General features: G+C 29.7%; 48 protein-coding genes (1 of these 48 running past the window's edge). 10 read left to right on the top strand and 38 right to left on the bottom strand.

Annotated elements, in window-relative coordinates; all coding sequences use genetic code 11:
- Nucleotides 1-170: 170 nt before the first annotated feature.
- The 4 genes from ACMHJW_RS10960 to atpD form a co-directional block, all read right to left on the bottom strand.
- Complete coding sequence (locus ACMHJW_RS10960) at nucleotides 171-1178, bottom strand: homoserine O-acetyltransferase family protein (RefSeq protein WP_413533453.1); 1008 nt, start codon at nucleotides 1176-1178, stop codon at nucleotides 171-173.
- A gap of 27 nt (nucleotides 1179-1205) precedes the next feature.
- On the bottom strand, nucleotides 1206-2513 hold the full coding sequence (locus ACMHJW_RS10955; RefSeq protein ID WP_413533452.1) for an O-acetylhomoserine aminocarboxypropyltransferase/cysteine synthase family protein: 1308 nt from the start codon (nucleotides 2511-2513) through the stop codon (nucleotides 1206-1208).
- 455 nt (nucleotides 2514-2968) lie between these two features.
- Nucleotides 2969-3262 (bottom strand): F0F1 ATP synthase subunit epsilon, encoded by a 294-nt coding sequence (locus ACMHJW_RS10950; protein ID WP_413533451.1) that lies wholly within the window; start codon nucleotides 3260-3262, stop codon nucleotides 2969-2971.
- A gap of 86 nt (nucleotides 3263-3348) precedes the next feature.
- Nucleotides 3349-4857 carry a F0F1 ATP synthase subunit beta gene (gene atpD, locus ACMHJW_RS10945; RefSeq protein ID WP_413533450.1) on the bottom strand — a complete coding sequence of 503 codons (1509 nt, stop codon included), beginning with the start codon at nucleotides 4855-4857 and terminating at the stop codon, nucleotides 3349-3351.
- 188 nt (nucleotides 4858-5045) lie between these two features.
- On the opposite strand from atpD, the gene ACMHJW_RS10940 reads away from it, so the two are divergent.
- Nucleotides 5046-5975 carry a bifunctional riboflavin kinase/FAD synthetase gene (locus ACMHJW_RS10940; RefSeq protein ID WP_413533449.1) on the top strand — a complete coding sequence of 310 codons (930 nt, stop codon included), beginning with the start codon at nucleotides 5046-5048 and terminating at the stop codon, nucleotides 5973-5975.
- A 27-nt stretch (nucleotides 5976-6002) separates the two neighbouring features.
- Here ACMHJW_RS10940 and ACMHJW_RS10935 read toward each other — a convergent pair whose 3' ends face one another.
- The 6 genes from ACMHJW_RS10935 to ACMHJW_RS10910 all read right to left on the bottom strand — a co-directional run bounded on the left by ACMHJW_RS10935 (nucleotide 6003) and on the right by ACMHJW_RS10910 (nucleotide 12821).
- Nucleotides 6003-7022, bottom strand: coding sequence for a hypothetical protein (locus ACMHJW_RS10935; protein ID WP_413533448.1), 1020 nt, complete (start codon nucleotides 7020-7022; stop codon nucleotides 6003-6005).
- A complete protein-coding gene (locus ACMHJW_RS10930; protein WP_413533447.1) occupies nucleotides 7019-7561 on the bottom strand; it encodes an RNA polymerase sigma factor in 543 nt (180 codons plus the stop codon). The genes ACMHJW_RS10935 and ACMHJW_RS10930 overlap by 4 nt, the downstream gene beginning before the upstream one ends.
- A 132-nt stretch (nucleotides 7562-7693) precedes the next feature.
- A complete protein-coding gene (locus ACMHJW_RS10925; RefSeq protein ID WP_413533446.1) occupies nucleotides 7694-9949 on the bottom strand; it encodes a CotH kinase family protein in 2256 nt (751 codons plus the stop codon).
- Between the two features lie 111 nt (nucleotides 9950-10060).
- Complete coding sequence (locus ACMHJW_RS10920; protein WP_413533445.1) at nucleotides 10061-11056, bottom strand: aspartate-semialdehyde dehydrogenase; 996 nt, start codon at nucleotides 11054-11056, stop codon at nucleotides 10061-10063.
- A 253-nt stretch (nucleotides 11057-11309) separates the two neighbouring features.
- Nucleotides 11310-12338 (bottom strand): T9SS type A sorting domain-containing protein, encoded by a 1029-nt coding sequence (locus ACMHJW_RS10915; protein ID WP_413533444.1) that lies wholly within the window; start codon nucleotides 12336-12338, stop codon nucleotides 11310-11312.
- A gap of 72 nt (nucleotides 12339-12410) precedes the next feature.
- Nucleotides 12411-12821, bottom strand: a complete 411-nt coding sequence (locus ACMHJW_RS10910) for a BrxA/BrxB family bacilliredoxin (protein WP_413533443.1) — start codon at nucleotides 12819-12821, stop codon at nucleotides 12411-12413.
- 112 nt (nucleotides 12822-12933) lie between these two features.
- On the opposite strand from ACMHJW_RS10910, the gene rnpA reads away from it, so the two are divergent.
- The gene (gene rnpA / locus ACMHJW_RS10905; protein WP_413533442.1) at nucleotides 12934-13314 is read left to right on the top strand and encodes a ribonuclease P protein component; all 381 of its coding nucleotides are present in this window, start codon (nucleotides 12934-12936) and stop codon (nucleotides 13312-13314) included.
- Between the two features lie 44 nt (nucleotides 13315-13358).
- Here the strand turns inward: rnpA and ACMHJW_RS10900 are convergent, their stop codons facing one another.
- The 16 genes from ACMHJW_RS10900 to ACMHJW_RS10825 form a co-directional block, all read right to left on the bottom strand.
- Nucleotides 13359-13559 carry a hypothetical protein gene (locus ACMHJW_RS10900; protein WP_413533441.1) on the bottom strand — a complete coding sequence of 67 codons (201 nt, stop codon included), beginning with the start codon at nucleotides 13557-13559 and terminating at the stop codon, nucleotides 13359-13361.
- Between the two features lie 13 nt (nucleotides 13560-13572).
- Nucleotides 13573-14187, bottom strand: coding sequence for a MarC family protein (locus tag ACMHJW_RS10895; protein WP_413533440.1), 615 nt, complete (start codon nucleotides 14185-14187; stop codon nucleotides 13573-13575).
- Between the two features lie 81 nt (nucleotides 14188-14268).
- Entirely contained in the window at nucleotides 14269-15024 is a 756-nt protein-coding gene (locus ACMHJW_RS10890) for a LytR/AlgR family response regulator transcription factor (protein ID WP_413533439.1), read from the bottom strand.
- Between the two features lie 15 nt (nucleotides 15025-15039).
- Nucleotides 15040-15753: a CPBP family intramembrane glutamic endopeptidase gene (locus ACMHJW_RS10885; RefSeq protein WP_413533438.1), complete on the bottom strand. Its 714-nt coding sequence runs from the start codon at nucleotides 15751-15753 to the stop codon at nucleotides 15040-15042.
- Nucleotides 15754-17274, bottom strand: a complete 1521-nt coding sequence (locus ACMHJW_RS10880) for a histidine kinase (RefSeq protein WP_413533437.1) — start codon at nucleotides 17272-17274, stop codon at nucleotides 15754-15756.
- 66 nt (nucleotides 17275-17340) lie between these two features.
- Nucleotides 17341-17547, bottom strand: a complete 207-nt coding sequence (locus ACMHJW_RS10875) for a hypothetical protein (protein ID WP_413533436.1) — start codon at nucleotides 17545-17547, stop codon at nucleotides 17341-17343.
- A gap of 164 nt (nucleotides 17548-17711) precedes the next feature.
- Nucleotides 17712-19505 (bottom strand): BatD family protein, encoded by a 1794-nt coding sequence (locus ACMHJW_RS10870; RefSeq protein ID WP_413533435.1) that lies wholly within the window; start codon nucleotides 19503-19505, stop codon nucleotides 17712-17714.
- Nucleotides 19505-20362: a tetratricopeptide repeat protein gene (locus ACMHJW_RS10865; RefSeq protein WP_413533434.1), complete on the bottom strand. Its 858-nt coding sequence runs from the start codon at nucleotides 20360-20362 to the stop codon at nucleotides 19505-19507. Before ACMHJW_RS10865 ends, ACMHJW_RS10870 begins: the two co-directional genes overlap by 1 nt.
- Nucleotides 20363-20379: 17 nt before the next feature.
- Complete coding sequence (locus tag ACMHJW_RS10860; protein ID WP_413533433.1) at nucleotides 20380-21390, bottom strand: vWA domain-containing protein; 1011 nt, start codon at nucleotides 21388-21390, stop codon at nucleotides 20380-20382.
- Nucleotides 21390-22406 carry a vWA domain-containing protein gene (locus tag ACMHJW_RS10855; protein ID WP_413533432.1) on the bottom strand — a complete coding sequence of 339 codons (1017 nt, stop codon included), beginning with the start codon at nucleotides 22404-22406 and terminating at the stop codon, nucleotides 21390-21392. Before ACMHJW_RS10855 ends, ACMHJW_RS10860 begins: the two co-directional genes overlap by 1 nt.
- A gap of 2 nt (nucleotides 22407-22408) precedes the next feature.
- A complete protein-coding gene (locus tag ACMHJW_RS10850; protein WP_413533431.1) occupies nucleotides 22409-23374 on the bottom strand; it encodes a BatD family protein in 966 nt (321 codons plus the stop codon).
- Nucleotides 23374-24246, bottom strand: a complete 873-nt coding sequence (locus ACMHJW_RS10845; protein ID WP_413533430.1) for a DUF58 domain-containing protein — start codon at nucleotides 24244-24246, stop codon at nucleotides 23374-23376. Before ACMHJW_RS10845 ends, ACMHJW_RS10850 begins: the two co-directional genes overlap by 1 nt.
- A gap of 25 nt (nucleotides 24247-24271) precedes the next feature.
- Nucleotides 24272-25273: an AAA family ATPase gene (locus ACMHJW_RS10840; protein WP_413533457.1), complete on the bottom strand. Its 1002-nt coding sequence runs from the start codon at nucleotides 25271-25273 to the stop codon at nucleotides 24272-24274.
- A gap of 274 nt (nucleotides 25274-25547) precedes the next feature.
- Nucleotides 25548-27305 carry a hypothetical protein gene (locus tag ACMHJW_RS10835; RefSeq protein ID WP_413533429.1) on the bottom strand — a complete coding sequence of 586 codons (1758 nt, stop codon included), beginning with the start codon at nucleotides 27303-27305 and terminating at the stop codon, nucleotides 25548-25550.
- A 12-nt stretch (nucleotides 27306-27317) separates the two neighbouring features.
- Nucleotides 27318-28469 carry an ATP-binding cassette domain-containing protein gene (locus ACMHJW_RS10830; protein ID WP_413533428.1) on the bottom strand — a complete coding sequence of 384 codons (1152 nt, stop codon included), beginning with the start codon at nucleotides 28467-28469 and terminating at the stop codon, nucleotides 27318-27320.
- Between the two features lie 487 nt (nucleotides 28470-28956).
- Complete coding sequence (locus tag ACMHJW_RS10825; RefSeq protein WP_413533427.1) at nucleotides 28957-30147, bottom strand: phosphoglycerate kinase; 1191 nt, start codon at nucleotides 30145-30147, stop codon at nucleotides 28957-28959.
- A 541-nt stretch (nucleotides 30148-30688) separates the two neighbouring features.
- Between ACMHJW_RS10825 and rpiB the strand changes: the two genes are divergently transcribed.
- Nucleotides 30689-31129, top strand: coding sequence for a ribose 5-phosphate isomerase B (gene rpiB / locus ACMHJW_RS10820; RefSeq protein WP_413533426.1), 441 nt, complete (start codon nucleotides 30689-30691; stop codon nucleotides 31127-31129).
- Between the two features lie 235 nt (nucleotides 31130-31364).
- The gene (gene asnA / locus ACMHJW_RS10815) at nucleotides 31365-32369 is read left to right on the top strand and encodes an aspartate--ammonia ligase (protein ID WP_413533425.1); all 1005 of its coding nucleotides are present in this window, start codon (nucleotides 31365-31367) and stop codon (nucleotides 32367-32369) included.
- Between the two features lie 134 nt (nucleotides 32370-32503).
- Here the strand turns inward: asnA and ACMHJW_RS10810 are convergent, their stop codons facing one another.
- Nucleotides 32504-33301: a glycosyltransferase family 25 protein gene (locus ACMHJW_RS10810; RefSeq protein ID WP_413533424.1), complete on the bottom strand. Its 798-nt coding sequence runs from the start codon at nucleotides 33299-33301 to the stop codon at nucleotides 32504-32506.
- A gap of 281 nt (nucleotides 33302-33582) precedes the next feature.
- Between ACMHJW_RS10810 and rnr the strand changes: the two genes are divergently transcribed.
- The gene (gene rnr, locus ACMHJW_RS10805) at nucleotides 33583-35742 is read left to right on the top strand and encodes a ribonuclease R (RefSeq protein ID WP_413533423.1); all 2160 of its coding nucleotides are present in this window, start codon (nucleotides 33583-33585) and stop codon (nucleotides 35740-35742) included.
- A gap of 77 nt (nucleotides 35743-35819) precedes the next feature.
- Nucleotides 35820-36467 (top strand): LysE family translocator, encoded by a 648-nt coding sequence (locus ACMHJW_RS10800; protein WP_413533422.1) that lies wholly within the window; start codon nucleotides 35820-35822, stop codon nucleotides 36465-36467.
- Nucleotides 36468-36510: 43 nt separating this feature from the next.
- Here the strand turns inward: ACMHJW_RS10800 and ACMHJW_RS10795 are convergent, their stop codons facing one another.
- Genes ACMHJW_RS10795 through ACMHJW_RS10785 form a run of 3 tightly spaced genes read right to left on the bottom strand, consistent with a single transcriptional unit; the run spans nucleotide 36511 to nucleotide 39801 of the window.
- A complete protein-coding gene (locus tag ACMHJW_RS10795; RefSeq protein ID WP_413533421.1) occupies nucleotides 36511-37515 on the bottom strand; it encodes a glycosyltransferase family 9 protein in 1005 nt (334 codons plus the stop codon).
- Complete coding sequence (locus tag ACMHJW_RS10790; protein ID WP_413533420.1) at nucleotides 37502-39346, bottom strand: monovalent cation:proton antiporter-2 (CPA2) family protein; 1845 nt, start codon at nucleotides 39344-39346, stop codon at nucleotides 37502-37504. The genes ACMHJW_RS10795 and ACMHJW_RS10790 overlap by 14 nt, the downstream gene beginning before the upstream one ends.
- 26 nt (nucleotides 39347-39372) lie before the next feature.
- A complete protein-coding gene (locus ACMHJW_RS10785) occupies nucleotides 39373-39801 on the bottom strand; it encodes a SufE family protein (protein ID WP_413533419.1) in 429 nt (142 codons plus the stop codon).
- 111 nt (nucleotides 39802-39912) lie between these two features.
- Here ACMHJW_RS10785 and ACMHJW_RS10780 point away from each other — a divergent pair, with 111 nt between their 5' ends.
- The 4 genes from ACMHJW_RS10780 (at nucleotide 39913) to ACMHJW_RS10765 (ending at nucleotide 44191) form a co-directional block, all read left to right on the top strand.
- Nucleotides 39913-40785 (top strand): diacylglycerol/lipid kinase family protein, encoded by an 873-nt coding sequence (locus tag ACMHJW_RS10780; protein ID WP_413533418.1) that lies wholly within the window; start codon nucleotides 39913-39915, stop codon nucleotides 40783-40785.
- A 158-nt stretch (nucleotides 40786-40943) separates the two neighbouring features.
- Nucleotides 40944-41897 (top strand): 2-hydroxyacid dehydrogenase, encoded by a 954-nt coding sequence (locus ACMHJW_RS10775; protein ID WP_413533417.1) that lies wholly within the window; start codon nucleotides 40944-40946, stop codon nucleotides 41895-41897.
- A 339-nt stretch (nucleotides 41898-42236) separates the two neighbouring features.
- Nucleotides 42237-42950 carry a pirin family protein gene (locus tag ACMHJW_RS10770; RefSeq protein WP_413533416.1) on the top strand — a complete coding sequence of 238 codons (714 nt, stop codon included), beginning with the start codon at nucleotides 42237-42239 and terminating at the stop codon, nucleotides 42948-42950.
- 152 nt (nucleotides 42951-43102) lie between these two features.
- The gene (locus tag ACMHJW_RS10765; RefSeq protein WP_413533415.1) at nucleotides 43103-44191 is read left to right on the top strand and encodes a hypothetical protein; all 1089 of its coding nucleotides are present in this window, start codon (nucleotides 43103-43105) and stop codon (nucleotides 44189-44191) included.
- Nucleotides 44192-44256: 65 nt separating this feature from the next.
- Here the strand turns inward: ACMHJW_RS10765 and ACMHJW_RS10760 are convergent, their stop codons facing one another.
- From ACMHJW_RS10760 to ACMHJW_RS10725, 8 genes are all read right to left on the bottom strand, one after another.
- Nucleotides 44257-44958, bottom strand: a complete 702-nt coding sequence (locus ACMHJW_RS10760; protein WP_413533414.1) for an OmpA family protein — start codon at nucleotides 44956-44958, stop codon at nucleotides 44257-44259.
- A gap of 28 nt (nucleotides 44959-44986) precedes the next feature.
- On the bottom strand, nucleotides 44987-45502 hold the full coding sequence (locus tag ACMHJW_RS10755; RefSeq protein WP_413533413.1) for a hypothetical protein: 516 nt from the start codon (nucleotides 45500-45502) through the stop codon (nucleotides 44987-44989).
- A 126-nt stretch (nucleotides 45503-45628) separates the two neighbouring features.
- Entirely contained in the window at nucleotides 45629-46522 is an 894-nt protein-coding gene (locus tag ACMHJW_RS10750; protein WP_413533412.1) for a class I SAM-dependent methyltransferase, read from the bottom strand.
- Between the two features lies 1 nt (nucleotide 46523).
- Nucleotides 46524-48395 (bottom strand): tRNA uridine-5-carboxymethylaminomethyl(34) synthesis enzyme MnmG, encoded by a 1872-nt coding sequence (gene mnmG / locus ACMHJW_RS10745; RefSeq protein ID WP_413533411.1) that lies wholly within the window; start codon nucleotides 48393-48395, stop codon nucleotides 46524-46526.
- Nucleotides 48396-48449: 54 nt separating this feature from the next.
- A complete protein-coding gene (gene ybeY / locus ACMHJW_RS10740) occupies nucleotides 48450-48875 on the bottom strand; it encodes an rRNA maturation RNase YbeY (RefSeq protein WP_413533410.1) in 426 nt (141 codons plus the stop codon).
- Between the two features lie 4 nt (nucleotides 48876-48879).
- A complete protein-coding gene (locus ACMHJW_RS10735; RefSeq protein WP_413533409.1) occupies nucleotides 48880-51084 on the bottom strand; it encodes a patatin-like phospholipase family protein in 2205 nt (734 codons plus the stop codon).
- 55 nt (nucleotides 51085-51139) lie between these two features.
- Nucleotides 51140-51433 carry a hypothetical protein gene (locus ACMHJW_RS10730; protein WP_413533408.1) on the bottom strand — a complete coding sequence of 98 codons (294 nt, stop codon included), beginning with the start codon at nucleotides 51431-51433 and terminating at the stop codon, nucleotides 51140-51142.
- Between the two features lie 57 nt (nucleotides 51434-51490).
- A protein-coding gene (locus ACMHJW_RS10725) for a bifunctional UDP-N-acetylmuramoyl-tripeptide:D-alanyl-D-alanine ligase/alanine racemase (protein WP_413533407.1) crosses the window boundary here: on the bottom strand, nucleotides 51491-52405 show its 3' portion. The gene runs 1551 nt beyond the window's last position; 915 of the gene's 2466 nt are visible here — the last part of the coding sequence; the start codon falls outside the window, past its right edge — the gene reads right to left on this strand; the stop codon is at nucleotides 51491-51493.

Genomic DNA, 52405 nt, shown 5'->3' with positions numbered 1-52405 from the left:
CTACCTAACTTGCTGGTATAACGATAAATATTTTTTGAACTTTTTTGGTTCGAGTCCCTTTATAAGCCTTTTTAAAGCGAAAATGCTCTTTTATATAATAGAAAAATAGGAAATATTCTTCGAAGAAAAACCTTTAAATATTATTTCGATGACGTTATTAACACTAAAGTTTATGCTAATTCTCTCAAAATATTATTCAGCTTATCTAATTCAACCAAAAAACCATCATGGCCATAAATAGAATCTATTTCGAAATATTTAGCATTTGGAATATGCTTCGCAATAAATTTTTGTTCCAAAGGTGGAAATAAAATATCTGAAGAAATACCAATTACTAATGTATTCGAGGAAATTTGAGTTAACGATTCTTCTAAAGTATTTCTATTTCGTGCTATATTTTGTGAATCCATTGCTTTAGAAAGTATCCAATATGAATGTGCATTAAATCGATTCGCTAACTTTTGCCCCTGATATTTTTGATAAGAAGAAGCTTTGAAATCATCAGAAATAAAATCCTCGTCTTTTTGTTTATCATTATATATAGTGTATGTACGATAAGATAACATCGCAATAGTTCTGGCTGCAATCAACCCATTTTTTCCTCCATCATTTGTCAATTCATAAAAACTAGAATCTGCTTCAATTGCTAATCGTTGTGATTCGTTGAAAGCAATTCCCCAAGGAGAATGTACAGCATTAGTTGCTAACAATACTAAATTATCTACTTTCACTTTATTTAATAAAGTAAATTCTAATGCTTGCTGTCCTCCGAGTGAACCTCCTATTAATAAATGAATATTTGATATTTCTAAATAATCGGCTAAAAGTTGATGAGCATTTGCCATATCTTTTATCGTAATTATAGGGAAATCTCGATAATAAGGCTTTTTTGTTTTAGGATTTGTAGACAAAGGATTTGTTGTTCCGTAATTAGATCCTATCACATTTGCACAAATGATAAAATGATCTTTTGGATTGAACAATTCATTTTCTCCAAAAAGACCAGCCCACCAATCAAAAACATCCGAGTTTGCCGTTAAAGCATGACAAACCCAGATTATATTATTTTTTTTGGAGTTTAACGTTCCAGCTGTGTGATATGCAATAGTTAAATTTTCGAGAATTTGACCATTTTCTAACTGAAATGGTTTTGTATAATTGTATTGATGAAAATCCACTGAATAAATGTATAACTAAAACTTTGTTTATTTAATTTTATCAAAAGCTTGCTGAAGATCATTTTTAATATCATCAATATATTCGATACCAACTGAAAGCCTTAATAAACCTGGGAAAACTCCAGCAGATTTTTGTTCATCATCACTTAATTGTTGATGAGTTGTTGCTGATGGATGAATAATTAATGATTTTGCATCGCCAACATTTGCTAAATGACTAATTAATTCTAAACTATCAATAAATTGATTTGCTTTAGCCGAATCTCCTTTTATTTGGAAAGATAATACAGCTCCAAAACCATTTTCTAAATATTTTTTTGCCAAATGATGACTTGGAGAAGATGTTAATCCAGGATAATTTACTTTTTCTACTTGTGGATGATTTTCTAACCAATGTGCAATTTCTAACGTATTATCTAAATGTTTCTGAACTCTTAAAGATAAAGTTTCTAAACCTTGTAATAATAAGAATGAATTGAAAGGAGAAATTGCAGGACCAAAATCACGTAAACCTTCAACACGCGCTCGAATAATAAACTGAATATTACCAAAAGGTCCATTAACTCCGAAAACATCAGAAAAAACTAAACCATGATAACCTTCAGATGGTTGAGAGAACTGAGGGAATTTACCATTTCCCCAATCATAATTTCCGCCATCAATAATCACCCCACCAATCGAAGTTCCATGTCCTCCGATCCATTTTGTTGCAGATTCAACGACAATATTTGCTCCATGTTGCAATGGTTTGAAAATATAACCACCTGCACCGAATGTATTATCTACTATAAATGGAATGTTATGTTTTTGTGCAATTGTAGCAATTGCTTCAAAATCTGGAATATTAAAACTTGGGTTTCCTATTGTTTCAGCATAAATTGCTTTTGTATTCTCGTCAATTAAAGATTCTATAATTGAAGGATCTGCATCTTTCGCAAAACGAGCTTCTACTCCTAAACGTTTAAATCCAACTTTGAATTGATTATAAGTTCCTCCATATAAATTAGATGCTGAGACAAAATTATCTCCAGTTTCTAAAATATTATTCAATGCAATAAATTGTGCTGCTTGTCCTGATGAGACAGCTAATGCCGCAACTCCGCCTTCAAGGGCAGCAATACGTTTTTCGAAAACGTCAGTTGTTGGATTTTGAATTCTTGTATAAATATTACCAAATTCTTTTAAGGCAAATAAATTTGCTCCATGCTCAGCATCATTGAACACATAAGAAGAAGTTTGATAAATTGGCACAGCGCGAGAACCTGTTGTTGGATCTACTTCTTGACCAGCGTGTACTTGTAAAGTATCGAAATGTAATTGTTTTTCTGTTGACATAATAAAATTGTTTTGAATGTGACTACGATTAATAATTAAATTAGGTAGATTGATTAACTGCGATTAACAGCTACACATTCGAATTTTACTATTGATGCAATTATAGATGCTCTGAAGTAGGACGCCGTGTCCAAAAGAATGTTTTTTTGAATTATACTTCATCTTAAAAAAATTTACTCATTTCTAACTAACTACAATTAGTAGTTTTTATATTTAATATGAAATTAGAATAATTTTCTAAATAATAAAATATTTAATATAAATTTAGAAAATAAATCTACAAACTACATTTTAAAAGAATTTTTATACCAAAAAGTTTAAAATACATCTTTCATAATCTATAAAAACAATTTTAACAGAATAATATTTGAAGTAAAAAGTGAAAGATGAAGTGGAAAAAATAAAAAAGGAGATCAAAATTGATCTCCTTTTAAGTTTTTATGATAAAAAAGTAATTAGTTTGCTAAAACGATTACTTTATTATTGTTCATTTCAATCGTTCCTCCTTTGATGTCTAACAATAATGTAGATTCGTTAGATGGAGAATTGTAAACTTTTCCAGATTGATTGTTAAATTCTTCGAAAGTTTTTGTGTGAACTTTAATTTTTATTGTTCCTTCACCTAAAGTTGCAACGATAGGAGCGTGGTCATTTAATAACTGAAATTCACCATCTTTTCCAGGTAAAGTAACAGCATCTACTTCTGCATCGAAAACTACGAATTCTGGCGTAATAATTTGTAAGTGCATAATCCTATTGTTTTAAAAAAAAGAGTACTTAGCAACTTTCAAAAAAAGAAAAGGAACGTAAGCACTCTTTATATGATTAAATTATCTTATTTAGCTTCTGCTAACATTTTTTCTCCAGCTTCAATCGCTTCTTCGATTGTTCCACGTAAGTTGAATGCAGCTTCAGGATATTGATCAACTTCACCATCTAGGATCATGTTGAATCCTTTGATAGTATCTTTAATGTCTACTAAAACACCTGGGATACCTGTAAATTGTTCTGCAACGTGGAATGGTTGAGATAAGAAACGTTGGATACGACGTGCACGATGTACAACTAATTTATCCTCTTCTGATAACTCTTCCATACCTAAAATCGCGATGATATCTTGTAAAGCATTGTAACGTTGTAAGATTTCTTTTACACGTTGTGCTGTTTCATAATGTTCTTTACCAATAATTGCTGGTGATAAGATACGAGATGTAGAATTCAATGGATCTACCGCTGGGTAAATACCTAATGACGCAATTTTACGATCTAATACTGTTGTAGCATCTAAGTGAGCGAAAGTTGTAGCTGGCGCAGGGTCAGTTAAGTCATCCGCAGGAACGTATACAGCTTGTACAGATGTAATAGATCCGTTTTTAGTAGATGTAATACGCTCTTGCATAGCACCCATTTCTGTTGCTAATGTTGGTTGGTAACCAACTGCAGAAGGCATACGTCCTAATAAGGCAGAAACCTCAGATCCTGCTTGTGTAAAACGGAAAATATTATCAACGAAGAATAATACGTCACGTCCTTGACCTTGTCCATCACCATCACGGAAATATTCAGCTAATGTTAAACCTGTTAAAGCAACACGAGCACGTGCACCTGGAGGTTCATTCATTTGTCCAAAAACGAAAGCCGCTTTAGACTCTTTCATATTTTCGTTGTTTACTTTAGATAAATCCCAAGATCCACCTTCCATAGAATGCATAAAGTCTTCACCGTAATTAATTAATCCAGCTTCGATCATCTCACGCATTAAGTCATTTCCTTCACGAGTTCTTTCACCAACACCAGCGAATACAGATAAACCTCCGTGTCCTTTCGCGATATTGTTCATTAACTCCTGAATTAATACTGTTTTACCTACTCCGGCACCACCAAATAAACCAATTTTCCCACCTTTTACGTATGGCTCTACTAAGTCAATTACTTTAATACCTGTAAATAATACTTCTGCAGATGTTGATAATTCTTCGAATTTTGGAGCTGGACGGTGAATTGGTAAACCATTTTCTTTGTCTAAATTCCCTAAACCATCAATAGCATCTCCAACTACATTGAATACACGTCCTTTAACATCTTCACCAATAGGAACCATAATTGGTCTTCCTAAGGCAATAACTTCTTGACCTCTTTGTAAACCATCAGAACTATCCATTGCGATACAACGAACAGTATCTTCACCGATGTGTTGCTCAACTTCAAGAATTAATGTTTCTTTTCCTTGACGAGGAACCTCTAATGCATCATAAATATTTGGAAGGCCTTCTGCGTTATCAAAAATAACGTCAATTACAGGTCCAATAACCTGTGCAATCTTACCTTTCTTTTGATTTGCCATTATATGAAATGATTTAGTTTATTTTATTTGGGTGCAAAGGTATGTTAAAAACATTTTATAATTTATATACTTTTTAAGATTTTTATCATAATATTTAGTTTAATAATCAGAATATTACAATCAGTGTAAATTAAAAATAGATTTGAAGTTCGATTTGAAAGCCTTAATTTTGTGGAAAATCATTTTTAGTGAACGTTTATCAATACATAGAAGAAATCAAACCAATCAAATGTCCTGTCCTTACATTGGGTATGTTTGATGGTGCTCACATTGGTCATCAAAGTATTTTAAATCAATTAAATAAAATTGCTAAAGAAATTGATGGAGAGAGTGTATTGATTACATTTAATCCACATCCTCGCATGGTTTTACAACCAAATTGTGATCTTAAATTTCTGACAACTTTAGAAGAAAAAGAATCCGTATTACAACAATTTGGATTAAAAAATTTAGTAATTCAAGAATTTACTAGAGATTTTTCGCAAGTAACTTCTGTTGAATTTGTCAAAGAATTTTTAGTCGATCAATTGCATATTGATACTTTGGTTATCGGATACGATCATCATTTTGGAAAGAATAGAGAAGGAAATTTTGAACAATTACAAGTTCTTTCAAAAGAATATGGTTTCAATTTAATTCAATTACAAGCTGTCGAAGAAAATGATGTAGCAGTAAGTTCTACAAAAATTAGAAATGCTCTTATAGAAGGAAATATCTCCTATGCAAATAAAGCGCTTAACTATAAATATCCACTTTCTGGAAAAGTTGTTCATGGCGATAAAATAGGACGAACACTTGGTTTTCCTACAGCTAATTTGCAAGTTGATCCCAATAAATTGATCCCAAAAGATGGTGTTTATGCTGTTGATGTTTTTGTAGATAATCAAAAATATTTAGGACTATTAAGCATTGGATTTCGCGAAACGGTTACCAATTCTCGAGAACATAGAGTAGAAGTGAATATTCTAAATTTTAATCGAGAAATTTATGGCGAAACAATTCGACTTGAATTTTTAGGACGTTTGCGAGATGAAAAGAAATTTAATTCGATGGAGGATTTAATCGCTGCGATGAATCAAGATAAAGAAAATGCAATTAAATTATACGGGAATAAATAAAATGGGTTCGCTGTTAGCGAACCTTCTTTATTTATTGTAATACGTGAAAATTTCCGTTTTATTCTTCTCCAAAACACCTAAAAGTGTTGGATCAACCTTTGGTTCATTGGTTGTTAAAATAATTTTATCCGTTCCCTTTTCAAATAAGATAATAAGATTATTGGTTGTGCTTTTAAACTTTAATTTATCTTTTGATTTCTTCTGTAACTTGAAATTCGTACGTAAAATATCTGTTTTTACTGTAAACTTCAATGGTTTATAAATTATCGAAGATTTATCAACAGCTGCTTTTTTAGGAGAAACTTCTACACCCGAAATTGTTTGCGGCAATGTATTCGCTGTACGTTGTTGCGCAACAACAGACATTTTCATAACATCAGAAGTATCTTTTGGTCTAGAAAAACCTCTAATCTTAACCTTTGAAGCTTTCTCTGTTAATTTATCCGAAGCAACAGAATCCTTTAAAGATCTCAAATTTGGACAACTTGCTTTTGCAAATTGTTCTCCATTTTCAATTGAATCTAAAACCTTCGAACGTGCTTCCATAGATTGTGGTGCTGATAAATTAATTGGTGCTTCTATAGAAGCAGCTTTAGCTAATTGAGGAAAATAGTTTTCATCAGCAACTTCATTGGTTGAACGTTCTTCAATGACTTTATATGTTGGTTCTTTAACAACTTTCTCTGTTTTTACAACCTCTAAAGGTTTATTCAAATCCTTTTCTTTCGAATCTAAAACTATTATTTCTTCTTCTTTTGGAGTTTGCTTGATAAATGGAATAGTTATTTTTACAACATCAAGCGTATTTTCTTTATTTTCGGTATTAATATTTTCGATAAAAAGCACAAAGTAAGGAATTGCAATCAATGCGAAAACAGCTGCAGAAAACCATACACTCGAAATAAATTCGCGAATAGGTTTCTTTTTCTTTTCCTCATTCTGCAAACCAGATTCAATACGTTTCCAAACCAAATCTCTCGGTTTTTCACCGACAGTTTCGTTACTTCTTGTACGAAATAATTCTTCTATTGGATCATTTGTATTCACGATATATTTGATTTTATATGGTCATTTTTACTTAACATTTCCTTCAATTTCGATTTCGCTAAATTGAGTTGCGATTTCGATGTTCCTTCTGTAATTCCTAAACTTTCGGCAATTTCTTTATGTTTATAACCTTCAATAACAAAAAGCGTAAACACAAGGCGACAACCTTCTGGTAAATAATCGAGAAGCTTCATTAGATCATCTTCTTCTATTTGTTGCGAAGCTTCTTGATTGGATGAAATAGAGGAGGAGTAATCGTCTACATTAAGATGAAAAATTTTATTTTTTCGTAACTCCATCAAACATTCATTAATCATAATTCTGCGCATCCATCCTTCAAAACTTCCTTCGAACGAATAATTCTCTAGATTCTGAAATATTTTCAAAAATCCTTTTACCAATGCATCTTCTGCTTGTTGTATATCGGTAAAATATCGTTTACAAACCGTAAAAAATCGCGCATCATATTTTTCATAAAGCATACGTTGTGCTTTCGAATCGTTATTGATACAAGCTTTTATCAGTTGTTTTTCGTCCAAAATTCTTTTCTTTCTTATTGTTTAGATGCGAAAATTACGTTTATGGTTGCATCATTAACGTAAAATATTTGTTAAAGTTCTAAAAACTTATTCATTAAAAATAAAAAAGTCGCTGTTTAGCGACTTTTTCTATTATTTTTTTATAAATTTTTTAGTTATCCTTTTATTATCTTGAGTTAACTGGATAATGTATACACCCTGTTTAAGTTTGCTAACATTTATTTGTTGATTATTTGTTGAGTTATGTTCAACAGTTTGTCCAATAATATTTGATATCTTATATTCAATTTTACTTTTAGAACTTGATACTACGTTTAATATCTCTTGTACTGGATTCGGATAGATCATAAAATCAACTTTATCTAAGTCGCCAATTCCTAAAGTTTTTTCAAAAATAGCTTTCACATAAAAGTTTTGTGAAGGATTGATTATAATTTTTTGATCATTAGATTCTAAATCACCTTCCCAATGAGAAAATTTATATCCTGGTAATGCAATTGCTTCTAATGTTACTGGAACAGATTTGAAATAATCTCCGCTCCAATTTTGATAATCTTCTTCAATACCAATTGTTGAATTGTTAATTTCTATCGTATTAACTTTTACAAAACCTTGTTCTTTGTTATTTATTTGAGTTGTTAATTTATAATTTCCTTCAAGATTAAAATAATCCGTTAAATGCTTTTTCTGAAAATCTGGACGTAATCTTGCAAATTTTCTCATTAATTCAACACTAGCTTCCCAATCATCCATTGAATTTATAAAATTCCAACGTTTAATGTTTTTAGGCATTTCTTGACGAATATTATTTTGCATTAAGTTAATCAAGTTTATAACATGATTTTCTTTATAAGTTGTGTTTAATAAGTCTGAAAAACGATTGATGAAATAGTTTTTAAAACTTTCATTTTTTAATAATCCTATCAAAATATGGTTTTCATATTTTTCTCCTAAATAATTATTTGAAGATATTGCTTGCTCTAATGTATTGTGCGTATAAGAGTTTGGTACCCAATATTGGTTCCCGTTGAAACTTACATCCAAATCTTTCATTAACCATCTGAATCTTCCGTCTTGCCCATAAGCTGCTTTTGGAGAATAAGAAACTCTTTTTCTAAAAAATTCATTGTTATTATATGGCCAATCATAATTTGCTACAAAAATCTGTGCTATATGATAATCTGAAAAATTTATTTCATCTACGTATGTTACAGCTTTTTGATAATTTTCATTACTTGATAAATCATTATTTTTAAAAAAATTTAGTGTTTCATTATAAAAATTAAGATCACCAATTGAAGCTTCAACAACATGTGTTTGTTCTATATAATCAATTTCTTTTTCTTTGATTCCATAAATCTCTTCCAAATATTTTTCATCAAATCTTTCTCTTAAATTATAAATCCCATAATATTCTCCGTTAATAAAGCTTACAACAGGTTGATAATTTTGCGTATCAAAATTCAAATGTTCGTTCAATTTCTGAGCAAAAGCATCTCTAAATAAAGTAAGAGATGTATCTTGTCCTGAATTTCTTAAAATTAATCGTTTGAATTTATTAATATCATAATCTTTAAAAAATTTATATTTTAAATCCTTCTTACCATAGTCTGATTTCGCATAAATACGAAATGATCTATTTTTGAAATGTCTTGAGCCATTTCCATGATTTCGAACTCCTACTGTTTGATTAATTTTTTCTTTTTGATCAACTAAATAAATAAAGTTTACAGGAGCTTCTGATGAAGAACCAGATTCCCAATAATTAGCTGAAGTCCATGATCCAGCTATATCAGTAGAATTCGTTAATCTCCAATCATCAAATTTTTTACCTGCTACAAATAATCCTTTTTCATAACCAAATAAAGCATCATCGTTTACACTAATACTAACTACAGGTAAGGTATATGCTTTGTTTATAAAATATACATTGGTAATTGTTTCTGAATAAGACTTATTATCCTTATAAGCCTTAGCTCTTACTACAAAACCTTTGTCCATCTTTTCTGTTGGGAAGTACTGATTTTTTTGAAATGATGTTGATATATTCGAAATTCTATTCTCCTCATTAGATCTATCATATACTTGAATTGAATTTGAATATAAATTCGATTTTAGTGTATTTTCAAAAAATTCAAAAGGAAGATCTTCCGCAAATTCTGGATATTGTTTTTTATATCGATAAGTTTTTCCTTCTAAATTAAGAATATCTGGATCTGAAGAATCAATTGTATAAATAATTTTAACATCAGGATCTGAATGTGATAATTCTAAATTGAATTCTTTATTATAAAAACCACTTGTTTTAGAAAATTTGGGAGGATCTAATGTTTGTCCAAAGACAAAAATTATAAAATTAAAAAAAAGAATAGTAAATAGATTTTTCATATAATTTATTGTTAGTCTTAACCAAAAATAAATTATTTTTTCCAAAAAAATCTGATATAATGTATTTTATATCAGATTTTTTTCTTTTTTAGAGATTCTAAATTAAAAATTTTACTCTACTAATTTATTTTTCACCAAGTATTCGGCAATTTGTACAGCATTTGTTGCTGCTCCTTTTCTTAAATTATCTGCGACAATCCAACAATTTAAAGTATTTGCTTGAGACATATCACGACGAATACGTCCTACAAAAACATCATCTTTACCTTCTGAATAAAATGCCATAGGATAAGTATGTGTATCTGGATTATCTTGTAAAACAACTCCTTCTTGTTCTGATAATAATTTGCGAACTTCTGATAAATCAAAATCATTTTCAAATTCGATATTAACAGATTCCGAATGTCCTCCTTGCACCGGAACACGAACTGCAGTTGCGGTGATATTCATTTCATCAACACGCATAATTTTACGTGGTTCACGAGTCAGTTTTAATTCTTCTTTTGTATATCCTGTTTCTTCATCAAAAACATCACAATGTGGCAATGCATTTTTGAATATTTGATAAGGATAAACTTTTGCAACATCGCGTCCTTCTATTTCTCCATTCAATTGTTCTACAGCATCTTTTCCTGTTCCTGTAACAGATTGATAAGTAGAGACTACAACGCGTTTTATTCTATATTTTTTGTGTAAAGGATTTAAAACCATCACCAATTGAATTGTAGAACAATTAGGATTTGCAATTATTTTATCATTTGTTGTTAAAACATCTGCATTAATTTCTGGTACAACCAACGGACAATTAGGATCCATTCTCCAAGCTGAAGAATTATCAATTACAGTTGTTCCAACTTCTGCAAACTTAGGCGCCCACTGTTTGGAAGTTTCTCCACCTGCTGAAAAAATTGCGATATCTGGTCGCATTTCTACAGCATCCTGCATTGATACAATTTTGTATTCTTTTCCTTTGTACTCAATAGTTTTTCCTATTGATCTTTCTGATGCTACTGGGATAATTTCAGTGATTGGAAAATTTCTTTCTTCCAAAACTTGGAGCATAACTCTGCCGACCATTCCGGTAGCGCCTACGACTGCTATTCTCATTTGTTTATTAAATAATGTATTAAAAAAAATTTGAATTGCTAATTTACAGATAATTTTTGTACATTTTTCTCTCTTTCATAGCCTTAGCTTTATATTTGATATGATATATTTTATGTTATGATATTAATTCAGGAATTTAAACTTTTCATCGAATTAAAATTTATAAAACAGTTTTATATAAGAATTTTGAACATAAAAAAAGAGGAACATTATGTTCCACTTATATAATTTTATAAAATATTTCTCCAAAAATTTATTTTTTAATAATTTTTTCAATCTTCATTCCTTTATTTGTTTTAATTTTTAAAAGATAAACTCCATTTGGTAAAGACTGAATATCAATTATTGATGATTTACTATCAACATATTTAACTGTTCTTCCTGTTAAATCTCCAATTGTTATTGATTCTATTTTTTCTGATGATGTGTTATTTATATTTATAAAATCTGAAACTGGATTAGGATATATTTTTATCGAAGATTCTTTATCAATATCATTAATATTTAAAGAACCGTTCCCTAAAATAACATTATCTATTCTCAGTTTAGTAGAATTAGTAGAATTTGAATGCATAAAATCTATATAATTCGCTATTTGATCTTCTAATCCAGAAGAATTACGAGAAAAAACATTTTTACCATCTATATAATAATTAACCTTATTGGGTTTATATTCTATTTTGACTTTATACCATGTGTTGTTAGAAATTTTGACACCAGAAGATACAAAATTATTTGTATTAAAATCTGAAATATAAATCGTTCTATCATCTGAGAATACAGTTATTTGATCACGATAAAATCTTTTTTCAAAATCTGAAACTGAAATTTGATACATCGTTTTATTATCCATAATTGGCATCATAACAAACTCAATATTATCAGACGATAATGATTCCTTGTTATAAAAAGCTCCAATTGAGGCTGTAATTATATTATTATAAATTTGTTCTGGATATTGATCATCTATTGCTAGTGCTAGAGATTGTGATCCTTCATAATTAACATCGTTTACAACGAATTGATTGTTGTAGATATATCCTTCACTGTCTTCAGCACTATACCAAAAATTTTGCCCATCAATAGAACCTAGTTTAAATCCTTCAGATTCTTCAAAACCAAAAGCAGAATTATCTGCAATTCTTTTAGATGATTTTTTATTTAATTCAGAATTTGAACGATTTTTGTTTTCTATTTTTTGGTCAACTTTAACGTTTAAAACCATCTGAGCAAAGGAAAAAGAAAAAAATGTAGTTGTTAATAAAGTAAATATTTTCTTCATAATATTTTATTTTATAACAAGATACAAAAAAAGCGGAGAATACTCTCCGCTTTAAATTTATTAATTTTGAATTTAAGCAAATTCGTTGTAAGCTGCTTTCAAGTTTTCTGCAATAGCTTCTGCAGAATGTCCTTCGATGTGATGACGTTCTAACATATGTACTAATTCTCCATCTTTGAATAAAGCAACTGCTGGAGAACTTGGTGGAAATGGAGCAAAAAATTCGCGTGCTTTTGCTACAGCATCTTTGTCAAATCCTGCGAAAACTGTTGCTAAATGTGCAGGAACTTTTTCATTGTTCAATGACATTACAACACCAGGTCTTGCAGCACCTGCAGCACAACCACAAACACTATTTACCATTACTAAAGTTGTTCCTTCTTGTTTAATTGCAGCTTCTACTTGTTCTGGAGTTGTTAAATCTTCAAAACCATTAGATGTCAATTGTGCCTTCATTGGCATTACTATTTCTGCTGGATACATATTGTTCTTTTTTTGTTTTTAATAAAAATAAATTATTTTCAAAGCTACATAATTCTAAAACTTTTTAGAATACTTACTTTTGCAAATACAAATTTACGTAGAATTTAGCAATATGAAATTGACTTTTGGTAAGAATGAGAAACTTAAAAGCAGAAAAGCATTTGATGAATTATTTTCTGATGGAAAAACATTTGTTTCTCATCCAATTAGATTTGTCTATAAAATAAAGCCAAAAGAAGATTATAATATTCGAGTAGGAGTAAGCGTTTCGAAGAAAAAATTTAAACACGCAGTTGATCGTAATTTACTAAAACGCCGTGCAAAAGAAGCTTATAGATTGAATAAATTGTTGATTGAATTCTCTGAAAACTATTCGGTGGATTTGGTGATGATTTATACTTCTTCTAAGCATCAACCTTATGAAGTGATTGAAAAATCTATCAAAACTTTATTAGAAAAATTAAACGAAGCTATACAAACAAAAAAAGATTAATCCTCGGATTAATCTTTTTCATTTATTATAAATATTAAAACTGTTTATTTTTTAAGATTTGCTTGTAATTTGAAAAAACTAAAGTAAACTGATACTAAAATTAATCCGCAAACAGACGCTCCAATTCCTAAAACACTACGAAAGTTTTCTTCCGCTAAAAAACCAGTTTTATAATCCATCATATAAAGGTTATAACCTAATCCTATCAACAAAACTATTGTCGCGATATAAATATATGTTTTCATTTGATAATGAATTTTAAATTTTTATTTCATTCATAAATAATGCTCCAAGATTTGACGTAAATAATTTGATCGCAATTGATAATAAAATTACACCAAATACTTTTTTCAGCACCGATAAAACTTCAGGACCTAACCATCTTTCTAATCTTCCTGCAAATTTCAGCACCAAATATACGATTAACATATTTAAAATTATGGCAATTACAATGTTAATATCTGCAAATTGTGATCGAAGTGAAAGTACAGTTGTCAAAGAGCCTGCTCCTGCAACTAAAGGAAACGCAATAGGAACGATGGATGCAGAGTTAGATTCTACTCCTTTTTGGATTTCAATTCCTAAAATCATTTCCAAAGCGATGATAAAAATCACAAACGCTCCTGCTACTGCAAAAGATTGAACATCAACACCAACTAATTTTAGAATTTTTGTTCCAAAAAATAAAAAAGAAATCATCAAAATTCCTGCTGCAATAGCTGCTTTTTCTGATTGTATATGCCCAACTTTACTTCTTATTCCGACAATAACAGGAATACTTCCTAAAATATCAATAACGGCAAAAAGAACTGCGAAAGTTGTTCCTATTTGATTGAAAGAGAACTTCTCAAAAAAAGATGCAATGCTACTCATTATTATTAATGTTTTTGATAATTAATCCTACAAAAATAGAAGATTTTAGCAACAAATTTCTATATTTTATGAGAAATCCATTTAGTTTTCTAGCCAATTTTTAAAATCTGATACTTTTTCTCTACTTACAATCATATCTTGTTCATTATAAGTATTTAAAATTATTTTTAATCTTGAATTAGAATACATTGTTATTTCTTTAATAGCATCTAATTGGATAATTTGACTACGATTTATTCGAAAAAATTTCTTCGGATTGATTTGTTCTTCAACTTTGTCTAATGAAAAATCTACTAAATAATTTCTGTTTTCTTTTGTGTGAATATAAGTCGCTTTGTTTTCGCTAAAAAAACATTCGATATTCTCTGTTTCTATGATTTTAATAGATGTTCCAATCTTTATTGAAAAGCGTTCTTTAAATTTTTCTGTTTGATTTTTTGAGAAAAGATTTTTTAATTCATTGAGATTAAAATTTGAAGAAGAATTATGATATCGCTTTTCAAATTTTTCGATTGCAAATTTCAATTCCTCTTCATCAACAGGTTTCAGCAAATAATCGATCGAATTTAATTTGAAAGCTTTCAAGACATATTCATCATAAGCTGTTGTAAAAATAATGGCAGATGAAACATTAACTTGATTAAAAATCTCAAACGATAATCCATCTGATAATTGAATATCTAAGAAAATTAAATCAGGATTTGGATTATTTTGTAACCATAAAATACTTTCTTCAACTGAATGCAACATTTCATGAATTTCGTAACCTAATTTCTCAACTCGTCTTTTTAATAAACGTGCCGCAGGTTTTTCATCTTCTATAATTAGTATTTTCATGTTTTTTTAGTTAATTCAATCTATTAATTTTTTCGTAAAAATCTTATTCCAAACAAATAATAAAATAAGTATAATTATAAAGATTATCAAAGTTGCAAGATTATTTTTTGCCATTAAAGCATGAATGGTTGCAGGAACTATAATTGCTTTGGTTTGTAAGGTAGAAAAAGTTAATACAAAGGAAAAAATAACACATAATAGCATGAAAATTCCGAAACCACCAAATTGATTAAAATCTTTAAAAATTAATAGATGCCAAATTGCCCAAAATATTCCTGTTACAATACTTTTAATCATCCAAAAAATATTTCCTAAAGAATCATTTAAATATCCTCTCCATGTATATTCTTCTAAAATATCATAAAGTAACGTTACAGAAATAAAAATCGCTGCCCACAAATGTTTATTAATTCCATAATCATTAGAAATCCCGTAAATTGAATAACCAACAATCAATATAAATGGAAAAATTAATGATTTTAATCCCGCATTTCCTAAAATAGAAACCTCTTTTTTGACTTTTGAAAATTTATAGAAAAGTAAACTGATTATAAAAATAATCAAGCCATGATTCATATTCCAAGGCAATTGAAAATCGACTAAATTTCCAAAAATTAATTGTAAGAAATTGGAGCATTTACGAATTAGAAAAGTTCCTAATAATATTAAAACATAAAAAGTAAAAATTCTAATCCAATTTGTATGTTTTATTTGGTTGATCAAATTCATTTATTGCCATTTTTTATTTTGTTCTTTCTCCAAAATTTCTTTGGCTTTATTTTCTTCCCAGCCAGAACCATATGCGAAAACTTTTACAGCATTCAATCCAACTGCTAATCCCCAACCCAAAACTGGCCAATAAAACCACCAATGTCCGTTGCTTGTAACCAAATTGAGAATAAAAAGGAATAAACTGATCACAAGATAAGTTCCTAAATGTGTATAAAATTTTTTCAATTCTTTTGCGCGTTCTATCGCACGTTGATAAGCTTTTTCTTCGTCAATATTTTGTGTATTCATAACTGTGTTTTTTTGTGTTAATATAGGAAGTTCAACTCGAAAAAATTCTTCACTTTTTTTGATGTTTACTTCTCGATTCGAAATTAATTGATAACGATTAATAATATTTTTCAGTCCAATTCCTGTCGAATCTTTAATGGTTTCTTTTGGTTGAAAAGAATTTTCAATAATTAAGAAATTGTCTTTTTTATATATCTTAATTTTTAATGGTTTTTGTTCCGAAACAATATTATGTTTGATTGTATTTTCTAATAAAATCTGCAATGAAAGTGGAACAATAAATTCAGTTTCTGTGAATGTTGTAGGTTCTATTTCGAAATCGATGCTATTCTCAAATCTTAATTTTAAAAGATTAACATACGTTTTTGCAAAGTTTATTTCTTCTTGAATAGATACAACTTCTTTGTCTTTTTGTTCTAAAACATAACGATAAATCTTGGAAAGCGATGTTGTAAAATCTATCGCATTTTCTGGATTTTCTTCTATCAAACCAGTTAAAACATTCAAACTATTGAATAAAAAATGTGGATCTAATTGATTTTTTAATGTTTCGAATTGTGCTGTTGCTGTTTCTGCTTTTGTGGATTCGAGAACTATTTTATGTTCTAATTTATTCTTTTTACGATCGATGATATAGAATATAAACAAAAAGAAAACCGTGACAATTGCAACTAAAAGATAATTGATTGTGTGATCATAGAAAATATATTTTTGTAAAAGTAGATTCGCAAATTTTACAAAAACGTAGTACAAAACCATTGTATAAAAAATAGAACGTAAAAAATACTTTCCTATAATATTTTCTGGTTTTGACGATTCAGGAAAATCTGTTCTATACTCATTAAAAACACTTGTATTTACAAATGATGCAGCGATACTAAAGGAAAAATATCCAACAAAATATTTGAGTGCTTCTGGATGAAAGTATTGATAGAATGATACATTTGGCGATGTAAAAAATATCACGCTATAAATCAAAACATTTACAATAAATAGAATGAAAATATTACGAAGTATTAATTTTTTATCTGAAACAATAATTCCTTTTGTGAACTTGTAAATCACAAATCCTAAAGCTATAAACTTTATAGAATGTTCGACAAATAGTCCTAATTCAAACGAAGAAGAAATGGGAAAAATTGATTCACCTTCACTTAATACATAGATAAATAAAATCAGTGAAGTCAGAACAGAGAATATAATTATTAATGGTTTATTATAAGAATCCATATCAAGCAATTAAATTTATTAGCCAACAAATTATTTCGTGAATAAACTGAGCAACTAAAGCAATCATTATTGTACATTTTTACATTCATTATTCAACAACATTTCCTCATAATCTTTTCTGTATATTGGCTTTACAGCATTAAATAAAGCTAAAGATTTTTTTGCATTTTTACAATCTTGTGTACTATTCATTCTTTTATATTTCGAAACATTGTTATTGAATGTTGCGCAACTTAAAATAGAATGTTGATTATTTGGATTAACTATTTTCATGATTAGTGTTTTTTAGTTTGTTGAATCAAAGTTCTTGTAAACACTTTTTATTTGAAATTATATATTACCGAATTGTCATTTTTTGAGGATGAATTGTAGAAATAAAAAAGGGACAACTCAAAAAATTGAGATTGTCCCTTTTCAATATCTAAAAAAACTTGAATTTACTTTCGTAATAATTCTTCAGAAATATTTTGAGTTGCTTCAAAAACTTCTTCTAAATTTTGGTGCAAACCGCCAAAAGCATATTTAGCTTGGCGAGCATTGTTCAGTAACAATTTCCATTGCTCAACAGCTAATTCACTCACACCATTTTCGATTAATTTATTTACAATTATTTCATCAGAAAAATGAGCTAAATCTGTATTGGTTTTTAGCATCGCAATTTTACACAAAATATTTTCCTGCAATTGATAAAAATCTTTTTCATCATCTGCATTTATTTTTTGCTTCAATTCGTCCAATTCTACAGAAATCTGATTCGAATTTATCATTGGTTTTTCAACTAAAGTAAATTTTTGAGTTTCTGTTTTTGGTTGATAAGCTTCAAAATTACTTTGCTCGTTAAGAGGTTTTATTTTTGGTTCTATTATTTGCTTTTCTTTTGGATTATTTTTCTTTCTCATCAAGAATAAACTTCCAGCACTCAAAGCAATAACGCCGCCAGTTAACCACAACCAACCACTTTTTCCTTCTTTAACATCATTTGTTATTTCTTCTATTTTATCAGAAAATGTAGAATCTGAATTTTGAGCGGCTAAAGCAGAATCAGAAGAAGTTTTAGAACCTGAAACAGATAAATTAATCGAATCTGATTTCAATGTTACATACTTTTCTTTGGCAGGATCGAAATAGCTAAATTCTACAGGCGAAATCGTATATTCCCCACCATTATTAGGAACAAGAACTGTTTGCTCTGCAATTTTTCCTTTCATCCCTGTATCGTATGTTTTGTATGCATCGCGTTTTTTAGGTGCAAATTTTTCTAAATTTTTCGGTGTATTTATTTCTGGTAAATTAATCGTATTGAAATTTCCTGTACCAATAATTTCGACATCAAAATTTACACTTTCATTTGTTTTAACTTCTTTTTTATCAACCGAAGTATTCATTTTAAATTGTCCAACTGCACCGCTAAAGTTTTTTGGACGACCTTCTTCTGGTAATGCTTTTGCATTAATTACAACAGAATTACTACGAACTTCTACTGGTTCTGCACCATATGTTGTAGGTAAAATTACATCTACTGAAAAAGGATCGATTTCTATTTTTCCTGGTTTTTGAGGGAAAACGTAATAACGTGCAATTTCTTCTGAAAAATATTGTTTTCCTCCTACAATTTCTTGCTTTATATTTTCTGGCGAACTTTTTACAATTTTTGGACTTAATCCATCTAAATTTCCTTGACGAAAGTTTTGTTTACGATTGAGATAAGATAAATCTTTTACGTATAATTTTACTGATAAGCCAACTTGTTCATTAACATACGGATTTGTTTTTGAAACTTTACTTTGTAAAAAAACAGGCTGTGAAGTATTGCTTCGAAAATTATTGTGCGCTAATCCTGTACCTTTTACGACAACATCAACAGGTTTTGAAGTATAGGTTTTTCCATTAATTACAATTTTAGCAGATCCGATACGATATTTACCTTCTTTTTCGGCTACAAAAGCTAATATAATTCCTTCTTCTATTACTCCTTTTCCATTAACATACGATACGTTTTGCGAACGTTGTTCCCCAACAATTTGCAATCCGTTGTGTGGCGGATATTTCATTGGTTGATCAATCGAATAACTATCTGTATTAGATTCGATAAAAAAGCCCACATTAAATGCTTCTCCTAAACTGATTTGCGTTTTGTCCGCTTCAGATTTAAAAGAAATTTGTTGTGCTAACGCTGTGATAGACGTTAAGGCAAACACTAAAAAGCTATTTAAAACATTTGTAGTTGTCATTACCAATCCTTAGATGTTGTTGTTCGTTGTTTTTCTGCTTTTTGCTGAATAATTTTTCGTTGTGTTTTGGCTTCTTGATTTTGTAATGCTTTTAGTAAACCATCGCCCAAATTATTCTTGGCATTATCTTGTTCTTTTCCATCTCCATTATTTCCTTGTTTTATTTCTGGAGACGAATTATTTCCCTGTCCTTTATTATTTCCATTTTCACCACCAGCTTTCGGATTTCCTCCTTTATTTTGCTGTTTTTGCTGATCAGATTGTTGATTTTGAGATTGATTCTGATTTTGCTTTTGGTTATTTTGGTTTTCTTGATTCTGTTTATTTTGTTGTTGTTCTTGCTTTTGTTGATCGTTTTGATTTTGCTGCTTTTGATCTTTATTATCCTTATTATTTTGATCTTTTTGCTTTTCTTGCTCTTTCTCTAACATTTTTTTTGCTAATGCATAATTGTAGCGAGTCGCATCATCTTTTGGATCATTTTTTAAGGCTTTCTTATAATTATCAACTGCATTTTGATAATCTTTTTCTTGCATAAAAGCATTTCCTAAATTGTGATAAGCTAAATGTTTATCATTTTTTGTTTTGGAAATCTCAGCAGAACGTTTGTAGTGCGTTATACTTTCTTTATACCTTTTCTGTTGAAATAAAGCATTTCCTAAATTATAATTTGCTTTGACAGAAGTTGGATCTTCCATTGTCGCTTTTTTATAAGCATATTCTGCATTATCAAATTTTCCTTTTTGATAATATTCATTTCCTTCAATAATGTAGCTTTTCGTTTTCGATTGACTATAACCAAAAACCGATAAAAGCATTATTCCTAAAAATCCTATTTGTTTAAAAAAGTACATCATCTTACCATACAAACTTACTATTTCTTTTTGTTAAAAATCTTATATTCAGATGTTAATAATTCCACAAAAAGTAAACAAACCGCTGCCGCTAAAAACCATTGAAATATATGATTCATATCTCTTGTTGTTGTGTTCGCAATTTCGTTTTTATCTAATCTTGCTTTGTACATTGATAAAGCCGATAAAGCATCTTGCGTATTATTTAAATGAATATATGTTCCATTCGTATCTTGTGCCAATTCTCGAAGATTTTTATCTTCTAGTTTTGTAATAACTGTGGATCCAGATTGATCTTTCTTATAATCTTCTGCATATCCATTATAATACATCGGAATTGGAGCTCCTTTATCAGTACCAACACCAACTGTTACAATATGAATTCCATTGTCTTTTGCAATTTTTACAGCTTGACTAACTGTATTTTCATTGTCTTCTCCATCAGAAATTAACACAATCAATTTACTTGCATTCGCCGATCCTTTGAATGTTTTTGCAGCTTCCTGAATTGCATTTAAGTAATTTGTTCCTTGACTCGAAATTAATTCTGTATTAACATTTTGCAAATAACTTTCTATTGCAGCATAATCATTTGTTAATGGAGATATTGTGTAAGCATTTGCAGCAAAAGCAATCAAAGAAGTACGATCTCCACCTAATTGATGTAGAGTTTCTGTGATTAATTTTGTTGCTTTTTCTAATCGAGAAGGCGCAACATCTTGTGCATTCATAGAACTTGATAAATCTAACAAGAAAACCATATCAATTCCTTCGCGTTTTACTTTTACATCACGTTCGCCATAAAGTGGATCCATTAATGCAATGACAATTAAAAATAAAGCCACACAAAAAGCAACGATTTTAAATCCATATCGTTTTGAAGATGTAATAGGGAAGACAAATGGAAATAAGTCTTTATCTGCAAATGTTTTCTTTACACGTTCGCGCCATTGAAATACTGTTATCGATAAAAATATAACGATAAACAATAGAATCATCAACCAAATATTATGTAATTCTCCCCACTGCATTAGATTAATTCTTTAAAAACGGTTCTTCGTAAAATTGCTTCTAATACTAATATTATAAAAGCAGGTAAGAGAAAACGTGCAAATAATTCGGTATAATTATAATATTTAACTTCATTAATTTCTGTTTTCTCGAGTTTGTCTATTTCATTATAGATTTTTTTCAAACTTTCATTATTCGTAGCACGAAAATATAATCCTCCAGTTTTATCAGCTATTTCTGTTAACAATTTTTCATCAATTTGTACAGGACGCATTTCAAAAACATAATCTCCTAACATATCGTAACCAACTGGCATAGGCGCCATTCCGTTTGATCCTATTCCTATTGTATAAACTTTTATTCCTTTTTCTTTTGCAATATCAGCAGCTTGTCTTGGCGAAATATACATTAAATCTCCAGAAGGATTTACACTTTCAACTCCGTCTGTTATTAAAATAGCAACTTTAGATTTTGCTTTACTATTTTTAAGATGATTTACTGCTGTTGCCAAACCAACTCCAATTGCTGTTCCATCTTCCAAGCTACCAGAATGCAACATTTCTATTTCTTGTGTTAACACATCTCGATCTGTAGTCAATGGAACTCTTGTTAAAGCTTCTCCGGAATATTCGACCAAACCAACTCGATCGGTTTTTCTTCCAAGAGAAAAATCTTTTGCAACATCTTTTAGTGCTGTTAAACGATCTGGTTTTAAATCGCGTGCTAACATACTTAATGAAGTATCTACTGTTAACATGATATCAACACCTTCATCCGATTTTACTTTAGTTGTAACATCTACATAACGTGGACGAGCCAAAGCGATAATACATAAAGACATCGCAATTATTCTTAATAAAAATAAAAGAGGTTTGTATGTCGCTAATGAACTTTTTGCTCCACCAAATGCTTTAAGAGATGGTAACTTTAAGGATGCTTTTTTTTGACTTGTTTTACGAATTTCTCTAAAAATAAAGAAAGGTAGAACAAGTAATAATAGTAATATCCAAGGATTTTGAAACTCAAAATTTAGCATTCCTAATTATTATTAAACTGTTTATATTTTTCTCCTGTTACCGTATCTTTTTTCAAATCTTCGTTTTCAGGAATTTCCAGAGGTTTTACTCGTTCCACAAATTCTTCCATCCAATTACGATGTAAATTAGTTGTAGAATCATCAAATTTTTGTTTTGCAAATTTTACCAAATCAGCATCAAACAAAAATTGTTTAAACTTTTCTATATCATCTGGCAAAATATCTTGTTTTGTGCCAATATATTTCACTAAATCTTCGGACAAAAGTTCTAAAGCAGAAAAATGATAGACTCTTCCTAAATATCGTCTGATTATAAAAGATAACTGTGTATAATATTCTTTTTGTTCTCCTCGCTTCAAATATTTTTTTGCATCCAAAGCTTTTAAACTTGCTTTTGCTTCATCATAAGGAGTTTTATAACTTTCTACTGAAGAAAGTTTAGATTTTGCACGAACATATAAAATAACTAAAACAATACCGATGATAAATAAAATCAACGCAATAATTCCGTACAACCAATACTTGTTCCAATAATCGCTCATCGAATATTGTTCTTCCATTACAGGTTTTATCGGAAAAATTACATTTTTTGTTGTATCAACTGCTATATCTTGAATTTCTATTTCAAGTTGTTTTGTTGTTAAATCTTTTCCATTTTTTTGAATGATAAATGATGGAATATTAAATTTTCCTGCATCATATCCTGTCAATTCCAAATGTTGTACAATTTCCGATTTACCATCTGTTTTTACAGTATCAAGTTTCTGATCTAAAACATCAATATGATAGTTTAAAGAATCTGCAATTGTAGGAAATACTACTTTATCTCCTTCTTTATAATCAACTTTTATTTCATATTTTATTGGTTCACCAATTTTTATTGTTGTATGATCTACTTTTGGTACTATTTGTTGTGCAAAAGAAAATTGAAGGATAAAAAAACTTCCTAAAAGCAATAAATTCTTCATTAGGCTTTATGACTTTTAAAGTAATTTAATAATGGACGAACATAATCTTCATCGGTACGAATACTTATTGCACCTGAATGATTTTTCTTGAAAATAGATTGATAACGTTGATCCAAATCATGGTAATATCTTGCATATTGTTCACGCAATTTTTTTGATGAAGTATCAATCAAACGAATTTCTCCTGTTTCATTATCTTGCACATGAACTAAACCAATATCAGGAAAAGATTGCTCTTTTTCGTCATATACTCTAATCGCGGTTACGTCATGTTTTTTAGCTACAATTCGCAATGCTTTTTCGTAATCTGAGGAATCAATAAAATCAGATAAAATAAAAACATTTGATTTTCGACGAACTAAATTCATAAATGTTTCTAAAGTTACGGCTAAATCAGTTTTTTTACTTTTTGGTTCGTACGAAACAATTTCTCTTACTAATCGCAAAACATGTTGTTTTCCTTTTTTTGGTGGAATAAATTTTTCGACTTGATCTGAATATAAAATCAAACCAACTTTATCGTTATATGTAATTGCCGAAAAAGCCAATGTTGCGCTCAATTCTGCAATTGTTTCCATTTTTATTTGTTTTCGAGTTCCAAAGTTTTCAGAATTGGAAACATCAACCAACAAAAACATTGTTAATTCGCGTTCTTCTTCAAAAACTTTTACATAAGGTTCGCTGTATCTTGCGGTTTTATTCCAATCGATATTACGAACATCATCACCATATTGATAAGGACGAATTTCACTAAAAATCATACCTCTTCCTTTGAATGAACTTTGATATTCACCCATAAAAAGGTTGCTTGCTTTGCGCTTGCTTTTTAGTTCAATACGTTTTACACGTTTGATGATTTCTTTTGCATCCAAAATTTAAATGATTTTAAATAATAGTTTAAGGAACTGGAACAACATTTAGAATATTGTCTATAATTTCTTCTGGCGAAACATTTTCTGCTTCTGCTTCGTAGCTAATTCCGATACGATGGCGCAATACATCTTTTGCCATTGCACGTACATCATCTGGAATAACATAAGCGCGTTTGCGTAGAAATGCATATACTTTAGAAGCTTGAGCCAAATTGATAGATCCACGAGGCGAAGAACCAAACGAAATCATTGGAACTAATTTTTCTAATCCAACTTTTTCTGGAAAACGAGTTGCGAAAATAATATCTAAAATATATTTTTCAATTTTTTCGTCCATATAAACTTGTTTCACCATTTCGCGAGCATCCAACAATTCTTGAATAGAAATTACTTTCTCAATTTTTGGAAACGATTGATTGATTGAATTTCTCAAGATCAAACGTTCTGCTTCAAATTCTGGATAAGTAATCACAGTTTTAATCATAAAACGGTCAACTTGTGCTTCTGGTAAAGGATAAGTTCCTTCTTGTTCTACCGGATTTTGTGTTGCCAAAACTAAGAAAGGCTTTGGTAATGGATATGTTTCGTCTCCAATTGTTACTTGACGTTCTTGCATTGCTTCTAACAAGGCAGATTGTACTTTTGCTGGAGAACGGTTAATCTCATCAGCCAAAACGAAGTTAGAGAAAATTGGACCTTTTTTTATTCTAAAGTCATTTTCTTTTACATTATAAATTAATGTTCCAACAACATCAGCAGGCAATAAATCTGGTGTAAATTGAATACGAGAAAACGAACCATCTACAGCTTCGGACAATGTTTTGATTGCTAAAGTTTTCGCTAATCCAGGAACACCTTCTAATAAAACGTGTCCATTTCCAAGTAATCCGATTAGTAGACTTTCTATCATTTTTTCTTGTCCAATAATTGTTTTATTGATTTCTGATGTCAACCTTGCAATGCTTTCGCTTTTTGCTTCTATTTGTTGGTTTAGTTGTTGTATATCCAAAATTTCGTTGAAATTAATGTTTATAATTATTGATTCAAATTTCCTCTAAAATTAACAAATACAATTCATTTAGAAATTAAAACTTTCATACAATATTGTTAAACTTTGTTAAGGCAAAAATAACATACGAAATCTTTGTAAACTACTATTTACAAATGAATTTCGTAATTTATAAACTGTTTATATTAATCGGAATAATTAAATATTTGTTTACGATTTACTTATATTTACTATTTAAAAAATACGTTTTAAAATTTTGATACAAGTAAACTGTAATTCAATACTTTTTTATCTATTCTTCTGGCATTGCTTGCCATCTTTTATAAAGATTGATAATGAAATAAAAACTCAATAAATATAAAATTGGATTGATGAAAAGAAAAATTTCTGCAAACTGTTGCAACATCAACAATTCTTTATTTGTTTGTCTCAAACCATAATCTTCTAATTCTACATTTGGATCATACAACATTTCTGCGCGCAAATCTGTATAAAAACTCAACATCACAATTCCTATATAAATATTAGTTGCAACAAACCAATTCAAATTAACACCTGTTAATATTTTATACTTTTTTGTTCTTAATCCAAGAATTGTAATCAAGATGAATGTAATGTAGAAAACTAATAAAATAATATAAGGCGTGAATTGTTTATATCCAAAACTTGATTCAATAGAAATACCAAAAACGCTTCCTAAAATCCCCAAAATTCCTGCTCCAATTAATGAAATTAACCAAACTTTGAATGAGCTAAATCTGAATGTGATGATAATAACAGTAACAATTAATGCCGCTAACAAATAATATTGAATATTTTCTAACCACGTTGAATTATATTTCGCAAATTCAATATTCTCATAAACCTTATTTAAACTACTTTGATTAATATAATCTTGAACCTTAGGTTTTTTTTCAACGCCATCCGTTTCATAAATCACTGACTCCGAACTGTTCAATTTATAATCAATAAAATAGTATGGATAACTCGGAAGGTAGTCGATCCATTTTTTATGCTCAAACTTATATCCAATTTCATTTTTCTTTAATAAACCTGTGTATTGGTCTAATAAATTTTCAATTGCTTTTCGATCATTTTTTTGTAATAAAGCAATCCATTGTTCATCATAAAATTGATGATTTAATGTAGAATCTTTCGGATTTTCAAATGCAAGTGAGCTATAATTATACAAACTCGCTAAATTGTAATAAATATCTGGTTTTCCTGAAGCATTTTCAGTACTTATTATACCTATTGCATAAGCCGAATCTACAGCTGTTTCAGTAGAATAAATCATTCCTTCTTGAAATGAAGACGTAGATGGATTATTCTTTTTTAGAGGTTGATAAGTTTGATTAAAAAGAATTTTATTATAACTTTTTCTTTGAGGAAAATGTTGTTGTAATAACGTTTCAAATTCAGAATTTCTGAAATAGGGATCTAAAAATGAATCATAGCTATTTTTCGGATTTTTCTTTAAAAATTTTCTCTTATTTACTTGATATAATTCTCTTGTTTCTTTTTCCGAAACCAACGAATCAAAAGCAGGAACAGTTAAATTTCTAGAAATATTGTTATATCCAAAATTTGATTGTAACGTGAAACCTTCCGCTCTGTTAATAATGTCAATATCTTTTAGATATTTTTTTTCAGACATATAATTTGAAACACGTAATTTCAAACCAGTTTTGAACGAATTTGGAACATAAAACATCAAAAATATAAGGAAGAAAACAGCTAAAAACTCTTTGAATAAATAATTCCTTGAAGTTGGATAATTAGATTTGAAACGATTATTTTTTACATAGAAATAAAGCCAAATTACGACGATAATAATTCCTAACAATAGATAATAAATACCAATTCCAGAATTAAAAAATACTTCATAAAGTTCGTTTTCTTGCAATTGAGATTTTTTATTAAAAAATAAAAATCCGTTGACAAAAGCAACAAAATTAAACATTAAAACCGCCAACAAAATCCAAATAAATTTCAGATTCCAAATCAGTGGATATTTTGTAATTAAAGTTTGATTTATTTTTTTGAACATAGTTAGTTGGTTTTAATTGACAAAAAAGCGACGACTTGATTTCGAAATATCACGAATGTATTTTATTTGCAACGATGATTTTCCTATTTCGGAAAGAATAATATTCATCGAAATTTCGTTATCAAAATAAGCGATATACGATCCTCCATTGAATTTTATTTGTTTAATTTCGATATTGGATAAAGCTGTTAATAACTCTTCTTTTGTATTTTCAACATCGATTTCAACAATCGTAAAATCGCCTTCTAACTCATTTGCATCTCCCTGTATTTTAAGCTTTCCTTGTTCTAAAAAGAGAACTTCTGTCGATACTTTTTCAACTTCGTACAATTGTTGAGAACTCAAAATAACACCAAAAGGATTTCGAATAGATTGTGATAAAAATTTCAAATCTTCGAGAATAATTTGTTGAGCCAAAATATCCAAGTTTGCCAAAGGTTCATCTAACAACAATACTTTTGGACGACGCAATAATGTTCGTGCTAATTCGAATCTCATTTTATATCCAGAAGATAATTGTCGCCATTGCAAATCCTTGTATGGCCAAAGTCCCAAACGTGCCAACATTACATGTGCCAATAACCAATTTTCTTCGCTGTAAATATTGTAACAAGTCAATGTAAATTGCAGATTTTCCATTAACGAACCATATAAAACTTCTATTCGTTGTGGAACATAAACCAATTTCGTTTTCAACTCGAAACTAAAAGGTTTGGCATGGGAAAAGTGATAATTTATTTCACCAGAAGTTGGTTTCAATTCACCACAAATCAAACGTAATAAAGTTGTTTTCCCATTTCCATTCTCTCCAACCAAACCAACAACTTCGCGCGATTTTAAATCAAAAGTTATAGGATAAAGCTTAAAGTTTCGACGATGATAAGCTTTTTCAACATTGTTAGTTGATATCAATGTTTCTTCTTCTTGAAAGGATGGAGGAGAAGCTTTTTTCAACTTTTCTACAAGTTGTAAAGCTTGTGTTGTCTTATTTTCTTTCGTAGAATTTTCATTGTAATAAAGATCTGAATACGAAATAATCTCTTTGTAAAAAGATTTTTCACCCAAATCCAACACACAATCAATAAGTCTTCGATAACCTAAATCAAGATCATTGTGCTGCAAATGATTTTCTACTTCGTTTAGTCGTTGGTTAAATTCATTCATAGATTGATTATTAAATCATTACGAATGTAAGCATCTTTTCTATGAATAAGATGGCTAATTGTAGGGAAATTTCTATTTCAACAATTTTTTATAAACTATCTTAATTACTTTTTAATTTATTAATTACCAATGTTTTATAATTAACAATTTTAGATAAAATAAGCTTATTGTAATAGAAAACAATCGTTATTCACAAATTTTAATAAAGTCTATTCATAACTTTTTAATTCATTAATTAATAATCGTTTACTATTAACATTTTGAATAAAAATCTAAACTATAAACATTCTTTTTATAACTCAGTTGAAAAGAAGTTAATTTACTAATTAACAGTTGATTACTATTAACAATTATTTCTTTTTGATTCTAAGTTTTTCGAAGAATCTTTAGATAAGATATTATTCTAAAACCGAATTCAGAATAATTTCAATCATGCATAAAAAAAGCCGAGCAAATGCTCGGCTTTTCTATTTGATAATTGTATTTCTTAATTTAAAATAGCTGCAACTCCTGGTAATTCTTTACCTTCTAAAGATTCTAACATTGCGCCACCTCCTGTAGAAACGTAGCTAACTTTGTTATCGTAACCAAATTGTTTTACGAATGCAACAGAATCTCCACCACCAACAAGTGAGAAAGCGCCGTTTGCAGTAGCTTCTGCAATTGCATCGCCTAAAGCAATAGTTCCTTTAGCAAAATTTGGCATTTCAAAAACACCTAAAGGACCATTCCAAAGAATTGTTTTCGAATTGTTGATTACATCGCCAAAAACTTTTGATGATTCTACACCAACATCCATTCCCATCCATCCATCAGGAATTTGATTAGAAGGAACTGTTTGTGTATTTGCATCATTACTAAAATTATCTGCGATTACATTATCAACTGGTAAATAAACTTTTACATTGTGTTTTTCACATTCAGCTAAAATTTCTTTTGCTAAATCTAATTTATCGTCTTCAACTAATGAATTTCCAATTTTTCCACCATTTGCTTTAACAAATGTGTAAGTCATTCCACCACCAATAATCAAGTTATCAATAACTGGTAAAATATTGTTGATAATAGTAATTTTAGATGATACTTTTGCACCTCCAAGTACTGCTGTTACAGGCTTTTCACCATCTGCTAACACTTTGTTAATAGCTGTTAATTCTTGTTCCATTAACAATCCGAAACATTTGTTTTCTGGGAAAAATTCTGCGATAATTGCCGTAGAAGCATGAGCGCGGTGCGCTGTTCCGAAAGCATCATTCACATAAATATCTCCAAATTGAGCCAATTCTTTTGCAAAGTTCTTATCACCAGCTTCTTCTTCTTTGTGAAAACGAACATTTTCTAATAATAAAACTTGGCCTGGTTTTAGATTATTTACTTTTTGTTTCGCGTCATCACCAATTACATCATTTGCAACGATTACATCAACGCCAAGAATTTCAGAAACTTTTGATGCAATATGTTTTAATGAATATTTATCATTGAATTCTCCTTTAGGACGTCCCAAATGACTCATTAAGACAACCGAACCACCATCTTTTAATATTTTATCAATTGTTGGTTTAGCAGCTCTAATTCGAGTGTCATCAGTAACATTTAGATTTTCGTCTTGTGGAACATTGAAGTCTACACGAATCAATGCTTTTTTATTTTCGAAATTGAAGTCGTTGATTGTTTTCATAGTTTGTTTGAAATTTTGAACTACACAAAAGTAAACAAAGTTTCATTTTCTAGCTTAAAATGAATGAACACAATTTTCAACTATTAACAATTCATAATAATTAGAATAGATTAATAGATTTTTAAATTTTAAAAAAAGAAAAAAATGTTATTATTATTAGCACTGTTAATATGTGGATAACTAAACTATGATAAATTTTATTTAATAGCAATTAACAAGCTATTATTTGTAATTTTGTTTTGTAATGAAAGAGTTAGATATTCTATCAACAATTTATCATTTTAGTTGATAAACAACTTTTGTTAAAAAGAAGTTTTGTGAAAACTATTCATAACGGTGTGAAAATCTTTTGTGCCAAAATGAAAACTTTTACTTGACTTGTATTGATTTATTTCTAATTGAAATTTGTATTCAGATTTCCAAATTTTAGATCCAAAAAGTTATTAGTTTTATTCAATCATCTTTTAACAACTTGTTACTTTTACTTAACATTTGATTTACAATTATTTAAACAAAAACAACAAAAACACCTGTTAATTAAATGAAAATTGCAATCGGAGCGGACCATGCTGGGTTCGAATATAAGGAGAAATTAGTACCCTTTTTAACAAGTCAAGGATTTGAAGTTGAGGATTTTGGTACGTTCTCAACAACAAGTGTTGATTACCCTGATTTTGCACATCCAACTGCACAAGCTGTAGAAGATGGAAAAGCAGATTTCGGAATCTTGATTTGTGGAAGCGCACAAGGCGTAACAATGACTGCGAATAAACACCAAGGAATTCGTGCTGCTTTATGCTGGATGACAGATATCGCTCGTTTATCTAGACAACACAACAATGCAAATGTACTGACTTTGCCTGCACGATTTATTGCATATGAATATGCAGAAGAAATTGTGAATACTTTTTTAGCTACAGAATTTGAAGGTGGTCGTCACCAAGGTCGTGTAGATAAAATTGCTTGTTCTTATAAAGGATAATCATATTATAAATAAACAATATCTAATCTGTCAATTCGTAAGAGTTGACAGATTTTTTTATTTAAATTTTAAACTTTAAATGTTATATAAGTTTAAATCTTTAATTATAAGTTATGTTTTTAGTTTTAATTTAAATAGTTTTAAATCAATTTAAGTAAATATAAAACTTTAATATTTTACTTATTCTACTTTTACATCAGAAATTAATTATAGAAAATCATTAAAGATTAAAAGAATGAGCAGAGCATTATTACTTAGAGAACAAGCAATATCTTTTGTAAAAGAAGAATTCTCTAAAAGATTACAGAAAGAATTAAATGTTATTCCTGTATCGGGACCATTAGTTGTTTTAGACGGAACTGGAATTAACGATGACTTAAATAGTATCGAAAGACCAGTACAATTCCCGATTAAATCTTTGAATGATAAAAATGCTGTTGTTGTACATTCTTTAGCAAAATGGAAGCGAGTTCGTTTGAAAGAGTTAGAAATAGAACCTGGAGAAGGGATTATTACAGATATGCGTGCTTTGCGTCCAGACGAAGATTATTCGCCTATTCATTCTATTTATGTGGATCAGTGGGATTGGGAAAAAGTAATTTTACCACAAGATCGTAAATTAGATTATCTTTTCGAAACGGTGAAATCTATTTATGAAGTTATTAGACAAACAGAATTAAACGTCGAAGCCAAATATCCTCAATTAAAAGCTATTTTACCACAAGATATTACATTTATTTCTTCAGAAGATTTGTTACAAAAATATCCTACATTTTCGCCTAAAGAAAGAGAGAATGCAATTTGTAAAGAATTCGGAGCTGTTTTCGTATACGGAATTGGTGGAGAGTTGAGTAATGGTGAATTTCATGATTCTCGTGCTGCCGATTATGATGATTGGAGTACAGAAAATGGAGCAGGTTATAAAGGTTTGAACGGAGATATCTTGGTTTGGAATCCTGTTTTAGAATCAGCATTTGAGTTGTCGTCTATGGGAATTCGTGTGGATAAAAAAGCGTTGCTAAAACAATTAGAATTAAGAGATTATACAGATCGTAAAAACTTACTTTTCCATTCTATGTTATTAGAAGATCAATTAACAGAATCTATAGGAGGAGGAATTGGACAATCTCGTATGTGCATGTTTATGCTAAAATCGAAACATATTGGAGAAGTACAAGCAAGTATTTGGGATCAGAAAGTAAAAGAAAAATTGAAAGAAGAAAGTATTGAATTATTATAATTTTAAAAAAGCAGTTTCAAAATGTTGAAGCTGCTTTTTTTTGTTTTTATACGAAATTAACAATGTTTATAACTGTTTATTGTTTGTGTTAATTTGTTGTAATAAAGAGTTTTAAAATAATTTTAAATTGTTAATTAAGATATTCGCTTATTTTTCTTTGCAATAAAACTATCATAGAATTTTTTGAAACCATGATGATTGATATAATAGAAATATTTCGGAAATAATCTGTTCAATTCATATTGAATTTGTCTTGCAAGTTTAGACTTTCTCAAGTTATCATTAATTTGAATTTGAGTTTCTACAGGAGCTGATTTTACAATAGAAGGAAGAAGATTATAAATTCTTAAATTAAATTCCCAAGCATGTTGTAGCTCACAATCAATAGGACGTTGAATAGTAGGAAGTGGAGTTTTTATTTTATTCAAAAATTTCTTTGCTGCTTCTTTTGTCCAAATAGCTGCAATTGTTGTAATTGGTATACTTGTTCCGCAAGCTGCAATAATATATTTATCATCAACATCTGCAACTTTTATATGCTTTCTTTTTCCGTTAAATAATTTTAAAACATCCCATTTCTCTTTTTTTGAAAGTTTATCATATATAGAAAGTGTATGTTCAACCGCAGATTTAAAATCTTCTGCTAAGATTGCATCATCTTCTATAATAACTGCAAACTCATTTTCTGAAGCTAAAAAGGTTTCTAAAGTTTTAACATGACTCAAATAACAACCAATTTCTCCTGGAACTAAATCACGATCATATTTATTCTTTATTTTATAAGTAGAAGAATCAAGTGTTTTGGCATCTACAGCAGAAATTCTTTCATAAGAAATTTCACATTTATTGAACTCATTCTCCATTAATTTTAACCGTTTAGTTGCACGATCTAGATTAATCAAATAAGTTTGATATAGAGGTAAATTTTTCATTCAAAATATTATAATTTCAAAAGTAATCAATTTTTTGGCTTAATTTTCGCAATAACTCAAAACGTTACAAGTAATCTTATCCTTTCCGTAACATAGAATTGGCTGTAAATTGTTATTTTAGAAAAAGGATATATTACCTTTGCAGTGGTTATGTTGTTTATTAACATCTTATCAATAATTATTGATTATATAATTTAAAATCAATAAAATAAGATGTTTATTTATTAACTATTTATAATAAATCTCAAAAATAAAAAAAGAGATTTTACAGAAAAAAAATTATGCCAAGAAGAAATTTTAAAAATACAAAGGCGAAAAAAGACAAAAACATAACAAAGTTTACGAAGTCTATCATCGAAGTTTTATTTCAAAATCCAAATAAGCCTTTAAATTATAAACAAATAGCAGCAGCTTTAAACTTAACAAATCGAATTGATACAGAATTATTGATTAAGAATTTGAATGTTTTACTAGCTGATAAAAAGATTTCCGAAGTAGAAAGAGGAAAATATAAAATCAATGCAACCAATGATTATATGGTTGGTATTGCAGATTTAACATCTTCAGGAAGTGCTTATATCATGATTGATGGTTTAGAGCAAGATGTTTTTGTAAAAAAAGGAAAAACACGAAATTCTTTAATGGGCGATACTGTTCGTGTATATGTTTATCCAAGAAAACATGCAAATCAATCAAGAGCAGAAGGAGAAATTGTAGAAATCATCGAACGTAATAAAACTGAATTTACTGGGATTTTCGAATTAGGAAAAAACGGAAATTTTGGTTTTGTAGCGATGCAAAATGGTAATCACGATTTCTTTATTCCAAAAGAAAAAATAAATAATGCTCAATCTGGTGAAAAAGTTGTCGTTCGATTAACAAATTGGCCAGAAGGATCCAATTCTCCATTTGGAGAAGTTACTCAAGTTTTGGGTAGCCCAGATGATACAGATGTTGAAATTCATGCAATTTTGTTGGAATATGATTTACCAGCTCAATTTCCAGATGAAGTTGAAGAAGAGGCAAATCAATTAGATACATCGATAGATGAAGCAGAAGCAGCTCGCCGTAAAGATATGCGAAATGTGACAACATTTACAATCGATCCGAAAGATGCGAAAGATTTTGATGATGCATTATCAATCAGAAAATTAGAAAATGGAAACTGGGAAATAGGTGTTCACATTGCTGATGTTACGCACTATGTTCGTCCAGGTTCGTTAATTGAACAAGAAGCTTACAAACGTGCAACTTCTGTTTATTTAGTAGATAGAGTAGTACCAATGTTACCAGAAGTATTGTCGAATGTAGCTTGTTCTTTACGTCCAAACGAAGATAAATATACATTTTCTGGTGTATTTGAAATGGATGATAATGCCAAGATTGTAAAAACATGGTTTGGTAGAACTGTAACACATTCTGACAGACGTTTTACATACGAAGAAGCACAAGAAATTATAGAAGGAAAAGATGGAGATTTCAAGGATGAAATTCTAACTTTAGACCGTTTAGCGAAAACAATGCGTGGAAAACGTATGAAATATGGAGCTGTTGATTTTGATAAAGTCGAAGTAAAATTCGATTTAGATCAAGAACATAATCCACAAGGTATTTTCTTCAAAATTTCGAAAGATTCGAATAAATTGATTGAAGAATTCATGTTATTATGTAACCGAAAAGTTTCAGAATTCATCAGTTTAGATAAGCATGGAAAAGAGAATGCGAATACTTACATTTATCGTGTTCACGATGATCCAAATCCAGATAAATTATTAGATCTTAAGAATTTTATTCGTCAATTTGGTTACGAATTAGAAATAGGAGATCGTAAAACAACGATTAATTCTATGAACAAATTGTTAGCAGAAGTAAAAGGAAAACCAGAAGAAAATATGGTTGAAACCTTAGCTATGCGAACAATGGCGAAAGCAAAGTATACAACAGAAAATATCGGACATTATGGTTTGGCATTTGGTTATTATACACATTTTACATCGCCAATTCGTCGTTATCCAGATATGATTGCTCATCGTTTGTTACAAGATTATTTAGATGGTAAAAAATCTCCTGCAGCTGCAGTTTATGAGGATAAAGCAAAACATTGTTCATCTCGAGAAAAAATTGCTGCAGAAGCTGAACGTGAATCGATTAAATACATGCAAGTAAAATACATGGAGCAATTTGTTGGACAAACGTTCGAAGCTTTTATTACAGGCGTACAAGATTATGGAATTTTTGTTGAAATTCCAGAAACGCGTTGCGAAGGTTTAATTCGTTCTCGTGCGATGAAAAGCGATCATTTTGTATTTGACGAAAAAAATCATGCTTTAGTTGGAAAACGTACACGTGTTAAATATCAATTAGGAAGTCCCGTTAAAATCAAAGTTTTAAATGCTGATTTAATCAAGAAGCAATTAGATTTTGAATTAGTTGATGCTTAAATTTCATAATTTAAACTTATCTTGCAGACCTTAATTAAGTTATGGAAATAATATTTTCGGCCATACTAATAGGTTTTTTGTTAAGTACAATTCTTATTGGACCTGTATTTTTTTTACTAATAGAGACAAGTCTACGTAGAAGTTGGAAAACAGCTGTAGTATTAGATTTAGGAGTTATAGCAGCAGATATTTTATGCATTGCAGCAGCTTACTATGGAAGTAAAGATTTTACGGACTATGTAACAAATCATCCTAATTTTTATCGTATTTATATTATTGCAGGATTCTTTGTCTTGATTTATGGGATTTTTATGTATTTCTCTAAGCCAAAGTTACATATAGAAAGCGAAGCAGGATTTGTCAGTAACAATTACTTAAGAACATTCATCAACGGATTTATCATGAATTTGATGAATATAGGCGTAATTGTTTTTTGGTTTGTGATAGTTTCTTCAATTATGATTCAATATCCTAAACCAAGTGATTTTATGCTTTATATGAGCGTTGTGCTCACAACATATTTTGCGATAGATTTAGGTAAAATATTTTTAGCTGGAAAACTTCAAAAACGCTTTACAGATCAAAAAGTATTTCTTGTACGAAAAGGAGTAGGGATTTGTCTTCTAATCTTTGGATTAGTCATTATTCTAAAAGGTTTTGGGTTCTTTAAAGAAATAGATCAAAAGATAGAAAGTCAATTGATAAATCAAGAACAAACTCATTAAAATATAAATCCGATTAAGTTTTACTTAATCGGATTTTTTTATTCTATTTTTTTAGTTTATTGACGATTTGTTGATAAACATCTTCTGCACTTAGATTTTGAAAATAATCATAATTCTCAAAACCTTTCGGATCTTTCCCGAAGATAGAAGTAGGACGAATTTTCATCGTTTCGTCTTGTATCACATCATCCATTGATTGTCCATAACCCAAAAAACCAGCAAAAGGATGTGTTCCGCCCCAAATAGAAATAGTTCGCGTTCCCATTAACGAAGCCAAATGCATATTTGCGCTATCCATAGAAATCATCGCTTCTAATTTAGAGATAACTTGTAATTCTTCTTGAAAAGAAATTGTTCCAGCTAAAGATTTAATATTCGGATTAAAATTTTCCCATGTTTTTAATTCATCAATTTCAACTTTTCCTCCACCAAATAAATAAACTTTGTAACCATTTTCGGCTAATTTTTTAGCTACGATTTTCATTTTTTCGATTGGATACATTTTACTTGTAAATGCTGCATAAGGAGCAATCCCGATTGATTTCGGTTCTTTACAAGTTTTTGGCTCTATTTTATGTTTTAAATGAATTTTAAAACCAAGTTCGCGCAAAACATCAGCATAGCGTTCAGTAGTTAATTTCAATTGCTTAAAAACACGATTTTGTTGATTAACCAATGCTTTCTTTTCAGCTCTTCCTTTATCTAAAGTTGCTGTTTTCGTTCCGCTTAATTTGAATAAAGTTGTGATAACTTTTGATCGGATAACATTATGTAGATCTGCAACATAATCAAAATTATATTTTTTTAATTCCTTATATAATTTGAATAAGCTAAAAAAGGTGTTGTAATCTTTGTTGAAATCAACCGAAATAAATTTTATTTGAGGAAATTCTTTGAAAATATTTCCCATAAAAGGACGCGAAGCAACATATACTTCTACATTGGGATTTTGTTCAATGAATTCCTGCAACACAGGCGCAATCATTGTAACATCGCCCAAAGCTGAAAAGCGTAAAACCAATAGTTTTTTATGATTATTTTTCTCCATTATTTCTATTGTTCATTTCTTTTGCAACCATTTTCATTTGTTTATCAAATTCTTGTTTTGAAGCTTCAAAATATTGATCCGAATTTTCGGCATGTTTTGCAATTTTTCGTAAAGATTTGCGGTCACTTTTTATAAATATTTCACCAATTTTAGATGCTTCTTCATGTGAAAAACCATATTTCATCAAGATTTGTCTACCAACGTAAACTGAAGAGAAAAAGTTTTCACGATAAACTTCATCAAATCCTTCTTTTAAATAATTATAAGCATAACTTCTATTTTTTGCACGAACAATAATATCAAGATTTGGAAAATTTTTACGAACAATATAAACCAGTTTTTGATTAATTTCTGGCGGATCTAAAGCAGCAACAAAATATTTTGCATGTTCTGCTCCTGCGGATTTTAATAAATTTACATTTGTCGCATCACCATAGAAAACATTGAAACCTTGCTTGCGCATTTTTTCTACTCGTTCGCTATCATTATCTAAAACTATAGATTTTATTCCAGTACTTTTTAAAACACGACTTATTGTATTTCCAAAATCTCCAAAACCAGCGATAATTATTTCACCATCAGCAGAATTTGGGTTTATTTTATCATTTTCAATAATGGTTTTTGCTTTTGTTTTTACGCCAAAATATTTTAGTATTAATTTCTCATTTAAGACTAAAAGTAAAGGTGTAATCACCATTGTAATTGCTGTTGTTGCCAACATGAAATCGTACCATTCTTTACTTAGAATGCCCAAATTTCGGGTTAATGAAAAGATTACGAAAGCGAATTCTCCTACTTGTGATAACAGTATAATGAATAACCATTTTTGATTAAAATCGAATTTGTGTTTGATTCCGATAAACCAAAGTACTAATGATTTTATTAACATTATTCCAAATGTTAATCCAAGAATAATCAACGGTTTTTCAATAATTAATTTGAAGTTAATCGTTGATCCAACGGCGATAAAAAAGATCCCTAATAACAAAGATTTAAAAGGTTCAATATCACTTTCTAATTGATGTTTATATTCATTATTCGCTAAAACAACTCCTGCGATAAATGCACCTAAAGCCGGAGAAATTCCAACTTTTTGCATTAAAACTGAAACTCCAACAACTAAAAGTAGGGCAGAAGCAGTGTAGATTTCACGAACTTGTAATTGTCCGACATATTTAAAATAAGGTGTAATAATGTATCTCCCAATGATATAAATAAATGTAATAGCACCAACAATTACTAAAGTTTTCATGAATGCTGGACCACCAACTAATAAGCTTTTAGAATCATCTCCGATTGATTGGATTAATGAATCTCCAACTAATAAAGGAATGATTGCTAAAATAGGAATAACCATAATATCTTGAAACAACAATACTGAAAATGTTGATTTTCCGATACTTGTTTTTGTTAATCCTTTTTCGCTAAGTGTTTGCATAATAATGGCTGTAGAAGACATTGTTATTGCAAGAGCTATAGAAAAAGCCAAAGAAAAATCCATTTTAAGGGCAAACATTCCAACCAATGTTGCAATAAGTATTGTACCCAAAATTTGCATTCCACCCAGATTGATAATTTTATTTTTCATCTTCCAGAATTCTTTTGGATCAAGTTCCAATCCAACTAAGAAAAGCATCATTACGACACCAAATTCTGTTGCATGCATAATATCTGTTCCATCTTTTCCAACAAATTTGAAAACATATGGACCAATTAAAACTCCAGCGATTAAATAACCTAAAACAGATCCCATTCCTAATTTTTTGGAAATAGGAACACAGATTACTGCGGAAAAAAGAAAAATAAAAGCTTGGCCTAGAAAGTCGTTCATTAGATAAGGTTGATTAGATAGTGTGTCTAACTATTATTTTGTTTTGATTGAAATGCAATTGCGTAAAATTTGAATTGCTTAATCATAGCCAATAATCCGTTTGCACGAGTTGGTGATAAAAATTCTGATAAACCAATTTCATTTATAAAATCTGTATCCGATTCTAAAATATCTTTTGGTGTTTGATTATTGTACATTCTTACCAATAATGCAGCGATTCCTTTTGGTAAAATAGCGTTTGAATCAGCTTTAAATTCAATTGTATTTCCATCCGATTCGGCATCTAACCAAACAGAAGATTGACAACCTTTTATAATTTTATCATCTGTTTTTGCTTCTTCAGGCAAAGATTTTAAGCTTTTTCCTAATTCGATTAAATATTCGTAACGTTGCTCCCAATCATCAAAAAATGAGAATTCGTCTACTATTTCGTTTTGAATTTCTTTAATTTTCATACTACAAAGTTAGAAAGTTTTTGATAGTTTTTCTTCAAAAAATAAGGTTAAATAGATTGATTCTTTTAGTTTTCTTATTTTTGTCTTTTGATAAATTTCAAATCCCAAAAAATGAAGTACACTTTCATTGTTAATCCAAATTCTGGAAATGCTAAACATGATATTTCTCTCGATTTTTTAAAATCAAAATTTGATTCTTCAGACGAAATTGTTTTGAAAGAAACAGCTTATCAATTTCATGCAAAAAAATTGGTTGAAGAAGCGATTGCAGAAAAATCAGATGTAATTGTTGCATGCGGTGGCGATGGAACAATCAATGAAGTGGCAAGTGCTTTGGTTAAAAAAAATATCCGTTTAGGAATTATTCCAGCTGGTTCAGGAAATGGATTAGCTTCTAATCTCAATATTCCGAAAGATATTAACAAAGCAATCGACATTATTAAAACGAATGCTGAACATACTATTGATGTAGGTAGAGTAGAAGACAAGTACTTTTTCAGTAATCTTGGTTTTGGAATAGATGCAGAAGTGATTAAAATGTACGAAGAAAATCAAAAAAGAACTCTTACAGGCTATGTTGATGCATCTATTAAAACATTGTTGAATTATAAAGCGAAATTATTTCGTATTTATATAGATGATGCGATTATCGAGAATAATTTCTATTATCTTTTCTGTTCTAATTCTAACATTGCTGGTTATGGAATTTCTTTTACGCCAAATGCAGATTTGTCTGATGGAGAATTGGATTTATTGATGATAGAAGATTTAGACTTTTTTGAACAATTTTATTTTTCAGTATTGGTTTTAGCTAAAAAGATTGATTTTATGAATAAAGCTAGATATCAAAAAGTAAAGAAATTCAAAATTGAAAGTTTGGATAATAATCCAATCACTTATCAACTTGATGGCGAAATTCATACAACCAATTCACTTCAAGTAAAAGTTAAAGTATTACCAAATGCTTTAAAAATCATTTTTTAAACACATTTTTATTCGTTTAATTAACATTGTAAATCACATATTTTCAATCAATTAAAATGTTATTAACCTAGTTATAAACGTTTTGTTTGTAACCATTTTAGTTTCCTTATTTCTTATTAATTGCTGCATTCGTTGTAACTTTGACTAAAAGTTTTGCAATGAATAAACCTTATAAAATTTTAGCAATCGATTCTAATCACGAATGTCTAAACAATGGACTTTGTGAAGCGGGTTTTATTGTTGATGAAGATTATACTTCGCCAAGAGAAATCATCGAAGAAAAAATTGATGAATACGACGGAATGATTGTAAGAAGTAGATTTCCAATTGATAAAAATTTTTTAGCTAAAGCAACTAATTTAAAGTTTATTGGTAGAGTAGGGGCAGGTTTAGAAAATATTGATGAAGAGTTTGCAGCAGATCATAATATTGTTTTATTCAATTCTCCTGAAGGAAACCGAGATTCTGTTGGAGAACATGCAATTGGAATGTTGTTGATGTTGATGCATCATTTAAGAAGAGCTGATAATGAAGTGCGAAACGGAATTTGGAAACGCGAGGAAAATCGTGGTGATGAATTAAAAGGAAAAACAGTCGGAATTATTGGTTACGGAAATATGGGAAATGCTTTTGCGAAGCGTTTGCAAGGGTTTGATGTTAATGTAATTTGTTACGATATTTTGCCTAACAAAGGAAATGAATTTGCAACGCAAGTTTCATTAACTGAATTTTTTGACCAAGCGGATGTTGTGAGTTTGCATACGCCGCAAACACCAGAAACGATGCAAATGATTAATGCAGAATTTATTTCTAGTTTCAAAAAACCATTTTATTTTGTAAATACTGCTCGAGGAAAATCTGTTGTTACAAAAGATTTGGTTGAAGCAATGAAAACCGGCAAAGTTTTAGGTGCTGCTTTGGATGTTTTAGAATTCGAAAAATCTAGTTTTGAAAAATTAGTAGCTTCCGAATTGCCAGAGGAATTTCAGTATTTAATAGAAGCTGATAATGTGGTTTTAGCTCCGCATATTGCAGGCTGGACACATCAAAGCAAAGTAAAATTAGCCGAATTTATTCGTGATAAAATTATAGCTTGGAAAAATAATCAGTAATAGATCTAGGTTATATAAAACAAAAAGGTTCCACAATTATGGAACCTTTTTTCATTTTGTAAGTTTTTTGTAAATCTTATACAAAATAACTGCAACTATAATTACAAGAACGATTTGGAATATAATCCAAAGTATCACATTAAATGTTGATTCGCCTGAAATTGATAGCATATATATCTGTCATGTGTTAACTGAATGCTAAAATATAAAATTATTTTAACATTTAATTAATAAATTAAAAAAACTTTCATTTTACTCTTGGTGTACATATTGATTACTTATCACATATCAATTTACAACTATTTTATGTAGGCTAATTTTGTATAAAAATTAATTACTATGAATTATCAAATATTTAAATCTGAGTCAAGAGGAGGAGCAAATCACGGATGGTTAAACTCTAAACATTCATATAGTTTTGCAAATTATTACGATCCTGCTCGTATTCATTTTGGAGCGTTGCGCGTTGTAAATGATGATATTATTACAGGAGGAATGGGATTTGGTAAACATCCTCACGATAATATGGAAATTATTACAATTCCTATAAAAGGAGGAATCTCTCATCAAGATTCAATGGGAACAGGTTCTACTATAGAAGCCGGAGATGTACAAGTGATGAGTGCAGGAACTGGTATTTTTCATAGTGAAATGAATGCTTATGAAAATCAAGAAGGACATTTTTTCCAGATTTGGATTATTCCAAATAAAATGAATGTTGAGCCTCGTTATCAACAAATTTCTGTTAGAGATTTGGCTAAAGAAAACGAATTATATCAAGTTCTTTCTCCAAATGCTGAAGATCAAGGAGTTTGGATTTATCAAAATGCATGGATCTTTTTAGGAAATTATACTGAAAATAAACAAGAAATATATAAAGTTCAACAAGAAGGAAATGGTGTTTTCTTAATGGTTGTTGAAGGAGAAATTGAATTCGAAGGAAATAAACTAGAACGCAGAGATGCAATCGAAATAAAAGATACAAATGAGTTTTCCTTCCATGTTTCTAAGGATTCTCAGTTAATGTTAATCGAAGTTCCTATGGATATATAGAAATTTTTTCAAGTTTTAATTGTTTTATATAGAGAACAGATTCTAGAAATAGAATCTGTTTTTTTTGTTAAAAAAAATAATTACCAACACAAGTATTTAGTATATTTACTGCTTATAAAACTTTAACTCAAAACGTACTTAATCTAGACTATATGAAACGTTTATTCATCATTGCTTCTTTTGCTTTAATGATTATCAGTTGTAAAAATGATAACATTGAAATTGATTCTACTTCTGCACAAACTTTTAGCGAAACGGTAGACAAGATTTCGAAGGCTTTACCAGTTATGCAACAAGATAAATTTAAGGAAGCTTTGCAAATTATTTTTGAGTATAACACAAGTCAAACAATGGACAATGAAGCTCGTTGGGGAATTGTTCGTACTTTGTTGAATGGAAAAACTGTCGATGAAGTTTTTGATCTTGCAGAAAAAGTAGCTTTACAGAATAATTTTACTTGGAATAGAAATCAAGTTCCTTTAGTGAATGGTATTCCAAAACCTGGAATCACAGAAACAGAAGAAAAGCCTGCTGAAGCTACATCTAATGTACAACGTTTCGATTTTAGTCTAAAACAAGATGATACAGGAATTTCAATGTCTCCTTTTTTCTATAATTTGCAAGGAGAAGAAATTCAATTGGATCAAGCGGTTACAGCAACTATAGAAGTTTTCAATTCAGGTAATATTGTTTATACTTTTCGTTCTACAATCGATCCTAATTCTACGAATGATTTGTATAGAAAAAATACAATTAATATTAAATATTCTTCGTTAGATCCATCTAAAATAAAGAGTGATCGTTTGGATATTTTGATTCGTATTCCGAATTCTGAACGATATTTAACAAATAGAAAAGCTGTAAAAATTCCGATGGATTTAATTGGAGTTGCAGCAGTAGATTCTTTAGTTGTAGAACAAGTTCCTGTTCAAGTGAGTAAAGAAGCAGGAATGGTAAAATCGTTATCAAATCGTTTTATGACGAATTTATCAAAGAAAAACTATTCTGGAGCTTTTGCTTTAACTAGAAGTGGAGAATGGAATACATTCCAAAAGTTTTCTTCGGATGAAGGAATTAAAAACTTAGAACAAGCAACTATTAATGATGCTAAAGTATTAGATGCTGATGAAAAAGTTGTTTTGGTAGAAATACAAGCAAATTTAAAAGATCAATCTTCTAAAACTTATCAAGTTACTTTAGAAAAGATAAATAATAAATGGTTTATCGTTAATTTTAAATAAACTATAGAAAATTATAGCATAAAAAAATCGCTCACTGAGCGATTTTTTTATGCTATATAGAATTTTTATTTTTGATTTGCTTCTTTTTCAGCGTCAGCTTTCATTTTAGCATTTGCTGTAATTGCAATCTCTACACGACGGTTTTGAGCACGTCCTTCTGCAGTAGAATTGTCTGCAATTGGTTCTTCAATACCTCTACCTTTTGAAGTTAAACGAGATGAAGAAATTCCTTTTGATACTAAATAATCTTTTACTGATTGTGCACGTTTTTCAGATAATGGTAAATTGTATCCTTGAGAACCTACATTATCAGTGTATCCAACGATTAATAAATCTGTATCTGGATATTCATTGAAAACTTCGACCAATTTATCTAAGTTTGTTTTTGCTGTAGAAGTTAATGAAGCTTTGTTATATTCGAAAGTAACTCTAGATTTTTCATCTAAGATTAAGTTAATCCCTTCTTCAGTTCTTACAACTTCAGCACCTGGTAAAACTTGTTCGATTTTCTGAGCCTGTTTATCCATTTTGTTACCAATAACACCTCCAGCAGCTCCACCTACAGCAGCACCAATAACAGCACCTAAAGCAGTATTACCACCTTTCCCGATATTATTTCCTAAAATTCCACCAATCACACTTCCTGCTACAACACCTATTCCAGCACCTTTTTGTGTATTATTTGCATTTTGTACTGCATTACAAGAAGACATGATAAATGATCCTCCTAATACGATAGCAGCTATTTTAGTATTTATTTTTTTCATAATTTCTTTATGTTTCTATATTATTTGATTAGCGAACGAAGTTATAAATAACTTGAGCAATTTTTCCATTTGCATTGATATCTTGTACAAGTTTCATAGAATTTGTATCAACATAATCTACACGCATTTTATATCCAGCAGTATTTTGCTTTGCTTTGATTCCTGTAACATCTTTAAAAATAAAATATGTTGTAGAACCATCTTGTTGTAAATCCCAAATAATATTTGCTGTTCCAGAAGGACAACTTGCACCAGCATTATTAAATGTGTATGTTCCTTTTTTGTTGTTTTGAACTAAGTTCCATGTAGAACCAACATAACATTCAGGGTTTGCAGTATCAAAAACATTTGCAACGGCATCTGTAACTCTTACATTACCTTGAACTTCGTTAGTTGTTAAACCTTGGTAATCTACATTTGTTAAAGTCCATGCTCCTCGAACTTCTTTACCAGTTTGAATTTCTTGTTTTGCAACTGTTGTAGAAGCACAAGAAGATAAAAATGCTGAAGCGCATATTCCAAATAATAAAATACTTTTTTTCATAGCTATTTATTTTATTTATGATTTTAGTCAAAAAACGGCCTTTATAAATAAGCCCTATTAAATTTAAATAAAAAATAAGACATAATGCTTATCTTATGTAACAAAAGTAACTGTAATGAGCTTATTTTAATTATTCGCTTTAATCACGTAAATTAATGAAGAATATTCTCCTGTTTTTTTTGCTTTAGCATTCGACTTTAATCCAACTCTAATTGCATTTATAAAACCCAACTTATTACCTTTATATTTTTCTGAAAGAAGACTCACATAAAATGAATCTAATTTCATCGGATGAGTAGATTCAATTTTCATACCAAACTTGTTAAAAAATTTATTCATGCTACTTGCAGAGAAATGCCAAAGATGTCTTGGTACATCATAAGCGGCCCAATATTTTCCGTAATATTCTGCATCATATGATTTGTGATTTGGAACGGCAATAATTAACCGACCATTTTCTGTTAAATGATTTTTTAATTGATTGATGATTTCATTCAAATTTGGAATATGTTCTAACACATGCCACAACGTAATGACATCATATTTTTCATTATTCTGTTCTAATTCTGTAGAAGTAACTTTTTCAATTCCAACTTTTGATTGAGAAATTCTTCTTGCCGAATCATTCGGTTCCATTCCTAGAACATCGTAACCATTTTTTTGTAAATGTTCTAAGAAATCACCAACACCACAACCATAATCTAAAATCTTTTTACCATTAGCAACTTTATTAATCAATTCTAGTTTATTGTTCAAATTGATTGATTTTGCCATTTGATAAAAACGTTCGAAAATTGATTTTTTACCATCGGTATGAGAAATGTAATTTTTACTTTCGTAATATTTCCCTAAATTTTCGATAGGCTGGGGGAGTGTATATAAAACTCCTGTCTTAGAATCTTCAAATAATTTGAAGTTTTCGTTTGTTAAGAAATAATCTTTTAAAGCTAATTTCTTAATACCAGAAAATCCTTCTTTTGAAGGATTTTCTTGAGATGTTTCACGTGGAACATTTTCCATATTATCTTCCCATGTAAATTAATAATACACTTATATCTGCTGGTGATACACCACTAATTCTTGATGCTTGAGCAACCGTAGCAGGTTTTATTTTCGTTAATTTTTGACGAGCTTCTATCGACATCGAACCAAATACATGATAATCGATATCTGCAGGAATTTTTAGATTTTCCAATCGATGCAATTTATCTGCATTTTGTTGCTCTTTCTTGATGTAACCTTTGTATTTTATTTGAATTTCTGTTTGCTCTAATTCTTCTTGATCGTATTCATTTGTTTCTATAAACTCTTTTACACGATTCAATTTTGTGAAATCAGCAAGTTTTAATTCTGGACGAGAAATTACAGAAATCATTTTGTTTGGTTGTTTTAAAGGAGTTCCGTTTCTCTCTTCAATTACCTCATTAATTTCTTGTGGTTTGATTGAATTTTCTTCAAAATAATTGACTAATTTTTCTGCTTTGTCAAATTTTTCTTCCATTCTTTTCAAACGTTCTTCTGAAGCTAAACCAAGTTCGAAACTTTTTCTTGTCAAACGTTCGTCTGCATTATCTTGACGTAATAAGATACGATATTCTGCACGAGAAGTAAACATACGATAAGGTTCTTCTGTTCCTTTTGTAATCAAATCATCGATTAAAACACCAATATATGCTTCATTTCTATTCAAGATAAAAGGATCTTTTTCTTGAATTTTTAGTACAGCATTTATACCAGCCATTAATCCTTGAGAAGCTGCTTCTTCGTAACCTGTTGTTCCATTTATTTGTCCAGCACAATACAAGTTGTCAATCAACTTTGTTTCTAATGTATGTTTTAATTGTGTTGGTGGAAAATAATCATATTCGATTGCATAACCAGGACGTAAAATTTTCGCATTTTCAAAACCAGGAACCGAACGTAAGGCTCTTGCTTGGATATCATCTGGTAATGATGTTGAGAATCCATTTATGTAGAATTCCATTGTATGCCAACCTTCCGGCTCTGCAAAAATCTGATGACGATCTTTGTCTGCAAAACGATTGATTTTATCTTCTATCGATGGACAATATCTTGGTCCAGTTGATTTAATTGTTCCGTTGAACATTGGAGAACGATCGAAACCTTCGCGTAACAAATCATGAACTTCTTGATTGGTATAGGTAATCCAACAAGAGCGTTGTTTTGTTAATTTTGGTGTATTTGTGTATGAAAATTTAGAAGGATTTTCGTCACCAGGTTGTTCAACCATTTTCTCATAATCGATAGAACGTCCATCAACTCTTGGAGGAGTTCCAGTTTTCATTCGTCCAGCTTCGAAACCTAAATCTACTAATTGTTCTGTAATTCCGAACGCAGCAGATTCTCCCATTCGTCCACCTCCAAATTGTTTTTCACCAATATGAATTAAACCATTCAGGAAAGTGCCATTTGTTAAAACAACAGCTTTGGAACGTATTTCTAATCCCATTGCAGTGATCACGCCACAAACTTTACCATTTTCAATGATTAAGTTTTTGACCATATCTTGGAAGAAATCGACATTCTCTGTTCTTTCTAATGATAAACGCCATTCTTCTGCAAAGCGCATACGATCTGATTGCGCACGTGGAGACCACATTGCTGGACCTTTTGATTGATTCAACATTTTAAATTGAATCATTGTTTTATCGGTGATGATACCAGAGTATCCACCTAAAGCATCAATCTCACGAACGATTTGTCCTTTTGCAATTCCTCCCATAGCAGGATTACAAGACATTTGTCCGATTGTTTGTAAGTTCATTGTAACAAGAAGCGTTTTTGCTCCTAAATTGGCTGCGGCTGCTGTAGCTTCTGCTCCTGCGTGACCACCACCAACTACAATTACATCATATTCTGATTGAAATATCATTTGATTATAAACTTATTTTTCTTGTTAAAAATAATAAATGTTCCACGTGGAACATTATTGGTTTAGATAGCTACTAAATGTTTCTAAATATTGATTTTCTTTAGCAGTCATCAATTCTTTGTCATCCGGTTCTTTGTCCATATAACCAGCAAAATGTAATATTCCGTGAATAATAACACGAGCTAATTCGTTTTCAAAAGTAACGCCATTTTGTTCTGCATTATCTTTTATTCTTTCGATACTAATAAAGATATCACCCATTAATTTGTCTTCAACAGAATTATCGAAACCAATAACATCAGTGTAATAATCGTGATCTAAATATTGTCGATTAATTTGAAGTAAGTATTCGTCATCACAGAAAATATAGTTTAATTCTTCTATTGTTTTTCCTTCATTCTTCATACTTTCTACGATCCAATCTATCCAAGTTTGAGCATCTTTTAACTCAAAATCTGTTTCGTAAAATAATTCTATCATTGTTCTAAAACCAGTAACCTAAACTTAAATTAAATAATCCTCTTTTTGTGTAAGGCGAATAACTCCAGATGAAATTTAAAGGTCCTAAAGGACTATCGTAACCATAAGTAACACCATACCCAAGATATTTGTAATCTGTTAAACTTAACTGCTCAAATCTATCTGTGATATTTGCAATATTCATAAATAAACTTGTGTAATGATTTTTCAAAATTCGAGCTTGGATATGAGAGCCAAAAAGCAATTGATTGTCGCCAATCGCAGAGCCAAAAGGAAGACCATAAAACTTTGTATAATTGAAAAAATCTTGTTCAACATAACCTCCTAAATAAAATTTCTGAGGTATCGTTACATTATCATTGAAAAAGGTTCCAAAGTTAGCAGTAAATCTGTAACTTAAGAAATTATTTAACGGAAAATTTGCCTCTAAACTCGATTCTAATAAATAGTTATTTTCGAATCCAGCTATATTAGAATCAAACAGATATTTAAAACTACCATCAAATTTAAAACCACTTCTTGCAAAATTAGCATTGTTTCGATTATCTGCTTTTATATATCCATATCCTTTCCAATAATACCCTTCAGATTTTGCTGGAAATTCTTCGTTAGGAGCAATAAAATTATTTGTAAATACTTTTGTGTATTGATGTTCTAATCCAACTCCTATTGCAAACTTTTCATTGATTGTTGACTGAACGTACAATTGATTGATGTATTCTCTGAAGTTGTAGTTTACTTTTTTATAAAGTTTGTCTTGTTCGAAGAAATTTCGAAGATCGATTTCTTTATCAAAATAATGAGAAAAAGAGTTGAAACCAATACTTGGTAGATATCCATTATCAATGAAAAAATTGATGTTATAACGTGCATAATCACCAACAATAATGTCTGTGGAAAGTACCGAGTTTTTCACAAATAAGTTTTTAGAAGTAAAGTTTAAAAGTAATCCAGTTTTGAATAAATCATCATAATGTAAGCCGAAACGTATTGATTGTTTGGTTTTATTCTCTTGAACTTTTAACGTTAATAAATTTTCATCATCATTGATTTCAGAGATTTTATAAGTGATATTATTAAAGTTTCCAGAAGCATACAATTTAGAAATTCCCGATTTTAAGTCATCATATTTTATAATTTCGGGTGTGCGAATTCCTAGTTTTCCAACAATATAATTTTTATTGTAATTCTTCAATCCTTCAACTTCAATATCTTTTACCAAAACATAATCATCTAGTTTTATTTCATTTCGACTTTTGTTCGTTGCATTTTGTTTTTTTGCAATTTCTTTCAATTGATCGAATACTTTTTCAGAAGCTACAAGCCCTCTTTTGTAGATCGCGTCTACTTCTTCAAAACTTGTAACCGTATATTCTTTTAATTCAGGTTTGATCAATAAGTCTACTAATTTTTTCTGTTCATTCGTTTTCTTAACGATACTCATTGTCATTATCTGACTTAGAATATCAATTGCCGAATTCAATTCATCACGTTTCTGTAAACCATCACCAAGTTCAACACCAATAATAATATCAGCGCCCATATCTTTTACTTCTTTTACTGGAAAATTGTTCACAACACCTCCATCTACATAAATTTTGCCATCAATTGTTACAGGATCTAGTAATGTAGGATAAGCACCTGAAGCTAAAATAACACGAGGTAAAAATCCTGAACGAAAAACTTTTTCTTCTCCAGTTTCAAGATTTGTTCCGATACAAACAAAAGGAGTTGTTAATTTATTGAAGTCTTCAACATCGTGAACAGGTCGCAAGAGATAAGTTAATAAGTCGAGCGGACCTTGTCCTTTTGAAATAGCATTGGGAATTCTTAATTTAAAATTATCAAAAGGCAATTCTAAGATGTATTTTTCTTTGTATGATTTTTCGAAGAATGGAATTTCAGCACGATCTTTATTTTGTGTGATTAAAGATGAAATATCCAATTGATGCATAATTTTTTCAAGTTCGTCCGGTGTATATCCAGCAGCATATAAACCACCAATAATAGCACCCATACTTGTTCCTCCGATGTAATCAATCTTAATTCCGGCTTCTTCTATTTTCTTTAAAGCACCAACATGTGCATAACCTTTTGCTCCGCCACCACTTAATACAACTCCTACTTTTAATCGTGTTGAATCATTCTTTGTTTCTTGTGCAAAAGAAATCGTTGAAATAAAGAAAATAAAAGCAAAAAGACTACGCATAAATTGATCTAAATTGAGGAATAAAGATAGTAATTTTGAATATAAACTGAGTAAGTTAAAGGTTTAACTCTTCAATATTATTTTCTTCATAACAACTTAAGAAATATGAATATTTATGAAAATCTTGTTTTAAGGAATTTTTTTGTTTTAAAAAAGATTTTAGTTTTTCTACTTGAAGATTTGTAAGTAAATACGGATCATAAATTTCATTTGGATAATCATCTTTGTTTAAAATTAAATCATCTAATTCAGTTAAAATTTGTTCAACTGATATTTCCAATTCATATTCATGATGTAATCTGTCATCAGAATTATTAAATTCTTCTATATATCTAATTAATTTAATCATTTTGAATTTTTTAAAAACACAAAAAAAGAGTTACTTTCCAGTAACTCTTTCCATATATTATTCTTTATAATAAACACGTTTTATTCGTTGAGAAACGGAGGTTAAAACTTCATAAGGAATTGTTCCCAACCATTTAGTTACATCAGCGATTGTTGGCAAATCCCCAAAAATAGTAACTTCATCACCTTCTTTGCATGGAATATCAGTTACATCAACCATCATCATATCCATACAAATTGTTCCAGTTATTGTAGCCAAATGACCATTGATTCCTACTTTACCTTTTCCGAAACCAAGTGAACGACGAATTCCATCTGCATAACCAACGGGTAAAGTTGCTATTTTGGTACGACGTTCTGCCGTAAAACGACGACCATAACTGACCGTTTCACCTTTTTCAATTTCAGAAATTTGAGAAATTACAGTTTTGAAACGCACAACAGGTTTCAAATATTTTTCCATAAAATCTGTATATTCAGAATAACCGTACATTCCGATTCCTAAGCGAACCATATCATATTGATGTTCTCCGTATGCGACTATTCCAGGAGAATTTAACGCATGTTTTATTGGTTTTATCTTTAAAGCTTTCGCAATAGTTTCATAACTATTGTCAAAACGATTCAATTGATATTTTGTATATTCTTTCTCTTCTGCCATATCAGCAGTTGCTAAGTGCGTAAAAATTGAACGAACAAAAACATGAGAATTATCTTTTAAGATTGAAATCAATTCTTCGAAATCTTCTTCATGAAAACCAAGACGGTTCATTCCCGTTTCCATTTTCAGATGAATTGGATAAGGAGAAGAAATTTGTTTTTCTTGTAATTTCTGAATAAATAATTTCAATACACGCAAACTATAAATCTCAGGCTCCAATTGGTAATCGATAACAGTGGAATAACTATTTTGTTCAGGATTCATTACAATGATAGGAATTGTAATCCCTGCCTCACGCAATTCTTTTCCTTC

This window comes from Empedobacter brevis, assembly GCF_965118635.1.
In the GTDB taxonomy this organism is placed as follows: domain Bacteria; phylum Bacteroidota; class Bacteroidia; order Flavobacteriales; family Weeksellaceae; genus Empedobacter; species Empedobacter brevis_A.
This window is presented reverse-complemented; position numbering and strand designations above follow the sequence as displayed.

Excerpts from the sequence above, each read along its gene's own strand:
- ACMHJW_RS10750 (WP_413533412.1), bottom strand. The coding sequence starts at position 46,522 with ATGGAAAATGTTCCACGTGAAACATCTCAAGAAAATCCTTCAAAAGAA.
- ACMHJW_RS10755 (WP_413533413.1), bottom strand. The coding sequence starts at position 45,502 with ATGAAAAAAAGTATTTTATTATTTGGAATATGCGCTTCAGCATTTTTA.
- ACMHJW_RS10850 (WP_413533431.1), bottom strand. The coding sequence starts at position 23,374 with ATGAAGAATTTATTGCTTTTAGGAAGTTTTTTTATCCTTCAATTTTCT.
- ACMHJW_RS10955 (WP_413533452.1), bottom strand. The coding sequence starts at position 2,513 with ATGTCAACAGAAAAACAATTACATTTCGATACTTTACAAGTACACGCT.
- rnpA (WP_413533442.1), top strand. The coding sequence starts at position 12,934 with ATGAAATTGACTTTTGGTAAGAATGAGAAACTTAAAAGCAGAAAAGCA.
- ACMHJW_RS10770 (WP_413533416.1), top strand. The coding sequence starts at position 42,237 with ATGAATTATCAAATATTTAAATCTGAGTCAAGAGGAGGAGCAAATCAC.
- ACMHJW_RS10880 (WP_413533437.1), bottom strand. The coding sequence starts at position 17,274 with ATGGATTCTTATAATAAACCATTAATAATTATATTCTCTGTTCTGACT.
- atpD (WP_413533450.1), bottom strand. The coding sequence starts at position 4,857 with ATGGCAAATCAAAAGAAAGGTAAGATTGCACAGGTTATTGGACCTGTA.
- asnA (WP_413533425.1), top strand. The coding sequence starts at position 31,365 with ATGAGCAGAGCATTATTACTTAGAGAACAAGCAATATCTTTTGTAAAA.
- mnmG (WP_413533411.1), bottom strand. The coding sequence starts at position 48,395 with ATGATATTTCAATCAGAATATGATGTAATTGTAGTTGGTGGTGGTCAC.
- ACMHJW_RS10790 (WP_413533420.1), bottom strand. The coding sequence starts at position 39,346 with ATGAACGACTTTCTAGGCCAAGCTTTTATTTTTCTTTTTTCCGCAGTA.
- ACMHJW_RS10760 (WP_413533414.1), bottom strand. The coding sequence starts at position 44,958 with ATGAAAAAAATAAATACTAAAATAGCTGCTATCGTATTAGGAGGATCA.
- ACMHJW_RS10900 (WP_413533441.1), bottom strand. The coding sequence starts at position 13,559 with ATGAAAACATATATTTATATCGCGACAATAGTTTTGTTGATAGGATTA.
- ACMHJW_RS10810 (WP_413533424.1), bottom strand. The coding sequence starts at position 33,301 with ATGAAAAATTTACCTCTATATCAAACTTATTTGATTAATCTAGATCGT.
- ACMHJW_RS10870 (WP_413533435.1), bottom strand. The coding sequence starts at position 19,505 with ATGACAACTACAAATGTTTTAAATAGCTTTTTAGTGTTTGCCTTAACG.
- ACMHJW_RS10835 (WP_413533429.1), bottom strand. The coding sequence starts at position 27,305 with ATGTTCAAAAAAATAAATCAAACTTTAATTACAAAATATCCACTGATT.
- ACMHJW_RS10775 (WP_413533417.1), top strand. The coding sequence starts at position 40,944 with ATGAATAAACCTTATAAAATTTTAGCAATCGATTCTAATCACGAATGT.
- ACMHJW_RS10860 (WP_413533433.1), bottom strand. The coding sequence starts at position 21,390 with ATGCAGTGGGGAGAATTACATAATATTTGGTTGATGATTCTATTGTTT.
- ACMHJW_RS10830 (WP_413533428.1), bottom strand. The coding sequence starts at position 28,469 with ATGAATGAATTTAACCAACGACTAAACGAAGTAGAAAATCATTTGCAG.
- ACMHJW_RS10910 (WP_413533443.1), bottom strand. The coding sequence starts at position 12,821 with ATGTATCCAGCAGAAATAGTAATGCCAATGAAGGCACAATTGACATCT.
- ACMHJW_RS10780 (WP_413533418.1), top strand. The coding sequence starts at position 39,913 with ATGAAGTACACTTTCATTGTTAATCCAAATTCTGGAAATGCTAAACAT.
- ACMHJW_RS10950 (WP_413533451.1), bottom strand. The coding sequence starts at position 3,262 with ATGCACTTACAAATTATTACGCCAGAATTCGTAGTTTTCGATGCAGAA.
- ACMHJW_RS10855 (WP_413533432.1), bottom strand. The coding sequence starts at position 22,406 with ATGCTAAATTTTGAGTTTCAAAATCCTTGGATATTACTATTATTACTT.
- ACMHJW_RS10785 (WP_413533419.1), bottom strand. The coding sequence starts at position 39,801 with ATGAAAATTAAAGAAATTCAAAACGAAATAGTAGACGAATTCTCATTT.
- ACMHJW_RS10890 (WP_413533439.1), bottom strand. The coding sequence starts at position 15,024 with ATGAAAATACTAATTATAGAAGATGAAAAACCTGCGGCACGTTTATTA.
- ACMHJW_RS10765 (WP_413533415.1), top strand. The coding sequence starts at position 43,103 with ATGAAACGTTTATTCATCATTGCTTCTTTTGCTTTAATGATTATCAGT.
- ACMHJW_RS10915 (WP_413533444.1), bottom strand. The coding sequence starts at position 12,338 with ATGAAGAAAATATTTACTTTATTAACAACTACATTTTTTTCTTTTTCC.
- rnr (WP_413533423.1), top strand. The coding sequence starts at position 33,583 with ATGCCAAGAAGAAATTTTAAAAATACAAAGGCGAAAAAAGACAAAAAC.
- ACMHJW_RS10735 (WP_413533409.1), bottom strand. The coding sequence starts at position 51,084 with ATGCGTAGTCTTTTTGCTTTTATTTTCTTTATTTCAACGATTTCTTTT.
- ACMHJW_RS10925 (WP_413533446.1), bottom strand. The coding sequence starts at position 9,949 with ATGAAAAATCTATTTACTATTCTTTTTTTTAATTTTATAATTTTTGTC.
- ACMHJW_RS10885 (WP_413533438.1), bottom strand. The coding sequence starts at position 15,753 with ATGAATTTGATCAACCAAATAAAACATACAAATTGGATTAGAATTTTT.
- ACMHJW_RS10895 (WP_413533440.1), bottom strand. The coding sequence starts at position 14,187 with ATGAGTAGCATTGCATCTTTTTTTGAGAAGTTCTCTTTCAATCAAATA.
- ybeY (WP_413533410.1), bottom strand. The coding sequence starts at position 48,875 with ATGATAGAATTATTTTACGAAACAGATTTTGAGTTAAAAGATGCTCAA.
- rpiB (WP_413533426.1), top strand. The coding sequence starts at position 30,689 with ATGAAAATTGCAATCGGAGCGGACCATGCTGGGTTCGAATATAAGGAG.
- ACMHJW_RS10795 (WP_413533421.1), bottom strand. The coding sequence starts at position 37,515 with ATGGAGAAAAATAATCATAAAAAACTATTGGTTTTACGCTTTTCAGCT.
- ACMHJW_RS10920 (WP_413533445.1), bottom strand. The coding sequence starts at position 11,056 with ATGAGAATAGCAGTCGTAGGCGCTACCGGAATGGTCGGCAGAGTTATG.
- ACMHJW_RS10825 (WP_413533427.1), bottom strand. The coding sequence starts at position 30,147 with ATGAAAACAATCAACGACTTCAATTTCGAAAATAAAAAAGCATTGATT.
- ACMHJW_RS10730 (WP_413533408.1), bottom strand. The coding sequence starts at position 51,433 with ATGATTAAATTAATTAGATATATAGAAGAATTTAATAATTCTGATGAC.
- ACMHJW_RS10865 (WP_413533434.1), bottom strand. The coding sequence starts at position 20,362 with ATGATGTACTTTTTTAAACAAATAGGATTTTTAGGAATAATGCTTTTA.
- ACMHJW_RS10875 (WP_413533436.1), bottom strand. The coding sequence starts at position 17,547 with ATGAAAATAGTTAATCCAAATAATCAACATTCTATTTTAAGTTGCGCA.